Below are 56,376 nucleotides of genomic sequence, written 5' to 3'. Positions count from 1 at the left end.
CGTGGCGTTCGTCATTGCGGGTGATCGCAACGGCTTCGCAAAACAAAATATCGTGGGTGCCGACGCGGGTGACTTGCGTGATTTTGCAATCAAACGAGACCAGCGCATCGGTGAGAATGGGTGAGCCGGTGGAAAGGGATGACCATTCGGCGGCTTCAAAGCGTTGTTCCATTGGCGTTTTTCCACCAAATAAATTGGACAGCGATTCATGGCAGTCAGCCAGCGTGTTGACGCACAGCACCTGATTTTCGGTAAAGGCCGGATACACCGACGCCGAGCGGTTCAGGCAAACGAGCAGGGTTGGCGGTGAGTCGGTGACGCTGCACACGGCGGATGCGGTAAAGCCCGCGCGACCGCCGGGGCCGTCGGTGGTGATGATGTTAACGGCAGAACCGAGATGCGCCATTGCATCGCGGAACGCCTGTTTTTCAACGGCTGGCGTAGCGGTTAATGTTTCGGCCATGTTGTCTCCGTGGGCAGGCGATGGGAAGGCGCGGCAGGTTTTTGCGATGAATGCCGTTGCAGCCATTCCAGTAAAATCGGGTTAAACGTTTCCGGGTCGGTCACGCTCATGGCATGACCGCCGTACAGCATTTGTGTGTGTTCGCCGTTCGGCAGGCGTTCGGCGAGATCGGCAGAACGCATCCACGGCACCAGCAAATCATCTTTGCAGCTGAACGCCAGCGTGGGCGCGATCACCTGCCCGAGCGTTTGGGTCAGGTCGGAATTCATCAGCGCCTGTAATCGGTGAAGCAAATTTTCCATTCCCTGAAAATGCGTCACCTGATGCTGGCGCTCTTCCTGAAGTAATACGTCGTTGGCCGACAGCCAGTCGCCCGGATACAGAAACAGCGGTTGTGCCTGTACGTAGGCATCGACGCCGCTGTTGAGCAGTAAATTCTGGCGGACTTCAAAGCAGCGGCGCGTCTGGTTGTCGAGCTTTGCCCAGCCGTTGATCACCACCAGGCTTTGTAGCAGCGCGGGGTAACGCAGTGCCAGATGCAGGCCAATAATGCCGCCGAGCGCGTGCCCCACCAGATGGCAGCGGGTGATATCCAGTTCGTTGAGCAGCCCGGCGAGTTCATCCGCCATATCTTCCATCCTGTAACCGGCGGGCGCTGTGCCTTTGCTGACGCCAGTTCCGTGCTGGTCATAAATGATGACGCGGAAATACCCGCTCAGCATCGCCAGCTGGGGTTGCCAGAAACTGCCTGAACCGCCGAGGCCGGAGGAAAGCACTACGGTTTCGGCGTCTGCATTATTCTTACCCAATACCTTGTAATACATGATGTTTCCTCAAGGTCTTCAGGAGAACGGATCCCGGTGTTTTACTTGCCGATGTGCGCGATGGTGGCGATTTCAATCAGCGCACCCGGTTTGACCAGCCCGCACTGAATGCAGAACCGCGCCGGTTTTTCGCCCGGAAAATACTCGGCGTAAACCTGATTCACGGCGGCGTAATTCACCCAGTCGGTAATGAAAATCGAGTTCATGGTGACGTCATCCATTGTGCCGCCCGCGGTTTCAATCACGCTTTTGATGGTTTCCAGCACATGGCGGGTTTGCGCGGCGGCATCGCCCGGATGCACGACGTTATTGTCTTTATCAAAAGGCAGTGTGCCGGAGACGTAGACCACGCCGTCGGCCAGCGTTCCCGGAACAAACGGTGCCAGCGGAACGCCGCTGCCAGCCGGAATAATGGCACTTTTAGGCATATTGCTGTTTCCTCTTCATAAAGCCGTTATGCGGCGTTTTGTTTAGCGTCATAACCCACGGCGTCGCAGAAATTGCGGACGCTGGAGACCCAGCCGAAGAACGTTTCGATGTTATAAATCGCCGCATTTTGCGCGAATTCCGGGCCAGCCTGATGGGTGGCGTCTTCTAGCACCACGCCGAAATATTCGAGGAAGAAACCGTCACGCAGCGTGGATTCCACGCACACGTTGGTGGCGATGCCGGTAAACACCAGATGGTGAATGCCGTAACTGCGCAGCAGGCTGTCGAGCTGGGTGTTGAAGAATCCGCTGTAGCGCGGTTTTGGCAGCACGATGTCGCCCGGCTGTGGCCGGAGTTCATCCACCAGGTCGTAATCCCAGTCGCCTTTTGCCAGCAATTTACCCATCAGTTCCGGGCGCTTACGCATGGTTTTCAGCGCGTTGGATTTGTGGAAGTTTGGTGAGCCGGCACCACCGGCCTCAACGTACTGGTTGTCCCAGCCGTTCTGGAAGAAGATCACTTTGATGCCGGCGGCGCGCGCGGCGGCAATGGCCACTTTGATGTTGGCGATCACCGGCGCAGTGGCGGAGACGTCAAAACCGGCCAAATCCAGATAACCACCCTGTGAGGCGTACGCATTCTGCATATCCACCACAATCAGCGCCGTTTGCTGTGGCGTAAACGCAATGGCTTCCGGACGCGCGGTGAGAATGGTTTCCTCGCCGCTGTTTTTCGGTTCGCGGCGGACAACGGTCTGATTTTCAACAATGTTCATTACGCCACCTCTTTCTGCTGCGTTGCGATGTGCTGGCGGGTTTTCATTAATGGCTGGATGAAACGGCCAAAGTTTTCGATGCCTTCTACGAAATCGTCGAAGGTCAGCAGGACGCCACCTGCGCCGGGTACGCTGTCGATTTCATCAAGCATTCTGGCGACGCTGGCGTAGGAGCCGACCAGCGTGCCCATGTTGATATTGACCGCTGACGTGGGGTCGGCCATCTGGCGGACATTGGTGTCGGCACCGGATTTGGTGTCTTTGCTGCTCTGATCGGTGAGCCACGCCAGTGCATCAGCATCGGCGCCTTCTTTATACAGTTCCCATTTGGCACGGGCGGCGGCGTCGGTTTCATCCGCGATGACCATAAAGAGCACGTAAGAGGAGACGTCGCGGCCTTCGGCTTCCGCCGCCGTTTTCATGCGCGCGGCGGTCGGCGCAAACGCGGTTGGCGTGTTAACGCCTTTGCCAAAGCAGAAGTTGAAATCGGCGTGTTTAGCAGAGAACGCCATGCCTGCGTCGCTTTGTCCGGCGCAGATCACTTTCATTTCAGACTGCGGGCGCGGGCTCACGCGGCAGTCGTCCATCTTGAAGAATTCGCCGTCGAGCGTGCAGTGGCCGGTGCCCCACAGGTCGCGCAGGACGCTGACATATTCGGTCAGATAGTCATAACGGCGGCTGAAATAGTCGTCGCCCGGCCACATGCCCATTTGTTCATATTCCGGTTTCTGCCAGCCGGTGACGACGTTCACGCCGAAACGGCCGTTGGAGATGGAATCAATCGTGGCGGCCATGCGCGCCACAATCGCCGGTGGCATCACCAGCGTGGCGGCGGTGGCGTAAAGCTGGATGCGGGAGGTCACGGCGGCAAGGCCCGCCATCAGCGTGAACGACTCCATGTTGTGTTCCCAGAATTCGGTTTTACCGCCGAAGCCGCGCAGTTTGATCATCGAGAGCGCGAAGTCGAAATGATAGTGTTCCGCCTTCTGCACGATGGTTTTGTTCAGCTCAAAGGTCGGTTTGTACTGTGGCGCGGTTTCAGAAATTAACCAGCCGTTGTTGCCGATAGGAATGAAGACACCGATTTTCATAGCTCACCTCAGTTGAAGATTCATTTTTCAATACAAGGGCTTGCGAAAATCTCTGCGCGGCTTGAGTGCGTCCTGCGGGTTCCGAATTGCACCGTGCTGAAATTTCCTAACGAGGTGAGTATTGCAAGGGCAGTGCCACTTTTTTAAACGTGATGGTTATCAATAAGTTAAAAATATGTTTTGACCCGGGGTGGAGCAAACGGTCTGTTTCAGACCATCTGGTCAAAACAAACTGCACATAAATCAGGCAGGAATGTCCGTAAATGGTGCATTTTTGTTAAATAACGCAATTGGTGTGGTTATTTATTTGTTGTCTAATTGGCCGGGCTTATAGCGATAGTCGCGTTTATCCCTATTTGTTATGATTTCCCCCTCGCTGTTTGTCTCAGGAAATTCTTGTGAAGCCATTGGTCGAACCTCCTCAGCCCGCCGCCGGGGAAAGCAAATTCCGCAAAACCGGGGTGAAAGCACCGACGCGCCGCTCGCGGGCGGTCGCCGCCAAACGTGGCAATATCATGGCTGCCGCGCTGGAGTTTTTCTCGCTGTACGGCATTCACGGCACCAGCCTGGATCAGGTCGCTGAGCGTGCCGATGTCTCAAAAACCAATCTGCTGTATTACTTCCCGTCGAAGGAAGATCTGTATATCGCCGTGCTGAAAGGCCTGCTGGATATCTGGCTGGCACCGCTGAAAGCGCTGCAACGGGATCAGCATCCGCTGGAAGCGATACGCGAATATATCCGCCTGAAACTCTGTGTTTCCCGCGATCATCCGCAGGCGTCCCGGCTGTTTTGTCTGGAGATGGTGCAGGGCGCGCCGCTGCTGAAACAGGAACTTGGCGGCAGCCTGAAAACGCTGGTGGAAGACAAATCGGATGTGATCCGCGGCTGGATCAAAGATGAATTAATTGCGCCGGTTGACCCGATGCAGCTGATTTTTATGCTGTGGGCAACCACGCAGCATTACGCCGATTTCGGTGTGCAGGTGGAAGCCATCACCGGCAAAACGCTCAACGATCCTGAATTTTTCGAACTGACCGTGAGCAACGTGCAGCGCATTATTACCGAAGGCATACAGCTTCGGGCTTGAAGAGGTCAGGATGGATTCGGTTTCACAATTAGTCTTGGGCGCCGCCGTGGGTATCGCGGTGATGGGCAAGCGGACGCCGGTGTGGAAATCCGCGCTGGCGGGCGCGGTCTGCGGAACGTTGCCGGATCTGGATGTTTTCTACGATCACGGCGACGCCATCAGCAATATGACGCAGCACCGCACGGACACGCATGCGCTGTTGTATCTCACGCTGGTTTCGCCGCTGCTCGCCTGGATGATGGCGAAAATTTTCAGCGCCGGGCAGCACTTCAGACGCTGGTGCGGCACGGTCTGGCTGGCGCTGATCACGCATCCGCTGCTCGATTTAATGACGGTTTATGGCACGCAGCTGGGCATCCCTTTTACGCATTATCCGTTTGCGGTCGGCAGCATTTTCATCGTCGATCCGCTGTATACGTTGCCGCTGATCATCGGCGTCGGGCTGGCGCTGTACCGTGAGCAACAGCGCGGGATTATGTGGAATAACGTGCTGCTGGGCGTGAGCTGTTTGTATCTGGTCTGCACGGTTATCGAGCAGCATCAGGTGACGGTGCACGTCAGCGAAGAATTGCAGCGGCAGAACATCGAAAGCACGCAGGTTCTGGTGACGCCGACGCCACTCAACTCACTGGTGTGGCGCGTGGTGGTGATGAATAAAGACAGCTATGGTGAAGGTTTTACATCGCTGCTGCACCCGGATTCCCCGATCCGTTTCCGCTTTTATCCGCGCGGAGAAGCACTCTACGAAGCGCATAAAGACAATGCGTTTCTTGCCCGCGTCGCGTGGTTCAGCCACGGATTTTTCAGTGTGAAAGAGCAGGGCGGGCACATCCTGGTGAGCGATTTACGCATGGGCCAGGAACCGGATTACACCTTTGTGTTTGATCTTGGTGAGATGAAAGCCGGAGAACCGCCTGAATTACCGGTCAAAGTGGCCTCGGTCAGACCGTCAGCGCTTAAAATGTGGCGGCAGTTCAGACAGGCGCTGGATGTGGAGTAAGTCACCTAAGAGAAAGGAGCCGTAGAGGCTCCTTTCTGCTATTACCGGTTCAGTTAAGCGCGGCGGCTTCTGCTTCGCAGCCAGTAGCCAATGCCGAGGATCACGAACCAGAGCGGCGTAACCATCAGTGCCTGGCGGGTGTCATCCTGCAAAGTCAGCAGCACAAGCACGAAGGCGAAGAACGCCATGCATACCCAGCACATGATTTTGCCGAGCGGCATTTTGTAGATGGACGCTTCGTGAAGTTGCGGACATTTACGACGGTAGACCAGATACGAGCAGAGGATGATGGTCCAGACGAACATAAACAGAATCGCAGAAACGGTGGTGACCAGCGTGAAGACCGTCACCACGTTCGGGATCAGGTAAATCAGCACCACACCGCCAAGCAGGCAGATGCAGGAGAAGGTCAGCCCGTTAGACGGCACGGCGCGGGAAGAGAGTTTGCCGAACGCTTTCGGCGCATTGCCTTCCTGAGCCAGACCAAACAGCATGCGGCTGGTGGAGAATACGCCGCTGTTGGCGGAAGAAGCAGCAGAGGTCAGCACGACAAAGTTGATGATGCTCGCCGCAGCCGGCAGACCGGCCAGAACAAACAGCTCAACAAACGGACTTTTATCCGCAACAACGTGGCTCCACGGTGTGACTGACATAATCATGATCAGCGAGAAAACGTAGAACATGATGATGCGCAGCGGGATTGCATTGATGGCGCGTGGCAGCGATTTCTGCGGATCTTTCGTCTCGGCAGCCGTTGTGCCCACCAGTTCAATCCCGACAAAAGCAAACACCGCAATCTGGAAACCGGCGAAGAATCCGCTGACGCCTTTCGGGAAGAATCCGCCATCATTCCACAGGTTACTGAAAGCAGCGACGGTGCCGGTTGGCGTCTGAAAATGCGTCAGAACCATTACCAGCCCGGCAATAATCAGCCCGACAATGGCGACGATTTTGATCATCGCGAACCAGAATTCCATCTCACCAAACATTTTGACGGTGGCCAGGTTCAGGCTGAGGAGAACCAGAACGCAGAGCAGCGAGGCGATCCATTGTGAAAGACCGGGGAACCAGAATTGCGCGTAGGCGGTGATGGCGACGACGTCGGCGATGCCGGTAACGACCCAGCAGAACCAGTATGTCCAGCCGGTGAAATAGCCGGCCCACGGACCGAGAAGGTCGGCGGCAAAATCGCTGAAGGATTTGTATTCAAGATTGGAAAGGAGCAGTTCGCCCATCGCACGCATGACGAAAAACAGCATAAAGCCGATGATCATATACACGAAGATGATGGAAGGACCGGCAAGACTGATGGTTTTTCCGGAGCCCATAAACAGGCCGGTACCGATGGCACCGCCGATGGCAATAAGCTGAATATGGCGGTTAGAGAGGTTTCGCCGCAAACCTTCTGCGTTCTCTTCCTCTGACTGAGTGAGGATTTTCGACTCTTCTTGCATGTTGTATTGATTCCTGTTTTTTGCTTTTGCGTATGAACTCCGCCATATCGCATTTATTTATGTCAGTAAATTGAGCTCTCAATGGCTCTTTTGTCAGCCCATCTGGAACGACAGCGGGGATGACCGGTGTAATAGTAATGTTATATGCGCATTTATTATAACTGGCATGAAAAATGCCGCCGAAAAAAATGTATCGTATTTTTTACAACGTGGATAACTGAGTGTTAATTAATCAAATATCAGTGACTGCAACGCGAATAATACCGTTTTTAACTGTGATGGGCTTCACAATTATCACTGAGAATAACTGCAAAAAAAGTATGGATAAGCGTTTGACATCATCCGTTGAGAAGAGAATAATCCGTCCCGTTGGGTCGTTAGCTCAGTCGGTAGAGCAGTTGACTCTTAATCAATTGGTCGGCGGTTCGAACCCGCCACGACCCACCAACATTCTAATTATCAACGAGTTGTGATTCCCCTTTTCCTCATTCCCTTCTGTATTATCTTTATGATTCTTCAATACCCTTATTTCATTCTAATTCCGGAAATAAAAAGTCGTGTGTAGCCTTAAATTTAATCGGTGAGTTCGGATTAGTTTTACTGTGGTTGAACAGGGTGAAATGCGGGATATAAGTTTTATGTAGCGGCTGTTTAACTTTACGGGTTCATTATCTTCATTTTTGTGACAGGGAATATTAAGGTTTTCTTTGGCATGGCATTAATTTCCCGATGCTTTAACGTTGCAATCATGGATGTGATTTTGTTTTGCCCTGTCTGCTTGCGGTGCAACACTCTCTCCTAAAAAGAGTCGGACAAATGCGCGCACGCTGCTATTATTCGTGCATAAACTCAGGGAGATAACGATGAAAAAAACACTGGTGGCCTTGGCTGCTCTACTTTTAGCCGGGTGCGCAGCTAATCCTTACGAGCCGACACTTCAGGTCAAATCGTCGTTTGCCAATGCCAGCACCACACCGCCGGCGGGGCAGACGCATGTCAGATTGCACCGCATCGAGCAGTGGTCGGTGATACCTTTTGAAAAAACCTGTCCGCTGATCGTGATTTTGGATGGTCAGACCGTAGCATCGCTGCACTTTAATCAGTATGTGGATTTAAATGTGCCAAACGGCATGCGAACCATCGACGTGCGTCTTGCCTGCGCACTGACCAAAACGACCGGTTCGATTACTGTGGATGCGAACGGGAAACCTGTCAGTCTGGAAACAGACCGCAGTTTCTTCGGAACCTACAATATCCGGCAGAAAACCGCTGAATGACCGAAATGAAAAACCCGCTCCGGCGGGTTTTTTTTGGCTATTTTCGCAATGATTACGCGGGGAATATCAGGTGTACGGTTTCGACCATTCCAGTATCTGATCGTGATGCAGCGGGCGGGAAAAATAGAAGCCCTGCACGGAATCACAACGGAGTTCTTCCAGGCACATCAGCGTGTCGTTGTCTTCCACGCCTTCGGCAACGACCTGGTAACTCAGCGCGTGCGCCATTTCAATCATCGATTTGACGATCACTTTGCTTTTGCTGTCATTGCTGATGCCCTGAATCAGGGACTGATCCAGCTTTAACGTATCCGCCGGAATTTTTTGAAGGTAGTTCAGGTTGCTGTAGCCGGAACCGAAATCGTCCAGCGCAATGCTGATACCCATTTGTCTCAGGGCATCCAGCGATGCGACGGCGTGCGGATTATTCGCCAGCGTCTGGGTTTCCAGACACTCGATTTCCAGCATCGACGGGGAAACCTGATGCAGGATCAGCGCGGTATGAATACGCTGAACCAAATCCTGTTCCACCAGATTATTGGCCGTCAGATTAATGGAAACCTGAATCTGCGCGCCGCGTTTTTGCCATTCGGCAATCTGCATCACGGCCTGAGTAATCACCCAGTTAGTCAGCGGCGTAATCAGCGGGGTTTTTTCTGCCAGAGGAATGAACTCTGAAGGGGAGATGATCCCGAGTGTCGGGTGCTGCCAGCGGATCAGCGCTTCCACGCCCTGGAATTTTTTATCAGCCAGACGAATTTTTGGCTGATAAACCAGATGAAAATCTTCGCAGGAGGCGACGGTCGCCATCAGGTCATTTAGCAAATTGAAGGCACGCAGCTGGATAACATCGGATTCCCGCTGATACGGCATCACCAACTGATTATTGCTGATGGCTTCATGCAGGGACGACATACCCTGTCGCATGGTGGTTTCCGCGCAGGAAGAGGTTGACGAAAAGACGGTGTAACCCGCGTGCAAGCGGACATTAATCGGGATATCGCTGGTAATGCTGCGCTGGATTTTAGCGGCGGCGATTTCCAGCTGATTAAAAATCTCCTGCTGTTCATCGAGCCGCTTGATCAGCGCAAAACGGCCGAGCATCAGGCTGTAAACTTTGTCGTTTTCATTCAGTTCGCTGCGCAGGAAAGCCCCGACGTCTTTCAGAATGTTTTCGACTTTCGGAATGCCAATCGAGCGCCCGATGTCGTAGGCATAAAGCGTGTCGAGCGTATCAATCAGGATCAGCAGATAGGACGTATTGTCCGGCGTTTTGATCAGTTGCGCGATATCTTCCATCAGCCGCTGGCGGTTAGGCAGGCGCGTAACGATATCGACAAAGCTCATCGAGCTGCGCGATTCAATAATATCAATGACGATAGCGGCGAGATCCGAGAGCATTTCCACTTCCTGCACGGAAAAATCTCTCGGTTGTTTGTCGGCCAGACACAGGCTGCCGACGGCAAAACCATCGCGCGTGATAAGCGGGGCACCCGCGTAGAAGCGCATTCCCTCATCGGCGGTGACCAGCGGATTCTCGCTGAAACGTGGATCCTTTGTGGCATCGTTGACGACCATCACCGATGAAGAGCGGATGGTGTGATCACAAAACGCAATATCACGTGCGGTGTACTGTGTTGCCGTATTGGTTTTGGATTTAAACCACTGACGGTGCTGGTCAACCAGAGTAATGATGCAAATAGGAATATCGAAAATTTGCTGAGTCAGACGGGTAATCAGATCAAGCACTTCATCCGGATTGCTGTCCGCAATCTTGAGTTTTTGCAGCGCCGCAAGCCGTTTATTTTCGTTTGGATTCAGAACCCTTTTCATTCTGTACGACCTCTGATCGCCGATCTGGACGCGTTTAGTTATGCACTATAGCGTGACTCTGATTCATTTATCATTTTCTTTTTGTCCGTTTTGCGAGGGTTGCTGTCAGTTAGCAAGGCGCAGAAAGATATCGTTTGCGTACTATGGAATCCGCAGAGCATTGCCGCTCACTTTATTCATAAGGAGATTCGTATGTTAAACGACCCGTCACAGAAATATCGCCCGTTCCCCCCGGTGAACTTACCGGACCGCCAGTGGCCGGGGAATACGCTCGATAAAGCGCCGCAATGGTGCTCAAGCGATCTGCGTGACGGAAATCAGGCTCTTGCGGAACCGATGGATAATGCACGTAAACGCCAGTTTTTTGACCTGCTGGTGCGCTGTGGGTTTAAGCAAATTGAAGTTGCGTTTCCCTCTGCATCACAAACCGATTTTGATTTCGTACGCGGGCTGATTGAAGACAATCTGATCCCTGACGATGTGGTGATCCAGGTGCTGACGCCGTCGCGCCCCGATCTGATTGCCCGCACATTTGAAGCCCTGAAAGATGTACCGCGCGCCATCGTGCATTTATATAACGCCACGGCGCCGGTTTTCCGCGAAGTGGTCTTCAGTCAGGATAAGGCCGCCACCCGCGAGCTGGCCGTGCGCGGCGCGCAGCAGATCCGCCAGCTGTGCGAACAATATTCTCAGACGCAATGGACGTTCGAATATTCCCCGGAAACGTTCTGTTTTACCGAGCTGGAATTTTCACTGGAAGTCTGTGAAGCGGTAGCGAATGTCTGGGAGCCCGGCGCTGAGCGTCCGATGATTATCAACTTACCGGCCACCGTGGAAGTCAGTACGCCGAATATTTACGCCGATCAGATTGAATGGTTTTGCCGGCATTTCAGCCGCCGTCAGCAGGTTTCCATCAGCGTGCATCCGCATAATGACCGCGGAACCGGCGTGGCGTGTGCCGAGCTGGCGATGCTGGCGGGCGCCGACCGCGTGGAAGGTTGTTTGTTCGGAAACGGCGAACGTACCGGGAACGTGGATATCGTGACGCTGGCGCTGAATCTCTATACGCAGGGCGTAAACCCTGAACTGGATTTCAGTAATTTGCAGGCGATTGTCGAAGCGGTTGAGGAATGTAATCAGCTGCCGGTGCATCCGCGCCATCCTTATGCCGGTGAACTGGTGTTCACCGCATTCTCAGGTTCACATCAGGATGCCATCAAAAAGGGCTTCGCGGCGCAGAAAACCTCAGACAGTGACGTCTGGCGGGTGCCTTATCTGCCGCTCGATCCTGCTGATGTCGGGTGCAGTTACGAGGCGGTGATCCGCGTAAACAGCCAGTCGGGCAAAAGCGGGGCGGCCTGGTTGCTGGAACAGAATCACGGGCTGAAACTGCCGCGTGGCCTGCAAATAGATTTCAGTAAAGCCGTGCAGCGCGAAACCGATACGCACGGTAAGGAAATGAGCACCAGTGACATCTGGCGGCTGTTCCGTGCGCGTTACGGCCTGACCGAGCAACCGGTGGTGAAACTGCTGAGCTACGATATCCGCAGTGATGAGCAAAATGTCTGTCATTTCAGTGCGCGTATACGCTACCGCAATGAAGAGCAGCAAATTACTGGCAGCGGCAACGGGCTGTTGTCCGGCGCGGTCGATGCCTTGCGCCGCAGTTTAGACGTGGAGCTGGAAATTGGCGATTACCACGAGCATACGTTAGGGCATCAGAGCCACAGCCGCGCCGTTGCGTACCTGAGTTGCCAGGGACGTCATGGTGAAACCCGCTATGGCGTGGGTATCGACAGCGATGTCTCAAGCGCTTCCGTGCAGGCGCTGTTTAATGCGGCTGGCGGGATTCTGTCTGACTAAAATATTCGCTGGGCGAAACGCCAAGGGAACGGCGGAACATCGCGCTGAATGCACTCGGGCTGTCATAGCCGAGTGCCAGCGCGACATCAATCACCGAGAGACCCGCGGCCAGCTGGTTAATCGCTTCGAGTAATTTTGCCTGTCTGACCCAGTCACTGAACCGCAACCCGGTTTCGCGCTGAAAGCGGCGCGAGAGCGTCCGGCTGCTGATATCCAGACGCTGAGCCACTTCCTCAAGCTCCCATGACGCACACAAATCGGCGCGTATTTGCTGGCTGAGCACAAGTAACTCCGGTTCTTTGGGCTCGGGCAAATGAAGCGGCAACGTTGGCAGCAACCGAAGTTCGTCGAGCAGCAATTCCATTATCCGTTCATCACGGCCGCCCGGCAGATAATCGTGCGGGATCGTCAGAGACGTCAGAATCAGTTCGCGGAGCAGGGGGGAAATCTGAACCACCTGACACTGCGCGGGTAAATCGGCGCGGGCGAGGGGATCGACAAATAAGGTGCGGGCTTTTACGCCACCGATAAAACGCAGGCTGTGTTCGACGTTTGCGGGCAGCCAGACGCCGCGACCCGGCGGAACCATCCAGGTGCCGAGCGCGGTGTTGACTTCAACAACGCCAGATAATGTATGGATCAGCTGCGAACAGGTGTGGCTGTGTGCCGCTTCGCTGTCACCATGCTGATAATCAATGGCCAGCGGCGCGATGGCCTGATGAGGTGCAAGGAAGTTGCGGTGCATTGATCAGTGGTGTTTCTGATTCTTGGCGTCTTCGACGGCCTTTTTGGCTTCTTCAGCCGCTTTCTCAATCTCTTCTTCTGTCAGTTGTTCGGCAGCTTCAATCAGTTCTGCCAGTCCGTCGCTGACATGGACTTCGTCTGCCTTGCTTTTGTTTTCTTTATTATTTTCGCTCATAACGGTTGTCCTGATGATGTGAATACAGGGCTCTATTATAGCAGAATATAGGGCGGAAGCCGGGAGGTCGTGCGGGGAAAGCGCGGAGCCCGCCAGGCGGCAGGCTCCGAAATGTTCTTACTGGCGGTAAGCAAATTTGATTTGTTGCAGGGAGTTTTTGAAGACTTCAGCCTGTTGCTCGTCTTCCATCTGCGCCACAAAACGTTCCATATTCAGCATGACTTTACCTGCATCAGCCTGACCAATGGCTTTCAAAATCAGGGTCAGCGTGGCTTTCAGGCAGGCAACTTCGGTCGCCAGTGTTTCAACGTTTGCTTCAGTCGTAAAATCGCAATTACTCATTATTTAAATCTCCTCAGACAGGCTGACAGGCAGCACGCCGAATTCTGAACGGTAAAAAGAACAGGGCGAAAAATGAACTCACCCGCTATGAAGGGTGAAAAGTGGCAGCATTTTAGCATAGTTGGCACGGTTTAGTGCAGCGCGGACCTGTTGCGGTTAAAACAGCCAAATAGGATTATTCATACGGAATATTATGGGCGCCGTAAAGAATACTAAACGTAATAGCAAGCTGAGAACCTTTCATGCGGATGTGCAGACTTATTCATATAAGCCATCAGCAATTCGTGCTATCCAAAATAATAATCGGATATATCATAGATATATGAAAGAACGACGTTGACGGATAAATAAGCAGTCTAAGAAAATGCCTGTTTTAGACCTGAAAATTCCGGTGTTATTATTTTTTTACTGCTGAAAACATCGGACCTCTGAGCAGCCTTTTCGTTGATTAGACAGGTTTTTTTAATGAATTATTAATACAGGTGATGGCACTTCTCATTTACATTCAGCAAAGTAGTTTTTTTCAGACATTCCTTGGTCAGGACGGCATGATAGAGTAAAATACGCGGGCTATAATAATGCTTTCGTCTTCCTGATTTAAAACACTGCCGATGAGCGGTAGTGGGGCGAGTTTGTTAATGCTGGCCTCTAATTGCCACCTCCTCTTCGTTTATAAGCGGTCTGAGAACACTATTAATGTTCAGCGTGCATGATTACGTTAAGACGGGCTTGAAGAACCTGACGGTGTGTCGCCCTTATTTTTTGGAGAATTCTCTTTGATTAGCGTTCTTCTTGTTGATGACCATGAACTGGTGCGCGCAGGGATCCGACGCATTCTTGAAGATATCAAAGGCATCAAAGTCGTTGGTGAAGCGCAGTGCGGTGAAGATGCCGTCAAATGGTGTCGCGCCAACGATGTTGATATTGTCCTGATGGATATGAACATGCCGGGTATCGGCGGGTTAGAAGCGACGAAGAAAATCATTCGTTTTTCGCCCGACATCAAGATAATCATCCTGACGATTTATACCGAAAATCCGTTACCCGCCAAAGTGATGCAGGCCGGGGCTTCGGGCTATCTGAGTAAAGGGGCTGCGCCACAGGAAGTGGTAAATGCTATCCGCCTGGTTGATTCGGGTCAGCGCTATATTGCGTCTGACATCGCACAACAAATGGCACTCAGCCAGATTGAACCCCAATCTGAAACGCCTTTTGATTCCTTATCCGAGCGTGAATTACAGATCATGCTTATGATTACTAAAGGGCAAAAGGTGAATGAAATTTCAGAACAGCTGAACTTGAGCCCGAAGACAGTTAACAGTTATCGTTACAGGATGTTTAGTAAATTAAATATCAGCGGCGATGTTGAGTTAACCCATTTGGCTATCCGGCACGGCTTGTTCAACGCGGAGACTTTATCAGGCAGTGAGTGATGAGCGTTTCGACCCTAAAGCCTTTCTGAAAACGGTCACCAGCCAGCCGGGCGTCTACAGGATGTATGACGCCAGTGGCACCGTAATCTATGTAGGTAAAGCCAAAGACCTTAAAAAACGTCTTTCAAGCTATTTTCGCGTCCAGGTTTCCAGCCGTAAAACGGAAACGCTGGTCAAGAATATCGCGCAAATCGATGTCACCGTAACGCATACGGAAACCGAAGCGCTGCTGCTCGAACACAACTACATCAAACTGTATCAGCCGCGCTACAACGTTTTGTTGCGCGATGATAAGTCGTATCCGCTGATTTTCCTCAGCGCGGACAACCATCCGAGAATTACCGTTCACCGTGGCGCGAAGCATGCGAAAGGCGAATATTTCGGGCCTTTCCCCAACTCTTACGCTGTTCGCGAAACGCTGGCGCTGTTGCAGAAACTTTTCCCCATCCGCCAGTGCGAAAACAGTGTTTACAGCAACCGCTCACGTCCGTGTCTGCAATATCAGATTGGCCGTTGCCTGGGCCCGTGTGTTAAAGGGCTGGTCAGCGATCAGGAATACAACGATCAGGTAGATTACGTTCGCCTGTTCCTGTCCGGTAAAGATCAGCAGGTTGTTACGCAGTTGGTCAACCGTATGGAAGAAGCCAGCAAAGATTTGCGATTTGAAGATGCCGGGCGGATCCGTGATCAGATTCAGGCCGTCCGTCGCGTCACAGAACGTCAGTTTGTATCGGGCAACAGCGAAGATCTGGACGTCATCGGCGTGGCCTTTGAGTCGGGAATGGCCTGTCTGCATGTGCTGTTTATCCGTCAGGGTAAAGTGCTTGGCAGCCGCAGCTATTATCCGAAAGTGCCGGGCGGCACCGACCTGGGCGAAGTCGTGCAGACATTTGTCGGGCAGTTTTATTTGCAGGGGAGCCAGATGCGTACGCTTCCCGGTGAAATTCTGCTGGATTTCAGCCTGCCAGAAAAAGATTTGCTGGCGGAATCCCTCAGTGAAATGGCCGGACGTAAAGTTCAGATTCAAAGTAAACCCCGCGGTGACCGCGCGCGTTATTTGAAACTGGCGCGTACCAACGCGTCCACCGCGCTTACAACAAAGCTTGCGCAGCAATCCACCATCCATCAGCGGCTGGCAGAATTGGCAAAAACACTCCATCTTGCCGAAATTAACCGCATGGAATGCTTCGACATCAGCCATACTATGGGCGAGCAAACGGTCGCTTCCTGCGTTGTTTTTGACGGCAACGGCCCGGTGCGCTCTGAATACCGCCGCTATAACATCACGGGTATTACGCCGGGCGATGATTATGCGGCGATGGCTCAGGTGCTGAACCGCCGTTATGGCAAAGCGCTTGATGAAAAGAAAATCCCTGATGTCATCTTTATTGACGGCGGGAAAGGTCAGCTCGGCATGGCACGCGATGTTTTCGACTCGCTGAATGTTGAGTGGGATAAATCTAAACCGCTGCTGATTGGTATCGCCAAAGGTGCTGACCGCAAAGCCGGGCTGGAAACGTTGTTTTTCGTGCCAGAAGGTGAGGGGATTGCGTTACCGGCGGATTCTCCTGCGTTGCATGTGATTCAGCATATCCGCGATGACTCACACAATCATGCGATCACCGGCCACCGTCAGCGTCGCGCTAAAGTGCGTACGACCAGTGCACTGGAAGAAATTGAAGGCGTCGGGCCAAAACGGCGTCAGGTTTTACTGAAATACATGGGAGGCATTCAGCCATTACTGAATGCCAGCGTAGAGGAAATTGCACAGGTGCCGGGTATTTCTAACGCATTGGCAGAAAAGATTCATAATGCGTTGAAACACTAAAGGCAATGTAGCAACATACTCATAATATCCACACCGGACAAACAGTTACCTTCGCTATGCAATTTAATATACCTACGTGCCTTACCCTGTTCCGCGTTGTACTGATACCGTTCTTTGTGCTGGCTTTCTATCTGCCTTATCCATGGGCATCACTGGCCTGCGCGCTGATTTTTGTTTTTGCAGCGGTGACTGACTGGTTTGATGGATATCTTGCCCGTCGCCTGAAGCAAACAACGCGTTTTGGTGCATTTCTGGATCCGGTTGCAGACAAAGTGATGGTCGCCATCGCGCTGGTGCTGGTCGCAGAATACTTCCATTCATGGTGGATTACGTTGCCGGCCGCGACGATGATTGCACGTGAAATTATCATTTCGGCGCTGCGCGAGTGGATGGCGGAAATTGGTAAACGGAGCAGTGTTGCGGTGTCCTGGATCGGTAAAGTGAAGACAACGGCGCAAATGTTGTCCCTGGTCGCGTTATTGTGGCGTCCGGATAACATCGTGGTGGGTGTCGGTGTGGTTGCGCTTTACATTGCTGCGGTGCTGACTTTCTGGTCAATGTTCCAGTATTTGAACGCTGCGCGCCACGATTTGCTGGAACCCTGATCAAACTGACGTAAAAAACGTCAAACGATCGCATGAACCTGATAATTTTATTGACTCAATCCGTCAGGTCAGTAGAATGCAACGCATCGGAAGGCAGCCAGTTATACGCCAGAAGATAGTTAAAAAAATCAGTACGTTCTGATTAAAGCGGGAATAGCTCAGTTGGTAGAGCACGACCTTGCCAAGGTCGGGGTCGCGAGTTCGAGTCTCGTTTCCCGCTCCAAATTTTCTTAAACTGGTTCGTGAATTGGTTTAAGTGCAAGACAAGTAGTAAGATTTAAGGCGCGTTAACAAAGCGGTTATGTAGCGGATTGCAAATCCGCCTAGTCCGGTTCGACTCCGGAACGCGCCTCCAATTTTCCCGGAGCCCGGGTGGTGGAATCGGTAGACACAAGGGATTTAAAATCCCTCGGCTTATGGCTGTACGAGTTCAAGTCTCGTCCCGGGTACCATGGAAAATTAGCTGAATAATCAAAAGCAATAAAGTAGTAATGTCGTTATAGCCACCTTCGGGTGGTTTTTTTATGTCTGAAATTCGGCAAGCCACAAGAATACGCAATGATGCTTTTTCATGTGGCGTGCAGGGGAGCAGGTGTAAGAAGGGAATTAAAACAGCCCCGAGGGGCGTTTTTAGGGTCAGAACTCACCCGGTGAATCAGTGTTGCTCAGTGCCCTGATAGATAAAGGCAGATGGTAGTTGGGCTGGCTGGTGAAAAACGCCTGCAGGGCAACGCGTTTCTTCCGGTCTATAGAAATTTCTTCCATAGTTTTGCGGAAGATACTGTAACGGCCGCAAGAAGTGCAGGTCACGGTGACAATTTTCGCCGACATATTCACCGACGTCTTATTCGTGCTTTGGCACAACGGACACTCGTCTTGAGCGCTTACAACGGTGGAACTCATAAAACCTCCGGTTTTACTTAGAGCGGGCAGTAGTCTAGCACAAAAAGGCGGCAGTTACTTAACGATAATTTAATTATCAGTGGATTTCAGCGCCAACTACGTGTAGAGAGCGCTCAAACCGCTGACGGGCAGCGAAAATTTTCTTCTCAGCCGCACGCATTCTTTCCTCCTTCTTTTCATACGTTACACTTAAAGAATTCACTGCCTTTATGGATTTCTGTTTCGTATGACGTCTGCTTTGTATCAGCGTATCGATGGCTCGCTTTACCACCGCATTTTTGTCGTGGGGGATCTGCATGGATGTCTCAGCATGCTCGGGCATGAACTGGCGAAGATAGCGTTCGATCCGCAACGCGATTTGCTGTTGTCCGTCGGCGATCTCGCCGATCGCGGTCCCGACAGCGTCGGATGTCTGCGCCTGATCAATGAGCCTTGTTTTTGCTGTGTACGCGGCAATCACGAGCAGATGGCGATTGATGCGATACATGAAGAGAATGTTTCAAGATGGCTGCGTAACGGCGGCGACTGGTTTTATGCACTGGAAGATGAGGTTCAGGCGCAGGCAAAAGGGCTGATTTTGCAGGCAGACAAATTGCCGCACGTTCTCGAACTCAACACGCGCGAAGGGAAACGCATCGTCATTGCGCATGCGGACTACGTTTCGGACGAATATGTTTTCGGAAAGCCGCTCGACAGTTATGAAACTATCTGGAACCGTGACCGTATTAACTACGCACTTGCCGGACGTTACGGGCCGATATCCGGCGCTGATGCTTTCTATTTCGGGCATACGCCGGTTGAACCTGCACTGCAATTTGCCAACCTGTTTTATATCGATACCGGCGCGGTCTTTGGTGGTTATCTGACGATACGTCAATTGCAATAATATCAGGCTGCGGGCGGGTTTGCGGTGGTTGCGCGGCAAAGGTATAGTGAGCGGCTGCGAACGGGAAAGGCGTGAGATAACACCATGGAAAATAAGCGTGAAGACAGGATCCAGCGTCTGTTGCTGGCATTAAAAAAGACCGACAAAATTCATCTGAAAGAAGCGTCTTTACTGCTTAATGTTTCCGAAATGACGATACGCCGTGACCTTAACGTGGCGCCTGCGCCGGTTATTTTGCTGGGCGGCTACATTGTCATGGATCCCAAGAATAACCCGGCGACGCATTATTTTGTCAGCGAACAGAAAATGCGTCAGGTTGCGGAGAAAAAACGCCTGGCCTCACGCGCTGCGGGGCTGATTCAGACGAACGACACGGTGTTTTTTGATTGCGGCACCACAATGCCTTACGTCATTGAAAGCATTCCCGAAACCCTCGTTTTTACGGCAATCTGCTATTCGCTTAATACCTTTCTCGCATTGCAGGAAAAGCCTCATTGTGACGTGATTTTGTGTGGCGGCGCGTTCAAATCCAGCAACAGTATTTTTACCCCGTTAGGGCGCAGCAGTGAGCTGGATTATATCCGTCCGTCCAAAGCTTTTATTTCGGCGGCCGGTGTCAGTATTGAACACGGCGTCACTTGCTACAATTTTGATGAGTTGCTGATGAAACATCAGGCGATGGAGCGTTCTGCGCAAAGCATTCTGGTGGCAGACAGCACGAAGTTTGATCAGGTGCGACCGGCGGCAATCGCACCTCTTGCCCGATTCAATGTACTGGTCAGCGACGCTGAGCCACCGCGGGCTTATCTCGATTTTTGCAGTCAGTCTGACATTCCGCTTCTGGTCTGAGCCTTTTAGCGGATGGCGGGAATTTTCTCCACAGACTGATAAAGTACAACTTCCCAGATACCATTTTTCGAACCATCACTGAGATAGTGTTCGAAACAAGCTTTTCCGTCCGGCCGGTAGTGCGCACTGGTCAGCAGCTGGGCATAAAAATCGCGCCAGGCTTTCTCAAAATTACCGTCGGCAATAGTGGTGTGATAGGCCGCATAAGTGCCTCCTGGCAACGTTTGCAGCGACAGACCTTCTGCTTCATCCAGAATAAAATTATCGGCGACGCAAACCGAAGGATCGGCCCGCAAAGCCTCTGCCGGCGTGGTATCAGGGTTATCATGAAACCAGGTCAGCCATTCGGTACGCGGCTGATGATGCCGCGCAACCCATTTGGTCAGTTGCTGAAAGCCGCTGTGGATTGACTGCTGATAAGGGCCGACAACCCGGTAGCTCACCAGCTTTTTGGCCGGTCTTTCTACGATTGATAATGCCACGATGATCTCCTTTTATCTGACATAGATTGGGTGGTTTCCATGTGGGTAAAACGTCAATGCCAAGCTTATCTATAACAGTTCACCGTTTTACTCACGGTAACTGCTCTACGCGCTATAACAGTTGTCATGATAAAATTATGTAATCAGATTGCATTATAGTCGTGACGCAGTGAGGTTATGAGATGGACGTAATCAAAAACGTATTAAACAGTGAAATTGATCGGATCAATCGTCAGGAAGGCCGTGACGGAAAGGCGCGCATCAATGGAGAGTTCTTCGTGAATCATCCGTGGTTATGCCTGGCGATGCTGGTCGGCTATATCGCCGTCGGCGTGGTGATGTATGTTTCACCGTACATGGGCATCGGCTGGTTTGTCGGCTTCACCGCATTTCTGGTGTTTATGTCGGCGATGCTGCTGCTCGAAATCAAACCGGTTTACCGTTACGAAGACATCGGCGTGCTAGATCTTCGCGTTTGTTATAACGGCGAATGGTATTTCAGCCGTGAATTATCCGGTGATGCGGTTAAGCAAATTTTGAGCGCAGGCAGCGTAAGTTCGCGCATCAAAAATCGCATTGAATCGATCGTACGCAACAAAGGCTCGATCGACTTTTATGATGTATACGATCTGGCTCGTCTGGAAAATCAGCAGCAAGATCCCACCAGAACAGCACAGTTAGCTCACTGATCGCGCCCTTAAACATGGCTTCTGCCCATGACGTTACCCTGCATGCTCTGATAAAATAGCGGCTGGGTATCATTTTCGTGAATGAATCGTACATGCGAAAAATGATGCCTGCCGTTACAGGAGCGACAGTGGAACGAATCAAACTCACTATTCATCATCTGCACAAAATCATTTCTGGTGAAAAACAGGATGCACAGGCGACCGCGCGCATTTATGCTGGCGATGAGCTGTTGCTGACTGAAACAATGACCGGGCAGGCGATGCATTTTGATCGCTTTATCAAAGCCGAAAACGACAATGGCAAACCTTTACGTGTGGAATGGGACAGCGACGGCAGCGCCGCGATGTCGGTTTCCCGTGCCGAAGTGTGCCCTTGCTGCGGTGGCGATGCCCTGAACCATTGAATAAATCCGGTCCTGACCGCATGTTAAGTAAAAGCCGAACAGGGGTGAATGATGAAATTTATCAGCAACGAATTTGAATACCGTCAGTGGATCATGGACGAAATATTCCAGGCAAGTGCGGTAGGCGAAACCTCTGAGTTTGCCGATCAGGAAGTGGAAGATTTTATCTTTGACGCGCGTCCGGTAGCTTATCCCTGCGTCGCAGTGATGATTCAGACGCCCGGTGAGCCTGGCGTGTGCGAACCCCGGTTCTTCTATAAAGAACAGGTGTTTGAGTGGGCACACAAAATGGGCTTTGGTTTTGACAGCTAACGGCGTATCCGGTTAACGCAAAAACCCCGGGAAGATCCCAGGGTTTCGTGGCGAATGGCCGGGCTACTGTTCAGACATTTTTCCTGTCGATTTTCTCTTCACCCCAGAACAAATAGTCGTCCTTGGTTTTTGCGAACGCAATGGGCAAGACTTCATCGCTGCCTTCTTCCCAAATTTTCTGCGCCAGTTTCTCATCATTTTTAGCCAGTTCGAAAATGGCTTCAGCGATTTCATGAGAGGTTTCACGTGTGTTGGCCCAGGCTTTGATGTTTGACGTCGTCATCCGGTTCTCCTCGTATTTTCTGCGCAACGGTGTCTCCATGACACCATCATATTCAGGTTAACTATGGTTTCTGCGCGGGGTTAATGCAAATCCACGGGGCAGGATAGGGCAGAAAAGCCGTGATTATTGCCGGTGCAGGGCACAAAAAAACCGGCACCGGGCGGGGACTGTCGTTTATACTGAACGCGATTTTGAATAATTAAGGTGATGAGAATGAGCGACGATATTTTTGATTTTGACATTGATGCTGCACTTGAAACAGCTGAAGTAAAAGCGGCTGAAAAAGCAGCAGAAGTGCCTGAAGCCGTTCAGGACGAAAGCGACTGCGAAGGCTGCAAAATCTGATTTTGCACAACTAAGCAGCAAACAGAAAACCGCTTCGGCGGTTTTTTTGTATCTGTCATTTATTCTTATCCTGCCATTTCTGGCTGAATCTCCTTTCCCGACATAGTGTTGCATCGCAGTCTCCTGACATCGCTTCTGACGCAACTGTAAGGATAGCGTCAGGACATTTTTTTTGGGATAAATTCCTATAGAACAGGAAGATAGCTGGCGGTACTTTGTCACCACCTGATAAGCAGGTCGTGAGGTTCACAATGAAAAAACTAATTTTTGTTCTCGCCGTTTTGCTCACTTTGCCCGCTATCGCACAGGCAGACGTCGAGGTAGGGCTTAATATGCCGGGGCTGTCACTGCATGTCGGTGACCGCGATAATCGTGGGTATTACTGGGACGGTGGTGACTGGCGTCCGCCAGGCTGGTGGGATAACCATTATCGTGATGAAGGCCGCGGACATTGGGTTTATTACGAACCGGCTCCGCCGCCACCGCCGCGCTACTGGCATCACGAGCACTGGCACGAAGGTCCGCCTCCGGGCTACTGGCGCGATGGCCCTCCGGGGCACTGGCGTGAAGGCCCGCCTCCTGGCCGCTGGTAATCACGATTTACAGAACAGCTAAGCGTCAGAACACGAAATAACAGTAACGACAGATTTTGGGAACAGGGTTGGCAGTGGCGATGCGAGGCATCCCCAATGTCAGTTCTGTTCCTTTCGTTTTTAATCGGTTTTAAAACCTTCGCCGCTGATAATTTCCTGCAAAATTAATCGCATGCTGAATATTTAAAATATAAATCATTCACGAAAATTATATTTAAAGCCGATTATTGTGAGGAATGGCAATAAACGCTTATCCCATAAACTTTTCAGAGAAAGTGCTGTTTGCTAAGTGTCGCTATTGTGTTAATTTCTTGTTATATGAAATCAGCAATGGAAGGCCTGAACGCAATGCGTGCCTGATATCATATTGACGTGTTATGGATTTTTTACTCAGGTGCGCTATTTGTCATTTACTGAGATTACCGCTATGCGCCTGATTAAAAACGATTTTGAGTTCCGTCTCTGGATGTTAGATGCCTATTTTTATCAGGATAAGATAGAAGGCGATACATTGCTGACCGACGAAGAGATGGATGAGTTTTTATTTGAATGCCGTCCGCAGGAATATCCGTGTTTAGGAACGGTCACGCCATCCAAAGAATGTTCACTGGAATTTGATATTGCCTTTTTTTATCGTGAACACATTACGGAATGGGCAAAATCGATGGGATTAATGAACACGAAATAGTGTTGTTTCCCGACATTTAAAAAGCGCCTTAGGGCGCTTTTTGCATTTTTACTTGCAGGAATTGCAGAAGGATCAGTTTCCCCGCACTTCTACCATCACCGGGCAGGGCGATCGCGCAATAACTTCTGCGCTGACCGAACCTTTTATGATGCGGCCAAAAGCTGAAAGCTGCCGGTGGCCCATCACGATGACCGATGCCTGTCTTTTCACGGCTTCCGTTACCAGCGCTTCTCCGGCGTTGCCGACAATGATATTGCCTTTGGCCTGAACTCCCGCTTCCGCCAGCGTTTTTAATGCCTGGCCGACCACGGCGCGGGCGGTGTTTTGCTCTTCTTCGGCGGGCGGATAATCGATAACTTCGCCGGGCATATCGCCGTTTTCTTCCAGCGCATAAGACTCATCGATACAGCAGGTGACATAGACCGTTGAGTTGTGGCCGGTGGCTAGCTGGCGACTTAAATCCACTACGAATCCCGTTTGTCTGGAGCCATCTACGGCTAACAAAATGACGTCAAACATTTGTATTCCTTATACAACCTGATTTTTAAGGTTCGGAGTTACTTGCCAATTTCGCTGGTCAGCGCTTCTTTGCACTCAAGCAGAGCGGTGCGGATCACATCCTGTCTGGCCTCAAGACGCGGAGTGGGAACCAGAACGGAAACCGAATAGCGCCCCAAAATCGTGTCGATGGCAATCGCAATAGTGGATACACCTTCCACCGTTTCGCCTGTTTCAATCGAGTAACCGTTGCGGCGAACGTCGGCAACGATATCGAGCAGTGCGCCGAGCGTGCTGACGGTATTTTTCGTCGCCGGCTCCAGCACTTCACCGACAATAATTCGAATCTCTTCATCGGTTTTCAACGCCAGCAAGGCACGGCCTGAGGAAGTGCTGTAAATCGGCAAATTCAGGCCTACGCGGGGAACAATGCGTAACTCTTTTTCCGCCACAATGCAGTGAATATTGGCAATCTGACGACCGCTGGCGCGGCCAATGGCGACTGTCTCCCCGGTAATTTCGTTCAGATGACGGAGAAACGGTGTGGCAATGGCGATCATGTCGGTGTGTACCGTGGACGCCAGTTTCAGCAACGTCGGTCCGAGCCGGACACCGCCATTGCCTTCCGAACGCACCAGCCCTTCTTCTGCCAGTGCGGCAACGATGCGCTGAACCGTGGAGCGCGGAAGATCGACATCATTTGCGATGGCTCCCAGGCTCATGCCCTGAGGATGTTTGCCCAGTGCATTAAGCACTGATGCTGCCCGCGAGATCACCTGGATCCCACCGCTGCGCTCTTCATCTGCCGGAATATCCTGCGCCATTCGTTTTCCTTATTCATTATCCGGTGTCATCCGCCAACACCTTGTCTTGCCAATGTAATGGCTAAACTGGTGAAAAACAATTCCTAATCACATTGCAATACACTGTACCGTATTATAGTATTTTGGTGTGTATCACGATGCGGTGCATTGCATCGAAATATAAGTGACATTGCTCACTGAACCGCGCGTTCCCGGCGCAGACCTGCCTTCTCACTATCGGCGCAACATAAAGCGGCGAAGTTAATGAGCACAACTATGAATCAGCCAGTTTCACAGGCACCGGCCGCCAGCAGCGCCGGAATGTCCGGACCACCGCCGTTTACCGCGAGACTGGTCACCGGATTAGCGGGCGTATTAATCGTCGCACTTTGCTCCGGCCTGAACGACCGTGTCACGGATATTGCTTTGGCTGATGTTCGTGGCGCTTTAAGTATCAGTAATGATCCCGGCTCATGGCTGATCGGCTCCTACCAGGCTGCTGAAGTGGCGGCCATGATGATTGCTCCGTGGCTGGCGGTGACGTTTTCGCTGCGCCGCTTCACGCTGTTCGTGACGATGGGCTTTTTGCTGGTCGCCGCCGTTTTACCGTATTCACCCAACCTGCCGGTGTTTATTACGCTGCGTGCGGTTCAGGGACTGTTTGGCGGGGCGATGCCGCCTTTGCTGATGACGGCGGCGCTGCGCTTTATGCCGCCGCAGTACAAACTTTACGGGCTGAGTGCTTATGCGCTGACCGCTACTTTTGGGCCTAACATCGCGACCTCCATGGCGGCCATCTGGACCGACTATGTCGGCTGGAAGTGGGTATTCTGGCAGGTCATTCCTACGTGTATGCTGGGATATTTGCTGATTGGTTACGGATTGCCACAAGATCCGCAGCGTTTTGAGCGTTTTAAACAGATGGATATTGTCGGCATGGTGACGGGATGCAGCGGCATTTCCTTGCTGGTGCTGGTTCTTCAACAGGGCGAACGGCTGGACTGGTTCAACTCGCCGCTGATAACCGTCATGTTTTTCGCCTCGCTGGCACTGCTGACGATTTTTCTGGTTAACGAATGGCATCACCCGTTGCCGCTGTTCAAATTGCAAATGCTGAAACGCCACAATCTGGCGCACGGTTTAATCACGCTGTTTGCGCTGATGTTCCTGTTTTTATCCGGCTCGGCATTACCGGCGAATTTCATGCAGCAGGTGGGGGGATTTCGTGCGGTGCAGGTCGGGCCGCTGGCGCTGACGATCGGTTTGCCGCAGCTGCTTCTGGCTCCGCTGGTGGCGTTTTTCCTGACTATCCGCTGGGTCGACAGCCGCTGGGTTCTGGCCTGCGGGCTGGCTCTGGTGGGGCTTTCCTGTTACTGGGGAACGTATATCACCAGCGTCTGGGTACGTGACAACTTTTATGTGATTCAGATTATGCAGGCGTTCGGCCAGCCGATGGCGGTGTTGCCCATTCTGCTGGGCGCAACCAGCGTCGTTCAGCCGCAGGAAGGCCCGTTTGCCGCGGCGATGTTTAATACAACGCGCGGAATGGGGAGTATCGCGGGAAGTGCCATTCTGGGCGTGATGGTCAGCGAACGTGAGCAGTTCCATTCTAACGTTTTACTCAATCACATTGGCGGTGTGAATTATCTGCTTTCCCAGCCCTATGGCGGCGGCAGCAGTTTTCTGGCACCGCTTAACACTGACGGTTCTGCGATTTCAACAGAAGTCATTACGCAGTTTTCCACGCTGGTCAGGAAGCAGGCACTGGTTATGAGCCTGGCTGATATCTACATGCTGATTATCGGCCTGGCGCTTGCGCTGATTGTGCTGGCCGCCATCCTGCCCAAACGCTCTTTTCCGCCTCAGTCTCTGGTTAAACGCCCCTGAATGAAGCATCACCTGAACGAATGAATTTCACTATAAGAAAGTACGAGAGAAAATCATCATGATAAAAACATCGCCTGTCCGCCTGAGCTGGCTGGTTGCCGCCGTGGTGGTGGTATTACTGATTGTGATTGCCTTCTGGATGTTGTCTACAGGGAGCGCACCGGAAACCGATGACGCTTTTGTATCGGCAGACTCTACACTGGTTGCACCGCGGATTTCCGGCACGATTGCTGATGTGTATGTTCAGGATAATCAGAGTGTTAAAGCGGGCGATGTGCTGGCAAAAATTGACGATCGCGATTACCGCAACGCTGTGCTCACCGCGCAGGCCAGCCTCGAAACGGCGAATGCGCAAATGCTCAGCCTGACTGCCCAACTGGCGAAACAGCAGCAGACTATTTTACAGGCGCAGGCCATGGTGAATGCAGATTCTGCCAGTATTGCGTATGCCCGCCAGAGCGCCGACCGTTACAAACGTTTGCTGCAAAATGGCTCGGGAACCGCGGATGCGCGCGATGAATCAGATGCTAATTTGCGTTCAAAACTGGCTTCCCAGCAAAGTGATATGGCCGCCGCGCAGGCCGCTGAAAAGCAGGTTGATGTGCTGAAAGCGGAGCAGGCGCAGGCCAAAGCGGCGATTGATTCTGCTGCCACTGCGCTGGCGCAGGCGAAACTGAATCTTTCCTATACAGAAATCACGGCGCCGGTTGACGGCGTGGTCGGCCAGCGTTCACTGCGCATCGGTGGCTATGTCAGCGCAGGAACCCGCGTGCTGGCAGTCGTGCCGCTTCACGATGCCTATATTGTGGCGAATTATCTGGAAACGCAGCTGGGCGATGTGCAGCAAAATCAGCAGGTTGATATCAAAATCGATGCATTGCCGGGCGTGACGCTGAAAGGGAAAGTGGACAGTATTTCTCCGGCCACAGGTGTCACGTTTTCGCCAATTTCACCGGATAACGCGACCGGTAACTACACCAAAGTGGTGCAGCGTCTGGCGGTGAAGATTGTGCTGGATAAAGATCAGGCCGATGCGAAGCGGCTGAAAGTCGGAATGTCAGTGATCCCGACGATAAATACCGCGTCACGCTGATTTTCGTTCGTCTTTCTTTGCATCAAAAATCAGCTCCCTGAAAGCAAAAGGGCCATGCTTAACCGCACGGCCCTTTCTGTTTTCGCGCCACCTGAAGCGTCAGGACGCCTGATTCTGCGGTGGCGTGGCGTCCGATGAATCCTTCTTCGCCGGATGCTGCGGTTTACCCGAGAACAGGAATCGCAGAATCGGAATGCGTTTGTGTACTTCGTACAGGATAAACGCAATGCCGAATACGAATACCAGACCCAGCCAAAAGCCCAGCCAGTCGCTGTGGATCTTCGGCGTGATAAATGCCCCGTAAATCAGCGTTAACGGGTGGTGAATCAGATAGATAAACAGCGACGAGTTCACCAGATAAGTGATCCACGGCGCCTGGAAATTGAGGAGATAGTGGCTGAATGAGAACACCACGTTGACCATCAGGATCCCCAGCAGGGTGGTGATGATGGCGTCGATTTCCATCGAGTATAGCTGCGGAGTATTCACGTGCTGATTAAACATGTAAGCGGCGAACAGGAAGATACTCACCACGCCGGCGGTTGCTGAAGGCTTCAGGAACAGCTCTTTCAACCAGGAGAATTTATAAGCAAACGCGCCGATGATGAAAAATGGCAGATAAAACAGTGTCTGCATCACGATGAAATTAAACGCACCGTTAGAAAGTAAATTAGGTGCAAAAAGATACAGTCCACGGTTAAACGCGGCATAAATTAAGCCGATAAATAAAAATACAATTGAGAGTTTTCCTAACGTGTTTGTCCGGCTTTTTATTAATTGAATGCGACTAGTCTTAATTTCTTTAATAAATTTGAAGAGGTAAAAACAAATACTGGTCAGAATAACTAGCGTTAACAGGAACCATAAATGGGACACTAATTCCCAGACGGTAATGTTAATCTTTTGATAGAAATCCATATTTCCCCAGTCTGAGAATTTACTGGTGAATTTCATCAGGAAATAGAGCTGTGGAATAGTGATCAGCGGGAAGGCCGCCACCAGCGGGATGGCAACCCGCTCCAGCCGCACCTTGAGCCACTGGTGTGAGTCGTAGCGCTCATACAGCATATAAGAAAAATACCCGGAGATGACAAAGAAAACCTGCATCCGGAAGGCGTGGATAATATCATTGAAAATTGTCAGGCCGTGCGAAGGCACCGCACTGTTTACCGCCCAGATATGACTGGAGTAAATCAATGATATATGGAAAGGAATACCCAGCAGCATCAAATATGCGCGGATAGAGTCCAGGAAAAACTCACGTTGTGGTTTTTGTGGTTTCATTACGTATCCGTTGTATGTGGCTCATCCTAATTTTAGAGCGTAGTTTGTATTCGGGTTAATTTCTCAGGTAACCAAAAATGACTGTCGTTGACATTAGTTTAGTTTCTCACCTTAAAACATGCATTGTTATAGGACAAGTTTCCATAGCCGGAGTTTCAACGAATTGATATCCTTGTACCCTGTTGCGCTTAAACGGTTCATCAATGGCTGAACCATCGACTGCTCAAGTTGTCGGAAACCTGACACTTCCCATAAAATAGTTACAGTGAATGATTGAAGCGCGCATAGGAGACAAAGTGTCGGATAAAAATTTTTCCATAGGGTCACGTATGATCAAAGTCCGTTTGCTAAGTGCCGCAGTGTTGATGACCATGTTCACCTCATCTGCCTGGGCTTTTTCTATAGATGATGTTGCCAAACAAGCGAAGGCATTAGCCGATAAAGGTTACGAAGCGCCGAAAAGCAATCTTCCGTCTCAATTCCGCGATCTTAAATTCGCAGATTACCAACAAATTCAATTCAATCATGACAAAGCGTACTGGAAAAACCTGAATACGCCTTTCAAGCTTGAGTTCTACCATCAGGGGATGTACTTCGACACTCCGGTAAAAATCAACGAAGTGACGGCAGACTCCGTCAAAGAAATCAAATACAGCCCGGACTACTTTAACTTTGGCAACGTCAAACATGACGCTGACTCAGTCAAAAACCTCGGTTTTGCTGGCTTCAAAGTGCTTTATCCGATCAATAAAGCAGACAAAGATGATGAAATTATGAGTGTGCTGGGTGCCAGCTACTTCCGCGTCATCGGTAAAGGCCAGGTTTATGGCTTGTCTGCCCGTGGTCTGGCGATCGACACCGCGCTGGCTTCCGGCGAAGAATTCCCGCGTTTCCGCGAGTTCTGGATTGAACGTCCAAATCCAGACGAAAAACATTTAGTCATTTATGCCTTGCTCGATTCGCCGCGTGCGACCGGTGCTTATCGTCTGGATGTGTATCCGGGCAAAGAAGCGACCGTTGACGTGCAGTCACAAGTTTATCTGCGTGACAAAGTCGGCAAGCTGGGCATTGCTCCGCTGACCAGCATGTTCCTGTTTGGCGCGAATCAGCCTTCTCCGGTGATGAACTATCGTCCGGCGCTGCATGATTCCAATGGTCTGTCTATCCATGCCGGTAACGGTGAATGGATCTGGCGTCCGCTGAACAATCCTAAACACCTTGCTGTCAGCCAGTTCTCTATGGAGAACCCGAAAGGCTTCGGTCTGCTGCAACGTGGTCGCAGCTTCTCTAACTTTGAAGATCTCGACGATCGTTACGACCTGCGTCCGAGCGGCTGGGTTGAGACCAAAGGCGACTGGGGTAAAGGTAAAGTTGAGCTGGTGGAAATTCCAACCGCTGATGAAACCAACGACAACATCGTCGCGTTCTGGACACCGGAACAATTGCCGGATGCCGGTAAACCGCTGAGCCTGAACTATCGTCTGCATTTCACCCGTGAAGAAGAAAAATTACATTCTCCGGATCTGGCGTGGGTTGAACGTACCATGCGTTCTACCGGCGATGTGAAACAGTCGAATCTGATCCGTGAACCTGACGGCAGCGTGGCTTTCCTGGTTGATTTTGTCGGTCCAAATCTGAAAGCCCTGAAAAGCGACACTCCGGTGGCGTCTCAGGTCAGCGTGGGTGACAACGGTGAACTGGTTGAAAACACTGTCCGCTATAATCCGGTAACCAAAGGCTGGCGTCTGACGCTGCGCCTGAAAGTGAAAGATCCGAAGAAGGCGATCGAAATGCGCGCTTCTCTGGCTAATGGCGATAAAACACTGAGTGAAACCTGGAGCTATCAGCTGCCTGCAAATGAATAAGTCAACGCACTCTACTCATGATTATGTAGAAGCTTTGCCGCTTACTGATGACCAGAAAGCGGCGCTCACTCAGCAGCTTCCTGCTGAAGATGAGCAGGCTTTTGCTACCGTACATCACCGCTTAGGCGGTGATGTGACAGCCTCTGCTAATGCCCCTGAACCGGATGCACCTCTGCTCTCGGTGAAAGCGCGCGTCGGCGCAAGCTGGCCGGATGCGCTGGCCAACGGTTCTCTGGACGAAGTGGACAACGAAGGGCGCACCATCGCCAGCGCAATGCCGCCGGTGAAGCGTTCAAGTATGTTCCCGGATGTCTGGCGTACCAACCCGGTAGGGCGTTTCTGGGACAACCTGATGGGGCGCAGCGCGGCTTCGCGTCATACCGTTGCCGATATGCCGGAGTCAGAAAAGCGCTGGCGTCATGCCGGTTCGGTTCGTCGTTATGTCCTGCTGGTTCTGATGCTGGTACAGACGGCGATCGCAACCTGGTATATGAAAACCATCCTGCCTTATCAGGGCTGGGCGCTGATCGACCCCGCAGATATGCTGAATCAGGACTGGTTGCAGTCGGTTATGCAATTGCTGCCGTACGTGTTGCAGACCGGGATCCTGGTGTTATTTGCCATTCTGTTCTGTTGGGTTTCGGCCGGTTTCTGGACCGCGCTGATGGGCTTTTTACAATTGCTTATCGGGCGCGACAAATACAGCATCACCGCGTCGACTAAGGGCGATGAGCCGCTGAACCCGAATAACCGTACTGCGCTGATCATGCCGATTTGTAACGAAGACGTGGAACGCGTTTTCGCGGGCCTGCGTGCCACTTACGAATCCGTTAAAGCTACCGGTGATTTGGATCAGTTTGATCTTTACGTGCTGAGTGACAGCTACGATCCGGATATTTGTGTCGCTGAACAGAAAGCCTGGATGGAAGTGTGCCGCGATGTAGATGGTCATGGCCGTATCTTCTATCGCCGTCGCCGTCGCCGTGTGAAGCGTAAAAGCGGGAACATTGATGACTGGTGCCGTCGCTGGGGCGGGGAATATGCCTACATGGTTATCCTCGATGCGGACAGCGTCATGAGCGGCGAATGTCTGACCGGTCTGGCACGTCTGATGGATGCGAATCCGAACGCCGGTATTATTCAGTCTGCGCCAAAAGCGTCGGGCATGGATACGCTGTATGCGCGTTGCCAGCAGTTTGCGACCCGTGTTTACGGCCCGCTGTTTACCGCCGGTCTGCACTTCTGGCAGTTGGGTGAATCCCACTACTGGGGGCACAACGCCATTATCCGCGTGAAACCGTTCATCGAGCACTGTGCACTTGCGCCGTTGCCGGGTGAAGGTTCATTTGCCGGTTCCATCATGTCTCACGACTTTGTGGAAGCTGCGCTGATGCGCCGTGCGGGCTGGGGTGTATGGATTGCTTACGATCTGCCGGGCAGTTATGAAGAATTACCGCCAAACCTGCTCGACGAGCTGAAACGCGACCGTCGCTGGTGTCACGGTAACCTGATGAACTTCCGCCTGTTCCTTGTCAAAGGCATGCACCCGGTTCACCGTGCGGTCTTCCTGACCGGCGTTATGTCCTACCTGTCTGCGCCTCTGTGGTTTACGTTCCTTGCGTTGTCCACGGCATTGCAGGTGGTGCATACGCTGATGGAACCGACGTACTTCCTGCAACCGCGTCAGTTATTCCCGGTATGGCCACAATGGCGTCCTGAGCTGGCAATTGCCTTGTTCTCGACAACAATGGTTCTGCTGTTCCTGCCAAAACTGCTGAGTATCGTCCTGATCTGGGCGAAGGGAGCGAAGCAATTTGGTGGTGCATTCCGTCTGCTGGTTTCCATGTTCCTGGAAATGCTGTTCTCGGTGCTGTTGGCGCCGGTGCGTATGTTGTTCCACACCGTTTTCGTGGTCAGCGCATTCCTGGGCTGGGAAGTGGTCTGGAACTCTCCGCAGCGTGATGATGATGACACGCCGTGGGGCGAAGCATTTAAACGCCATGGTTCGCAGCTTCTGCTCGGTGCCGTCTGGGCTGCCGGTATGGCATGGCTGGACTTGCGCTTCCTGTGGTGGCTGGCGCCAATCGTCTTCTCTCTGATCCTGTCACCGATTGTTTCGGTTCTTTCGAGCCGTGCAACGCTTGGGATTAAGAGTAAGAAAGCCAAACTGTTCCTGATCCCGGAAGAGTACGATCCGCCGCGCGAGCTGGTTGCGACTGAAGAATATCTGGCGCTGAATCGTGAACGTAAGCTGCAAAACGGCTTTATGCATGCGGTGTTTGATCCGGGCTTCAACGCACTGGCTACGGCGATGGCGACATCCCGTCACCTGTTGCGTGAAACGGTAGAAAACGGTCGTCGTGCTCGTCTGGAGCAGGCCCTGAAAACCGGGCCAAAAGATTTGGGCAAAGCTGACCGTCTGGTCTTGCTGAGCGACCCGGTGCTGATGGCGCGTTTACACTCCGCGGTGTGGACGCAACCCGATCAGCAGGCGTGGGGCGCTTACTACGACCAGCTTCCGCGTAACGTGCAGGCTTTCCCTGTGACACAGACGCTGGAAGTTAAACCCGCCTGAGCTAACTAGCGGACTGAAAGGGCAGTATGTGAAAACATGCTGCCCTTTTTATTGCTTCACGATCACAGACCCGCACAGGCCATCACGCCGCAAAGACAACAGGTGACTCCCAGGCCCGCAGCGTATAAAGTTTTACGTCCCCTTAACATCAGGGTACATGACGCGTGTGATATTCTGAGCGCGCTGTTCAGCGCTTAAAAAGAGCTTCTTTTGGTTTGAATCGACAGGTTGGGTAAGTGATTAATCGCGTAATTATTCGTGGATGTGTACTGGCACTACTGGCTACCGTGCTGACAGGTTGCGGCAGCATTATCAGCCGCACCGTGCCGGGGCAGGGGCATGGCAACCAGTATTATCCCGGCGTGCAGTGGGATTTACGTGACAGCCCGTGGCGGTATGTCACTGTTATCGATGTTCCGCTGTCCATGATCGTCGATACCTTCATGCTGCCGATTGACGCCCGCCACGGGCCTTACGAATAAATCTGTTAGAAACGTTTAGTCGATATCCCGGCCCGGATAATCGTCCTCGTCATCCCACTCTTCGGCGGCGGCTTCGCCTTCTTCGGTATCCAGCTGCGGCTCATGCTGGAATTCACCTTCGTCCCATTCATACAGCGTCGCTTCTTCCTGCCATTCTTCTTCGAGTTCGATCTGATCGTAATCTTCGTCAAAGATAGCCTGCGCAGCCGCGCCACTGCGGAACGTCAGCGCATCGATGGCATCACCTTCATCGCTGAGAAATTCTGCCTGCCACATTACATCGCCATCCTGCATGATGTATTTTTGCAGGTTGAACTGATCCGGAACGGGCTCTTCATCGTTCTGAACTTTTTCCTGTGCGGCTTCGAGAAATTCTTCGCGGGCGGCATCAATAGCTTCTTCAAGCGTTGCGTACATGCTCATTGTTGTCTCCTGAGTTGAATGAGGGGAAATAATCAATAGTCTTGATAGTAAATAGCGTTAGGAATGAAGAAGTAACAGCCATCTCACAGTGAAAACTCTGATTAAATGATTGTTGTCGATAAATGACAGGATGCAAGTTTTGAGATGAAAAAACAGGTCGCCTTTCTTCTGCTATTCTCTGAGTCTTAATGCCGGAGCACGGTAAACTGAAGGAGTTATGGCGGCTATGGTTTCACGAAATGCGGTGCTGAGGGTTGCCCGTCCGACCGATCATCTGGAGCGGATTGCGGCGATGTACAGTCAGGGGCTGGGCTTTGAGGTGATCGGCGGTTTCAGCGATCATCAGAATTTTGATGGCGTTCTGATCGGCCATCCGCATCATCATTACCACCTGGAATTTACGCATCACCACGGAACCATCGTCGGGCGCGCGCCGACGCAGGATAACCTGCTGGTGTTTTATATCCCGGAGCCGGCGCAATGGCAGGCGCAGTGCGACGCAATGCTGCAAGCCGGGTTTATTGTCGTTCCTTCATACAATCCGTACTGGGATGAAAATGGTCAAACGTTCGAAGATTTAGACGGTTATCGCGTAGTGCTGGCCTCACGTGACTGGACCGTTTAGAGAGAAATGTCAGAAGAGCTTCAGCTTTGCAAAGAGGGCGGTGGCAGAGGGTAAAAGTTTAGCAAACCGCCAGTCTGAGGCAGAATTGGCGGGTAGAGTGGCGGTGAACTTTCAAGAATAAGGTTACTGCTATGAAGATGCTTTCCCGTACTTTGCTTATGCCGCTGTGTGGTCTTGGTCTGTTTTTCAGCGTCGCCGGTATGGCGGCTGACAGCACGCATCCGCCGATGGAACACCCGCACGGTATGCCGCCATTCGACCACGAAGGCATGCTCCCTCCGCCACCGGTGATGATGGGGCTCTGCCATCCGGGCGCATTATTCTGTGCGAGCGTGGCCAGCGATAATCCAACGGAAACGATTCAGAAACTGACTTCGGTGCTTCCGGCGACAACGGCGGGCAAACATTATGAAGTCCGTCTGGCGGTGGTCGAAGTGCCTGATCACCTGCCGGTGCCTCCGCAGGCAGAAAAAGCTAAGTAAGGTGTTTCAACACGCTGGCCGGAATTAATCGACCATCGCCTGACGCGGCCGGCGTTGCAGACACCACCAGGAATACACGGCGTTAAACATAACCACCAGCGCCGTGACGCAAAATACCGTGCGGAATCCGTAGCTTGCCGAAACTGCCGCACCCAGCAGAGGGCCGGTGACATTCCCGACATCACGGAAAGACTGGTTATAGCTGAAAACCCTTCCCGCCACCTGATTAGTGCAGTTGTAAATCAGCAGCGTTTGCACCGCCGGGAGCAGCGCACCGTCGGTTGCCCCCAGCAGAAAACGTAAAATGCCTAACTGAAGCGGCGTTTGCACGAATGCCATCGGGATCAGCAAGAGGACGGATAACCCCATCATGGCCACCAAAATCCTTTCAGGCCCGATTCTGTCCCCCAGTTTCCCCAGCCTCGGTGCACTCATCAGCGCAGCCACGCCGGGCACCGACGCAATCATCCCGCTGATAAACGCCAGATTTGCAGTGTTGCCCGCCAGTTCGCGCACGTAAAGCGTGAGTATCGGCGCAATCGAACCGGTCGCCACCTGAATAATCATCGTGGTGACAAACAGGCAAAGCACCAGCTTGGGGTTTTTCAGCGAAGCAAAAACCTGCTTGCGGTTGAGCATGTCTTTCTTGTTCACAGGAACAAATTGTTCGCGGATACAGTACAACGTCATCACAAAACAGAGGAAAAGTACGGCTGCGGTAATGAAGAATACCGGACGCAAACCGTAGTTATCGGCCAGCAAACCGCCGACCAGCGGGCCAAGCAGTGCGCCGCTGACGCCGCCTGTGGAGAGTGTCCCCAGCGCCCAGCCGCTTTTATTGCGGGGAATTTGTGTGGCAATCAGCGCATTGGCATTCGGCACAAAGCCGCCGAGCAAACCCAGCAGCGCGCGAAGGACTAAGAATTGCCAGATGTTTTGCGCAAATCCCATGAGCATCATCACAATCGCCATGCCCAGCGCAGATCGTAGCAACATGATTTTACGGCCTTTACGGTCAGCCAGGCCGCCCCAGAAGGGAGAAGCAATCGCGGAAAACAGGAAGGTAATGCTGAAAACCAGACCCGACCACATGTTCAGGGATTCGTGGCCGGTCACACCCAGAGTTTCGACGTAAAGCGGCAGGAAAGGCATGATCAGGCTGAACGCGGCACCGGTAAGGAAGCAGCCAATCCAGGCAACATACAGATTTCGTTTCCAGTTTATGGGTTCTGGTGCGGTTTCAGATTCAGATGCCGAAGTCATAAATTACCGAAAAAAGAGGTCAGATTCGCTCTGGAATGACCGATGGGAACAAGGCAGAGCACAAGTAACAATCAATTGGCTGGATAATTATGCGCCTAATTATCATCCACTTCAATGATGTTAATGAACTGTAACAACGAAAGTAAAATACCGTTTTATCGCGGCAGGCGTGGTGAAGAAGATCAACTGAAGCGGCGAAAATGCAAAAAAAACGGCCAGCGATGAGGCTGGCCGCGACAGACACAGAATTAAAATACAAACCAAAAGACAGACACAGCAATAAAACAGGGTTTAACGCAGGGCTGCGTTTTTCATCACAGAATAACGGCCGCTGCCCAGGAACATAATCACCAGGCCGCCAAAGAAGTACAAGGCTTCGCCTTCCAGACCCCAGGCGCCGACATCGGTCACGGTGAAGAATTTACCGGCAACCACCAGCAGAACTGCCACTAAAATGTTGAATGCCATCACCAGCGCGGCAGGGCGGGTAAAGATGCCCAGAATAATCAGAACCGGTGCAATCACTTCACCGATGTATGCGCCATAAGCGATAAATCCCGGTAAGCCAGCGCCCTGCAACATTTTGGCAATCCAGCCCACACCATTTTCCATTTTCGCCACGCCGTGGAATAAAATCAAAATCCCGAAAGTCAGACGTAACAGTAACTTACCAAAGTCAGGGTGATCGGTAACGCGGGTAAAAGCAGTGTTCAGTTTAGCCAGCATGATGTATTCCTTTTGAAGGTCACAAAGTGGCCACGCGGCTCCCAAGAAGTGTGGGAGTAATCACGTGGAGAAATCATGGGGAGAGTATTGGCCTAAACGGGATGGGATAAAATCTGATAACTTTGAAGAAGTCTGTCAAAAAAACTGTCGAAGCAAATCAAAAAACCGGTTCAGGATGCACTGAACCGGCCTTTAAGTTTACTCGCTGAGGGCCTTGTACAGCGAAGGCTCGCCCTGCGGACGCGTTTTGAAGCGGCGATGCAGCCACATATATTGCTCCGGCGCCTGACGGATTTCGTCTTCTACCACTTTGTTCATGTACGCGGCGGCAACCACTTCATCATCCAGCGGGAAATCAGCGACCTGCGGATGAATAATCATTTCGTAGCCTTTTCCGCCCGCCAGACGGCGCGGCGTAAATGGAATAATGGCCGGTTTGCCCATTCGTGCCAGCAGATAGGTGCCGGTGGTTGTTGCGGCTTTATCCACGGCAAAGAAGGGCACAAACACGCTGGCGCGCGGGCCGTAGTCGTGATCCGGCGCGTACCAGATAATATCGCCCTGTTTCAGGCTGCGGATCATTCCTTTCAGATCTTTGCGATCCAGCATCCCTTTATTTGAACGCATGCGGCCTTTGGTCTGGATCCAGTCCATCAGCTTATTGTCATGCGGGCGATAAACGCCGACGCCTGGATTATGAATACCGAAAATACGCGCACCCAGTTCCAGCGTCAGGAAATGAACGCCAATCAGCAGCACGCCTTGTTTGTTATCACGGGCGCGCTGAATGTGTTCCAAACCACTGACTTTAAACCAGCGTTCAATACGCCAGTCAGGCCAGAACCAGGCCATGCCGGTTTCAAATAAACCCATGCCGACTGATTCGAAATTTTTCACGACCATATCTTCCCGCTGTTCCGGGTGCATATCGGGGAAACACAGTTCGATATTACGCTGGGCGATTTTGTAGCGGCGTTTCAGAAAGCGCATTGAGAAGCGCCCAAGCCCGGTACCGATGCGGTAAATGACCGGATAAGGCAATAATACCAGCGCGTACAACAACCCCAGACCTATCCAGGTGATCCAGTAGCGTGGATGCAATAACGAACGATTAAAGGTAGGTACCTGAGTCATAGAATCTCTGCGTCAATGGATCGAAGTAGAAAGTTTATAAGCTCTGTCTAATGCAGCAGCCCGCTACAGAAATACGTCCACATTCCGATATGGAGCGCGTGTTATCCGTTATTTTTTGTAGCAAAGTGACATATTGTGGCACTTTTTTGGTATCAGGTGAAAATTCACGGCACTAATACCTCATTTAACTTATGGACTGCATGAATGAAAAACAATGTGATTTGTTTATGAACAGTTCAGCTGTTTTCTCCATGCGTCTTCGAATCAAATATCCGCAGAGAACGGCTTTTTGTCAATGAAACGGACAGCCCGGGGGCTGTCCGTGATCACGTTTAGTAAACTATCCGGTATTATTCCGGCAGGAATAATCCTTTCACGCTGTGAGGTTCGCTGCGCCAGTACTGTTTCGGTGCATAAACTTTTGCCCCGAGTTTTGCAGCGGCGTGCCATGGCCAGCGTGGGTTATACAAAATACCGCGTGCCAGTGCGATCATATCCGCCTGTCCGGTGCCAACAATGGCTTCGGCCTGTTCCGGTTCAGTGATTAAGCCCACGGCGATCACCGGCATTTTGACGTGCTGTTTGATGCTGTCGGCGAATGGCACCTGATAATTTGGTCCTACGGCGATTTTCTGGTGCTGGCTCAGGCCGCCGCTGGACACATGAATATAACTGCAACCCAGCTTATCCAATGCTTTGGCGAGTTCAATGGATTGCTCCAGATCCCAACCGCCTTCTGCCCAGTCGGTGGCGGAAATGCGCACGCCGATAGGTTTATTCGCCGGGAAGGCCGCGCGAATTTCCTGGAAGATTTCCAGCAGCAGGCGCATACGGTTTTCCAGAGAACCGCCGTACTGATCGGTGCGCTGATTGGAAAGCGGAGACAGGAACTGGTGCAGGAGATAACCGTGCGCGCCGTGCAGTTCCAGCAGATCAAACCCGAGGCGATCGGCGCGTCGTACGCTATCCACGTACGCTTTTTTCAGTTCGCTGATGCGTTCAGCAGTAAGCGCGGCGGGCGCTTCCGTTCCTTCGGCAAAAGGAATAGCGGAAGGTGCGACGGTTTGCCAGCCACCGGCGGACTGAGGTATTTGCGCGCCACCTTTCCACGGTGCGGCGTGAGAGGCTTTGCGTCCTGCGTGGCCGAGCTGCAAACCGAGAGGAATATTGCTGTTTTCGCGCAGGCCGTCGATCAGTCCTTTCAGCGCGGCTTCAGTTTCATCATCCCACAGCCCTAAATCCTGCGCAGAAATGCGCCCGACGGCTTCCACCGCTGTGGCTTCGAGGATCAGCAAACCAGCGCCGGAAAATGACAATTGTCCGAGATGCGCGTGGTGCCACGAAGTCGCTTTCCCCTCGTCGGAGGAGTACTGGCACATTGGTGCGATAATAATGCGGTTAGGCAGCGTCAGGCCGCCCAAAGAAATCGGTTCAAAAAGCTTGCTCATGTTTCCTGCCCCTTAAAAAAATCAGTGTGGTGGATAGATCACAAGTATGGATAACATCTGAGAATAGGTTACCGCATTTAGAAAAAGGGCAAGAAGCAGCAGGTGTTTTTCTTATCATGAATTTGCAACGGAAGATGTCGCCGGTGTTGCTTTAATGTATAATCTTGCCGCTTCAAAAGTAGCTAATTGGTTTCCAATAGTTAAATTCCCCTGAAAGACAGGAACGTACACCATGCCAGTGTTACATAACCGTATTTCTAACGAGGAACTCAGAGCGCGCATGTTGGCTGAAACCGAGCCCCGCACGACTGTTTCTTTTTATAAGTATTTCCAGCTCGAAGAGCCGAAAGCTTTTCGTGATGCCTTGTATATCAGCCTGACACGCCTGAATGTGTTTGGCCGTATTTACGTGGCAAAAGAAGGGATTAACGCGCAGATCAGCGTGCCGCAAAGCCAGTTTGACGCGTTCAAAATCGAGCTGTTTTCAAGCCATCCGGCGCTGGATAACATCCGCCTGAACGTAGCGCTGGAAGACGACGGCAAATCCTTCTGGGTTCTGCGTCTGAAAGTGCGTGACCGTATTGTGGCGGACGGCATCGATGATGAGTCGTTCGATCCGTCGAATATCGGTGAGTACCTGAAAGCCGAGCAGGTCAACGCCATGATTGACGACCCGGATACGCTGTTTGTCGATATGCGTAACCACTACGAATATGAAGTGGGGCATTTCGATAAAGCGATTGAAGTCCCGTCTGACACTTTCCGCGATCAGCTGCCAATGGCCGTTGATATGCTGAAAGAAGACAAAGACAAGAAAATCGTCATGTATTGCACCGGCGGTATTCGCTGTGAAAAAGCCAGCGCCTACATGCTGCATAACGGTTTTAAAAACGTGTATCACGTGGAAGGCGGTATTATCGAATATGCGCGCCGTGCGAAAGAGCAGGGGTTGCCGGTTAAATTCAAAGGTAAAAACTTTGTCTTTGATGAGCGCATGGGCGAACGCATTTCTGACGATGTGATCGCGCATTGTCATCAGTGTGGCGCGGCGTGTGATAACCACACCAACTGTAAAAATGACGGCTGCCATTTGCTGTTTATTCAGTGCCCGACCTGTGCGGCGAAGTTCGACGGTTGTTGCAGCGAAATCTGTATGACTGAGCTGAAACTGCCGGTTGAAGAACAGCGTGCGCTGCGTGCTGGCCGTGAAAATGGGATCAAGATTTTCAATAAGTCCAAAGGGCTGTTGCAAACGACCATGCATATTCCGGCACCGGAAAACGACTGAACTTTTGATCCGTCGTAAAAAAGGCCCTGACGATTTAAAACCGTCAGGGCCTTTTGTTTTGGCGATGCGGATTACTTCTCCTGCACGCCTTCCACGGAAATGATCAGCTCGACATCCTGCGATGCAGGGCCGAGATCAGTGGTGATCCCGTAATCCTTCAGCGCAATTGTGCCTGCGGCTTCAAACCCGGCGCGATAACCGCCCCACGGATCCTTACCCTGACCCAGCAATTTCGCCTGGAGGGTTAATGGTTTCGTCACGCCATTCAGGGTGAAATCACCGGTAACGGCCAGGTTATCGCCCTCTTTTTTCACCGACGTGGATTTAAACGTGGCCTGCGGATGCTTGCTCACATTGAGGAATTCCGCGCTGCGCAGGTGTTTATCACGTTCGGCATGGTTCGTGAACACGCTGGTGGTGTTGATGGTCACGTTCACTTTATCCGCTGCCGGGTCTTTCTCGTCAAAGGTAAAGCCGCCGTCAAAATCGTTAAAACTGCCGTAAAGCCAGCTGTAGCCCAGATGCTTGATACGGAACTCAATAAACGCGTGCTGTCCTTCTTTGTCGATTTTGTAATTCGCCGCACTTGCGGTGCCTGCGGCCAGCAACAGGGATGCCAGTGTCAGGCCCAGAGTGGTTTTTTTCAGCATGGTTATTCTCCATTTATCCATTAAGTGAATCGCAAGGTGAAACAGTTCAGCGCCCCAGCATGCGTGTCAGCGTGCTGTCGCGGTCGATGAAATGATGTTTGAGTGCGGCCAGCGCGTGGAACGCAGAGATAATCACAATTCCCCACGCCATCCACAGATGTACGGTGCCGGCGATGTCCGCCTGTTGCTCCAGCCCGAACAGGGTGGCCGGGATATCAAACCAGCCGAAAACGCTGACCGGCTGGCCTTCGGCGGTCGAAATGAGATAGCCGCTGAGCAGGATCCCGAACAGACCGGCAAAGAGCAGAACATGCGCGAGCCAGGCCCCGAGCCGGGTTTTGGCGCTGTAGCTGTCCAGCGGTTTTGGTGGCGGCGAAATAAAGCGCCAGGCCAGCCGGAATACCATGGCCGCGAAAACCAGCACACCAATGCTTTTATGAATTTCCGGCGCGCGGTGATACCAGGTGTCGTAATAGCCCAGCCCGACCATCCATAGTCCCAGTGCGAAAAGGCCATAAACGGCCAGCGCAACAATCCAGTGGATCAGAATTGAAATATGCCCGAAGCGCACAGTCGTATTTTTCCAAAACATAATTTGGCCGCTCATAGTGAGAGTTATTTTTGGAAAGTAAACATTTGGAAACATTCTGGCAAACTATTATTTTCAAAATAGATGATTAATTTAACTTGTTCACTATTTTTGAACTGATTAAGGTTATCTTGTTCAGCTTATTCGTTATTGATTCATTAGAACGGCTGTGATGGGCTGGGCTTCAGTCTGGGTGCGGGTTTGTCAGGTTTTGTCATCGACGGTAAAGTTTGTTTTATTACTAAAAATTTGAGTAAAAAAATTAATTTCACCCGTGATTGTTATTTTTGGATGATGACTAAAATGAAAAACGTTATCTGATTTAGCGGATAAGGCTCTTCGGAATATTAATTCTAAATATTCCTTAAATATAACGTAAAGAAATCACGGGATATTATGCAAACTGATCGGGATCAGTTTATGGAAAGTCATCACCTCTATAATCTCCGAAAATTCTGATTAGGAATTTTTTTATCTACTAAAATGGATATGAGCCGGTGCGTGCACTTTCCTGACCCAACATAACCGGCATCCGACCTGACACGGAGAGTGACACTATGTTTCCTGCAATATGCCGTCATGCAGCTTTATCCCCACTGCTGGCCCTGTTTTTATCCCTTCCGGTTGTCGCGAATGCGCAATCTGTTCCGACGGTGACGACATCGACTATCGCAACGCAAAATGATGGCGTCAGCCGCACTTATCTTGGCCGCCTTGAGGCTGTTCAGGCGGTGAATGTTGTCAGCCGCACGGAAGGTTTTATTTCTAAGCGGGCTTTCCAGGAAGGTCAGCTGGTTAAAGAAGGGGATGTCCTTTACGAAATCGACCCCGCGCTGCATCACTCCGCGGTGGCGCAGGCGAAAGCGCAGCTCGACAGTGCGAACGCCACGGCCCGACATGCACAGACGCATCTGAACCGTATTCAGCGTCTGGGCGATGCACGCACGGTCAGTCAGTCTGATGTCGATACCGCACTTGCCGCACGCGATACCGCCCGGGCCGCCGTCGCGCAGGCTCAGGCCGCCCTGAAAACTCAGGAATTGCAGCTGAGCTTTACCCGCATTACGGCACCTATTTCCGGGCGCATTGGCGTGAGTCATTATCACACCGGCAGTCTGGTGAACCCCGCGAGCGGCGCGCTGACTGAAATTGTTCAGCTCGATCCGGTTCGTGTGGTGATTTCCGTTAACGAACGCGATGTGCTCAGTGCCAGCCAGAGCAGCGGTTCGCTTGAGGACGCTTTCGCGGCGGATAACATGACGCTTTCGCTGCGTTTATCGAATGGTTCGCCGTACCTGAAAACACCGAAATTTGAATCCCTGGGAAACCGCATTGATACACAAACCGGCACATTGCCCGTCAGGCTGACCGTTGATAATCCGGATCACCGTTTATTGCCGGGTGGCTCCGTTAACGTGCTGGCAGCACCACGCTCCGGACAGAAACTTCCGGTTCTGCCAGCCGCGGCTTTACAGCAGGACGCCACAGGCCACTTTGTTTTGCTGGTGAATGCTGAGCAGCAGGTTGAGAAACGGCCTGTCCGCCTGGGCGCGCAGACCGGACAGGGATATTTCGTTCTGGAAGGTTTGCAGGGAGGAGAAAAAGTGGTCACCGAAGGGCTGCAATGGATCCAGCCAGGGATGAAAGTGAATACGCGTGACGCCTTGGGTGCTCCGGCGACGCCGGCAAAAAAAGGTTAAGGAATAACTATGCTCGAGCAATTCATTAAAAGACCGCGCTTTGCGGTGGTCATCGCGCTGGTCACGGCGCTGATTGGTGCCGTGGCGCTCAAGGTGATCCCGGTGGAACAATATCCGGACATCACGCCGCCCGTCGTTTCTGTCAGCGCGATTTACCCCGGCGCCAGTGCGCGTGACGTCGCAGAATCTGTTGCCGCACCCATTGAAGCGCAGGTCAACGGCGTCAGCAACATGCTCTATATGTCGTCGAACAGCGGCAATAACGGCAGTTACTCGCTGACGATTACCTTTGCCAGCGGAACGGATCCTGATACTGCGGCGGTTGAAGTGCAAAACCGTATCTCTCAGGTCAGCTCTCAGCTCCCGCCGGAAGTGCTGAATACTGGCGTTTCCGTGCGTAAGCAGGCATCCAATATTTTGCTCGGGATCAGCCTGTTATCCCCGAAACATACCCACGACATGCTGTTTATCAGCAATTTCGCCAGCATCCAGCTGCGCGATGCTTTAGCGCGTATCGACGGCGTCGGCGATGTCCGCGTGTTTGATTCCCGTGACTACAGCATGCGAATCTGGCTCGATCCGCGCAAGATGGAAGCACTGGATGTCAGCAGCATGGAAATCAGTTCGGCAATCCAGAGCCAGAACGTGCAGGCGGCGGCCGGTCAGATTGGCGCTTCGCCAAGCCCGTCCCTGCAGCAACAAACGCTGACCATCAGCGGGGCAGGACGTCTGAGTACGCCGGAAGAGTTCGGCAATATTATTGTCCGCAAAAATGCTAACGGCGGGACAGTGCGTTTGCATGACGTCGCGCGCATTGAACTGGGCGCACAGGATTATCAGGTCAACGCCACGCTGAATCAGACGCCGTCAGCCTTCCTGTCAGTTTATCCTGCACCGGGTGCCAATGCGCTGAATGTGGCCAATGCGGTGCGCGCGGAAATGGAACGTCAGGCGGGTTACTTCCCGGACGATCTGACTTATGAAATTAAATTCGACTCCACACGGTTTGTCAGCGCGACGCTGGATGAAATCGTTGTTTCTTTGGTGCTGACGTTCATCGTCGTTCTGACCATTGTTTACCTGTTCCTGCAAAGTTTGCGCGCCACATTCATTGTTGCGCTGACCATTCCCGTCTCTTTGCTCGGCACATTTGCCGTGCTTTACATCTTTGGCTATTCGGCCAATACACTGAGTCTGTTCGCTATTATTCTGGCGCTGACGGTCGTGGTCGATGATGCGATTGTTGTGGTCGAAAACGTCGAACGGCTGATGGTCGAAGACCCGTCGCTCGGGCGGGTAGCCGCAACCCGTCTGGCGCTGAAACAAATTGCCGGACCGGTTATTGCCACTACAGTGGTTCTGCTGGCGGTATTCGTGCCGATTGCCGTGCTGCCGGGGATTACCGGTGCGCTGTACCGTCAGTTTGCGGTGACGCTTTCTGCGGCGGTGGTGCTTTCCAGTATTAACGCATTAACGCTGACTCCGGCGCTGTGCGCAACATTACTCAAGCCCCGTCCGGAGAAACCTGCGCGCTTCTTCCAGCTTTTTAATAACGGGCTGGACAGCGTGCGCGATACCTATGTCAAAGCCGCGCGCGGGATCAGCAAAAATGTGCTGACCAGTATTGTGAGCGTGATTGTAATTGCCGGTTTGTGTGCATGGGGTTACAGCAGTTTGCCGAAATCTTTCCTGCCAGATGAAGACCAGGGCTATTTCTTCGTGAATGTGCAGTTACCGGACGGCGCGTCCCTTAACCGTACTGATACGGTTCTCGGGCAGATGAAGGCGATCCTCGGGAAAGATGATGCGGTTGAAGATGTCATCGCGATCAGCGGATTCAGCCTGCTGAGCGGCGGGAGTTCACCGAATTCTGCCTTTGGTATTGTTTTGCTGAAACCCTGGGGTGAGCGCAGCAGTGTGGATCAGGTCATCGGACGGTTGCAACCGGCGATGGCGGGCATTCCTTCTGCGATGATTATGGCGATAAACCCGCCAGCCATTTCCGGGCTGGGTACGGCTTCCGGGCTGGATTTGCGCTTACAGGCGTTACGCGGACAATCACCGCAGGAACTGGCGGCGACCGGACAGGCGCTGATTCAGGCGGCAAATCAGGATCCGCAACTGAGCCGCGTCTTCACGACATTCAGTGCGTCCGTGCCTGAAATTGCCCTCAGCGTGGATCGCGATCGTGCTGCGCAATTGCAGGTTCCGGTCAGCCGGATCTTCGGTTCGTTGCAGACATCGCTCGGCGGGATCAATGTCAGCGATTTCATCATCAACAACCGTTTGTTCAACGTGCAGATGCAAAATGAGATGGAAGATCGCCAGCGTGCAGACCAAATCTCGACGCTGACCGTGCGCAGCGATAACGGTTCTCTCGTCAGTCTGGGGAAAATGGTCAGTCTGACGCCGTCTCTCGGCGCACCGTTTATTACGCAATATAACCAGTTCCCGTCGCTGGCGATCAGCGGCTCCGCGGCACCTGGCGTGAGTTCCGGGGAGGCGATGACGCAAATGGAACATATCCTGAGTCAGAAACTGCCCGCCGGTTATGGTTATCAGTGGACCGGGATGTCGTTGCAGGAAATTCAGGCGGGCGGTCAGGCTATTGTGATTTATGCCGCGGCGCTGCTTTTCGCCTATCTCTTCCTGGTCGCTCAGTATGAAAGCTGGAGCATACCGCTGGTGGTGATGATTTCGGTGATCTTTGCGGTATTTGGCGCCGTCGGTGGTCTGCATCTGGCCGGTCTGAGCAACGACGTATATGCTCAGATTGGTATGGTGTTGCTCATCGGGCTGGCGGCGAAAAATGCCATACTGATTGTCGAGTTTTCGAAAGCCAGAAGGGAAGAGGGCGCCACTATCCGCGAAGCGGCGCAGGACGGCGCGAAGCAACGTTTCCGCGCCGTCATGATGACCGCAATCTCGTTCATTCTGGGCGTCTTGCCGCTGGTACTGGCATCGGGTGCTGGCGCGATGAGCAGGCACATCATTGGTGTCACGGTATTTAGCGGAATGTTGTTGTCCACGACGGTAGGGATCTTGTTTATCCCGTCGCTGTATGTGCATGTCCAGCGTCTGCGGGAATGGGTGAAATCCCGTTAAAAAACCGGGCCGCATCAGGAGGAAGATTTGCGTAAAACGATCGTGACGACTCAGGGACTGAAAATCGTCGTAATGATGGCGATGCTGGTGGTGATTTTCGCGGGAATTAAATCTGCGGCGGACATCATCGTACCCTTCATTCTGGCGCTGTTTCTGGCTTTTGTTTTGAATCCGCTGATTGTGCTGCTGGGGAAATGTCGGGTGCCGCGCGCACTCGCCGTTTTGCTGGTGGCGACGCTGGTGATCTGCCTGATGGCTTTCATGACCACCAAACTGCTGGTGACGCTCAATGAATTTGCGCGCACGCTGCCTCAGTATCGCGGCCTGATCGTCGAAAAACTCAGTTATCTCGAGGAACTGTCCGGGCAAAGCGACCTGACGTTATCGCCTGAACAGCTGGCCAGTTATATCGACCCGGCAGCGACGTTGAACGTGGTCAGTAAACTCATCAGCTATCTGTCTAACGCGATGGCGGGTTTGTTTCTGTTACTGATGACGGTGGCTTTTATGCTGCTCGAAGTGCCGCAGTTGCCATACAAAATTGAACAGATGTCGGATGAACCGGGAAAGGGGATGGCAAACGTTCAGCGGGCGCTCGACAGCGTGACGCGTTATCTGGTGATCAAAACGTTAATCAGCGTGGTCACCGGGCTGGCGGTCTGGGCGCTGCTGGCAGCGACGGGGATCCGGTTTGCGTTTCTGTGGGGAATGCTGGCGTTTGCGCTGAATTACATTCCCAATATTGGTTCTTTTCTGGCGGCAATTCCACCGGTTATTCAGGCGTTCTTGTTCAACGGCTTCAGTGAAGGGATTGTCGTGGCAGGCGGATATGTACTGATTAACCTTGTTTTTGGCAGCATTATCGACCCCAAAATTCTGGGACGCGGGCTGGGGCTTTCGACGCTGGTGGTCTTTATGTCCCTGATTTTCTGGGGATGGCTGATGGGGCCGGTCGGAATGCTGCTCTCCGTGCCGCTGACCATCGTGCTGAAAATAGCGCTGGAACCCACGGCCGCCGGGCATAAGATTGCCGTACTGCTGGGCGATGGCGCCGCACAAAAACGCTAAAGCTTGTTTAACTCTTCAATGCGCACTGCGTGCGTTTCAATGCTTTGCAAAGAGGCCATGAGTTGCTGACGGGCCGGTAAATCCAGCCCGTCAAACAACCGGTCGATAGCATCCTGCTTCGGTTTTTTAGTCTGTTCTAACGCCTGTTTTCCCGCTTCCGTTAATTCCAGCAATTGTGAACGGCGATCGGTCGGATGACGCTTGCGCACCAGCAAACCGTCCCGGTCCATGGCATCAATCGCATCGGTGATGGTTCGGGGAGATTGCTGAAGCACCAGAGCCAGTTCTGCGGGGCGGCAGGTGCCTTCATGCGCGATGGCGGACAGAAGTTTTCCGCGAGCCAGAGAAAGGCCCTGCGCGGACATTGCTGCATCCACTTGTTTGCGCATCAGACGGATTACGGAAAGCAACGTTTCTGTAATTTCTGTTGGGGTGACATCTGCAGAAGCGGAGTGTTTCATGTTATGAGGCTGCTCAAGATAAGGCTGCTAATTTAAAACTTATTGTAGGCCTCTGCCGGCAGAGTGCAACCGCGTAAACCGCTGATGTCTGAATGTGTGAAACTGAATGGAAAATCAGGAAGACGAGAATATAAAAATGCCCTGATTGTTCAGGGCATTATGTGAATGATTTAGCTGTGCGCTTTGTAAATCATTAACAGATCGTCTTTAATCTGGCGGCTAATGGGCGTCGCGGAAATGTCATCAATCGGCCAGAATAAATACTTGATCAGATTGTAAATAAAACAAAATTCCAGCCGGTTCCGGACTTTAATTTTCTGAGCCAGATGGCGCTTATGAACATACACGGTGCGGCTGCTGATATTTAATTTTCTGGCAATCCGGTAGTTCGGCATTTCTGACATCCAGTATCCCATTACCAGAATTTCCTGATCGCTGAACAGGGTTCTTGGAATGCCGAAGTTGTTTTCCGGCATAAAGGATTCCGGGTCTGCAGCAATCTCTTGTAATAATTGCGTTAATGACTGTTTATTGAGAACGAAAACTTCGCGTGTGATAGCAATCGGCGCATCACTGTCAGGATAATTCGCATCGATATAACAGTATATTCTGGCGGTATGGCGGAACTCAAAGAAAGCCTTCAATTCCAATGATAATTCAGCGTTATGACAATACTGCGTCATATTCACCAGAATAACGTCAGGCTGAAATTCTGTCAGTGAATTGAGTGCCTGAGAAATATTCACAGTATCAATAATGTCGAGATTATTATTCTCAACAAGATAAGAGAAAATTCCTAACCGGGTGAATCCACAGGGTTCAATAATAGAGAGTTTCATTCGACGTCCTTGTTCAGGCGTATCATTTACGCGCGGAAACCACTCCTGTGATTTCTGCATCTAGCATAGGTTTTTTTCTATAATGCTGTCAATTCGGAAATACCGGTCTATTGATCTCGTTCAAAGTGAAACTTAAAAATGACTCTTCGCGGAAATAAAATGACAACCGTCGAAAGAATATTAACGACGGTTGAAACATCTTTACATTAATTGAAGCGGGAAAGGGAGAAAGGTTCAAGTTCGAAAGGAATAGGATGATTGTTAGCGAAATGAGTCACTATTTCACCTAATACGCTGGCAAATTTAAATCCGTGGCCGCTTAAGCCTGAAATGACCAGTGTATTTTCTCTGCCCGGCAATGTATCGATTATGAAATCTTCATCTGCGGTCATGTCGTAAGTGCATGACGCGCCGCGTAAACTCACCCCAACACCCGGCAAAAAGTGGCGGAAAAAGTTGAAGGATTCCGTACCGTCCTGGCTGAATCCGCCGAAAGGTTTACGCTCTTGCGGCTCTGTGATCCACTGACCACCATTATGTTTTCCGAGCTTTAAGGAATCTTTTACGGAAGGAAAGCCGTAATACTGGTCACCTTGCTGGGTTTCGAGCGTGAAGGCCGGGAAGTGATTTTCCTCGCTGTATCGGCCATCGGCGTGAAACCAGGCAAAAACTTTGCGTAAAGGTTTTACCGGCAACTCTGGAAGGATTTTTGTCACCCAGGTTCCGGCGGTCACGGCCAGTTTTTTGCCATGATAAACGCCATCGATTGTGGAGACCTCAACACCGCCATCAACCCAACGGATATCGTCGACCGGGCAGTTGAACAGCTGCGCGCAGCCCGCTTCGCGCGCGAGGCGGATGTAAGCGCTGATGGCCATTTCGCTTTGCAGATAACCAGAGTCAGGTTCGAAAACGCCGCAATAGCCGTCTGGTAAAGTAAACAGCGGCCATTTTTCGCGAATTTCAGCCGCGTTAAGAGACTGAGTGTTCAGGTTGTAGGTTTCAGCGCTAGTTTTCACATTGCCGATGAATTCGGAATCTTCAGGGCCAATATTCACCACGCCGCTGCGGTGAAATACTTTATCGCCGCTTAGCTCTGCCAGTTCGTTCCAGAGCGTTTGTGCTCTTAGCAGCATGGGAACGTAACGGGCGCCTTCACCATATGCGTGGCGGATGAGTCGTGTTTCGCCGTGATGGCTGCCTGCCTGATGAGGAGGTATTGCGCTGTCTATCATCAACACTTTCAGCCCGGCACGCGTGGCGTAATAGCCCGCAGCCGACCCGACTGAACCGCTGCCAACGATGATGAGATCATAATCCATAACCAAATGCTCCTCTGTCGAAATTTTTTAACAAATTGACTACGGGCATGATAGTGAGTTTACGGCAGGGAAGGCAAGGGAGCGGAGGTAAAGAAAAAGGCACCAGGATGAAATCGCTGGTGCCTCAGGCTGACAGGTAAAACTTAGTGTTTTCGGTGATCACTGTATTCGTACTCGTTAGATTCTATCTTTTCGATACCGGCTTCGAGAATGTTGATCAGCTGCCTGGCAACGTCGGTAGTTAACCATAAAGTTCTGTCTACCTGAGCATCCTCGGGTGTCTGGTCTTTTGAAGACAGGTAATGAAGACGTATCATCATGGCGTCATAAGAGTCGACGGTACTGATATCCCAACCAACAAGCGGGTGTGTCTGAATAACTTCATCATTTCTGTCCATATAGACCCCTTATATTGTAGTGACTGACGTGAGTGACTATCTGAGGATCAATGCGGCTCATTATCTGGTGAGCTATTTCAGTATAAACAGTTAACGCAATTTATGGAGAGGTTTGAGAGGTTTTAATTGTAAATAATTTGTATTGATTATCCGGGAGTCAGAATAATCTGGAGTTTAACCAAAATTACTTTTTAATTTGGGTGTTTTTTATACGAGCGAAGAGAATGAAAAAACCGGACTGCGACGCCCGGTGAAATACGCAAATAGCCTTACGGCGGGTTTTAATAAACCTGATTATTATTAATAAGGTATTGAATCTGAGTGCGTTCTGAGAAAATTCATGCAGTTACTCATCATTCTGATTTGAAAACCAGTCATCTGCACTTTCCCAGGTTTCCTGGAGAATTTCTTCGATAAGATCACGATCTGTTTTGGCTCCGCCCAGCACAGACAAGCTATTTGCACCGGCGTAACGAACCTGAATTTTATTTTCGCGATCCGAAAACTGTTTGTTAATTCTTTTACTCAATTCACCCGATAAGGCGTCTAGCGCACCCGCAGGCAGAGGCTTGGTTTTATCGATTGTGACTTCAACACGCATAGGACCTCCTGAATAGATTTGACTGTATATTTATACAGTCAAATCCTGATCGGTGCAATACAGAGTTGAAGAGAATCGTATTTTAGTACGAAGTCACTTTCCAGTTGAGCGTCTGTCCTGCGAGGAATGGCACAACGCATTCATCGCCCAGCGCAATTTCTTCTGGCTGCGTGACTGGCGTACGTGTCAGTTCGATGAAGCCTTCATTGAGCGGCAAGCCGTAGAAGCGCGGGCCATTCAGGGAGCAGAAAGCTTCAAAATGTTGAAGTGCATTCATTTCTTCGAAAACGGTCGCGTAAGCAGAAAGTGCCAGCGGGGCGTTGAAGCAGCCTGCGCAGCCGCAGCTCGATTCTTTGCGGCCTTTGGTATGTGGCGCAGAATCTGTGCCCAGGAAGAAACGATCAGCACCGCTGGCAATCACTTCACGCAGGGCTTGCTGATGAACATTACGTTTCAGGATTGGCAGGCAGAACAGGTGGGGGCGAACGCCACCGACCAGCATGTGGTTGCGGTTAAACATCAGGTGCTGAGGTGTAATGGTCGCGCCGAGGTACTGATTGCCGGACAGAACGTATTGCGCCGCTTCTTTGGTCGTGATGTGTTCGAACACGATTTTCAGTTCAGGAAACTGGAGGCGTACCGGATCCATCACTTCATCAATAAAGCGCGCTTCACGGTCAAAAATGTCCACATCGCTGTGAGTAACTTCACCGTGGATCAGCAAAGGCATGCCAATTTTTTGCATGCGTTCCAGCACCGGATAGATTGCCTTAACATCAGAGACACCGTGCTGAGAGTTAGTCGTTGCATTGGCAGGATAGAGTTTTGCGGCAGTGAATACACCTTGCTCGAAACCCTGAGAAATCTCATCAGGATCCAGAGAATCCGTCAGGTAGCAGGTCAGCAATGGGGTGAAGTTATGCTCTTTCGGCAGTGCAGCCATAATACGTTCGCGGTAGGCAATTGCTGCTGCGATCGTTGTCACCGGAGGCGTCAGGTTTGGCATAACAATCGCGCGGCCAAAGACTTCACTGGTGAAAGGCAGCACGGTGCTGAGCATTTCATCGTCACGAAGGTGAATATGCCAGTCATCTGGGCGGCGGATCTTCAAAACTTGCGGTGTGGCGGTCATCAGGCAAAACTCCGGCATTGAGAGACAAGATGTTGGGAATCAGGTGCGGTAATGGGAGCATTAACGGCGGGGAACAAGAATAAGCGTAAAACCGTTGTGTTGCATCTGTTAAATAAAGTTCGTATTGAAATCAATGTATCGAAAGGTTCATAGTGGGCGTAGATTTTAGTCAAAGTGCTTCCAGGCACTGTGGAAGCAAGACAAAAAACAACAGGAGAACCAGTATGGAAATCAGAGTTGTTGCCACAATTGTTGCTAAACCAGAGTTTAAAAAACAGGTAACAGAAGCTTTGCTTGACGTTATTGAACCCAGCCGTCAGGAGGTTGGGTGCCTGCAGTATGAACTGCACGGGGATCTCGATAAGGAAGGGACGTTCGTGTTTTACGAGCGCTGGGCTTCTGAAGATGCACTGAAGCAGCACAACAAGACAGAGCATTTTCAGCATTTTGCCAAAAGTCTCGAAGGTAAACTGGAAGAACTGACTATTCGCCGTCTGAAAACCCTGGCCTGAAAACGTCTCAATCAGCCAGGTCACTGTTGCTTAATAATAAAAAAACCCGCCAAGGCGGGTTTTTGTTTAGAGCATTTTCAACGCATCACTCAGAAGGCATTTCAGGTTTGGTTGCTGGTGCCGTTGCAGTGCTTGCTGCTGCATGGCCGCCGGCAGAACCTTTACCTTCGAAGCCGAATTCAGGACGAACCCAGTCGCTGTGACGGGCAGGTTCCTGAACATACTGAGGGGCTGGCGCTTTGGTCATCGGTGCAGTGGCATGATGTTTAAAGCGTGGTTCAGCAACGACAGCTTGAGAGACAGAAGTTTCAACATGAGCAGGGGCTTTCACCTCTGGCGCTGTTTCTGCGGCGTACTGTACCGGAGCAACAGGCTCAGCGTTAACTTCAGGTTCTGCTGCTTCCGGAGCCTGAACTTCAGGTTCAGCAACAACAGGCGCTGGTTCAACAACAACCGGTTCGTGTGCTTGCGGTGCAACTTCTACGCGCGGTGTCTCGTCAACTGGCTCTGAAGTTTCAGGTTCAACCAGAACAGGTTCTTCGGCAACAGGTTGTGCAATTTCAGGCACAACATTTTCTTCCGCTGGTGCTTCCGGCTGTACTGCTTCAGTAACCGGAACTGCTTCAACCACAAGAGTTTGCTCAACCGGAGTGGCTTCAACTTCAGTTGTTTCATTCAGAACCGGCGTATTGACCTGAGCGATTTCAACCTGTTGTGTCAGCACTTCTGGCGCTTCAGTTTCAGCAAACTGTTGTTCAGATGACTGCGCAACCGGGTAAGTGATCCAGACCTTACCTGACGCCATTTCCGGAGAAACAAACGCACCGGTCAGAGGCATTGGCGACTGAGTCGGGTAACGCTCATCACGATAACGGCGACGACGCTGACCGCTTACACGCAGGTGGCGCGGAGAACGACGTGAGCGACGTGGCATACCGTTTTCACGGTTGTTGTCATTCAGGTTTTCTTCGCCTTCAGCTGCATTAACTGTTTCCGCTTCAGAAGGTGCCTGTTCAGTAAATACCGGAGCCGCAGGGCGTGTACCGGTAATCAGTAACTGTGCAGCAGCTTCTGCTTCATGATCAACTTCTTCTGATTCGAAGCGAACTTTCTGCGTTAACTGGCGACGCTGACGGCGCTGAGCTGGCTGACGATCTTCTTGTTCCGTTTCATCACTGACCGGCGCGGCGATTTGCTCTACAACAACAGCATCCTGAATTTTTTCTTCAGTCTGTGTTTTGCGCTTATCTTCAGAACGGCGACGCGAACGCTCACGACGAGGTTGTTGCTGCTGCTCTTCACGCGGTGCCGTTTCAACGTCTTCGTTACGGCTTTCGCTAACAACAGGTTCCTGGTTACGACGGTTGCGGCGTTGATCATCACGCTGCTCGCGATTATTTTCGCGGTTGTCACGACTTTCGCCACGATTATCACGATTACTCTCACGGCCTTCACCACGGTTGCCACGGTCATTGCGTTCGCCACGTTCACCGTTGCGATCACGACGTCCGCCCTGACGACGCTGGTTACGGCGTTCGTTGTTACGGCGATTTTCTGTTTCAGTGGCTTCAGCTTCTTTCGGCGCTTCGACAGGTTTAACTTCCTGCTGTGGCTCCGGTGCGAACAAGCTTTTCAGCCCGCTCAGCAGACGGCTGACAAAACCGGATTTCTCAGCTGCTGGTGCGGCTGGCGCATTAACCGTTGTGGTACGGGTTTTAACCGGTTCTTCAACAGCGGTTTCCTGCTCAAAGCTGGACGGAGGTGCTTCACTTTGCAGGGCAAACGCAGCCAGTGCCGGTTGCTCAGGGCGACGACGCTCAGTCGGCAACTCTTCAGAAGGTTGCAGCATTTCTGCTTCGTGAATTTGTGGCAACAGATAGCTCAGTGCAGAGATTTCTTCGCCTTTGCGTACGCGCAGAACATGGTAGTGCGGGGTTTGCATCTGATCGTTTGGAACGATCACTGCACGGACGCCGCCCTGACGTTTTTCGATGGCATTCACCGATTCACGTTTTTCGTTCAGCAGGTAAGAAGCGATAGGAACCGGAACGATCGCATGAACTTCTTTGGTATTTTCTTTCAGCGCTTCTTCTTCAATCAGACGCAGAATCGACAGCGACAGAGACTCGTTATCACGAACAGTACCTGTACCTGCGCAACGTGGGCAGATGTGGTGCGTTGATTCACCCAGTGACGGGCTGAGGCGCTGACGGGACATTTCCAGCAAACCAAAGCGGGAAATGCGACCGATTTGAATACGCGCGCGGTCCTGACGAACGGCATCACGCAGACGGTTTTCCACTTCGCGCTGGTGGCGAACTGGCGTCATATCGATGAAGTCGATAACAATCAAACCACCGAGGTCACGCAGACGTAACTGACGGGCAATTTCATCGGCGGCTTCAAGGTTGGTATTGAATGCGGTTTCTTCGATATCGCCGCCGCGGGTTGCGCGTGCGGAGTTG

57 protein-coding genes and 4 tRNA genes (2 of these 61 running past the window's edge) are annotated in these 56,376 nt (G+C 51.8%); 31 read left to right on the top strand and 30 right to left on the bottom strand.

Annotated features, from left to right (window positions below; all coding sequences use genetic code 11):
• The 5 genes in view from rutF to rutA are tightly spaced (at most 41 nt apart) and all read right to left on the bottom strand, a layout consistent with a single transcriptional unit that may run on beyond the window.
• Positions 1–463 carry the 5' portion of an NADH-dependent FMN reductase RutF gene (gene rutF / locus IV433_RS09945; protein ID WP_195814072.1) on the bottom strand. Its footprint begins 56 nt before the window's first position, so 463 of the gene's 519 nt are visible here — the first part of the coding sequence; the start codon lies at positions 461–463; its stop codon lies off the left edge, out of view.
• The gene (gene rutD, locus IV433_RS09940; protein WP_195814071.1) at positions 448–1,287 is read right to left on the bottom strand and encodes a pyrimidine utilization protein D; all 840 of its coding nucleotides are present in this window, start codon (positions 1,285–1,287) and stop codon (positions 448–450) included. Before rutD ends, rutF begins: the two co-directional genes overlap by 16 nt.
• A 41-nt stretch (positions 1,288–1,328) precedes the next feature.
• Positions 1,329–1,715, bottom strand: a complete 387-nt coding sequence (gene rutC / locus IV433_RS09935) for a pyrimidine utilization protein C (RefSeq protein WP_195814070.1) — start codon at positions 1,713–1,715, stop codon at positions 1,329–1,331.
• Between the two features lie 26 nt (positions 1,716–1,741).
• Positions 1,742–2,491: a pyrimidine utilization protein B gene (rutB, locus tag IV433_RS09930; RefSeq protein WP_229893316.1), complete on the bottom strand. Its 750-nt coding sequence runs from the start codon at positions 2,489–2,491 to the stop codon at positions 1,742–1,744.
• Complete coding sequence (rutA, locus tag IV433_RS09925) at positions 2,491–3,582, bottom strand: pyrimidine utilization protein A (RefSeq protein WP_195814069.1); 1,092 nt, start codon at positions 3,580–3,582, stop codon at positions 2,491–2,493. Before rutA ends, rutB begins: the two co-directional genes overlap by 1 nt.
• 407 nt (positions 3,583–3,989) lie before the next feature.
• On the opposite strand from rutA, the gene rutR reads away from it, so the two are divergent.
• Both rutR and IV433_RS09915 read left to right on the top strand, forming a co-directional pair.
• Complete coding sequence (gene rutR, locus IV433_RS09920; RefSeq protein WP_195814328.1) at positions 3,990–4,670, top strand: HTH-type transcriptional regulator RutR; 681 nt, start codon at positions 3,990–3,992, stop codon at positions 4,668–4,670.
• Between the two features lie 10 nt (positions 4,671–4,680).
• Positions 4,681–5,670, top strand: coding sequence for a metal-dependent hydrolase (locus IV433_RS09915; RefSeq protein ID WP_195814068.1), 990 nt, complete (start codon positions 4,681–4,683; stop codon positions 5,668–5,670).
• Positions 5,671–5,723: 53 nt separating this feature from the next.
• Here the strand turns inward: IV433_RS09915 and cycA are convergent, their stop codons facing one another.
• Positions 5,724–7,124, bottom strand: coding sequence for a D-serine/D-alanine/glycine transporter (gene cycA, locus IV433_RS09910; protein ID WP_195814067.1), 1,401 nt, complete (start codon positions 7,122–7,124; stop codon positions 5,724–5,726).
• A gap of 371 nt (positions 7,125–7,495) precedes the next feature.
• Between cycA and IV433_RS09905 the strand changes: the two genes are divergently transcribed.
• Together IV433_RS09905 and IV433_RS09900 are read left to right on the top strand one after the other, a co-directional pair.
• A tRNA-Lys gene (locus tag IV433_RS09905) sits at positions 7,496–7,571 on the top strand.
• 416 nt (positions 7,572–7,987) lie between these two features.
• Positions 7,988–8,401, top strand: a complete 414-nt coding sequence (locus tag IV433_RS09900; RefSeq protein WP_195814066.1) for a hypothetical protein — start codon at positions 7,988–7,990, stop codon at positions 8,399–8,401.
• Positions 8,402–8,467: 66 nt separating this feature from the next.
• Here the strand turns inward: IV433_RS09900 and IV433_RS09895 are convergent, their stop codons facing one another.
• The gene (locus IV433_RS09895; protein ID WP_195814065.1) at positions 8,468–10,234 is read right to left on the bottom strand and encodes a sensor domain-containing phosphodiesterase; all 1,767 of its coding nucleotides are present in this window, start codon (positions 10,232–10,234) and stop codon (positions 8,468–8,470) included.
• 192 nt (positions 10,235–10,426) lie between these two features.
• On the opposite strand from IV433_RS09895, the gene leuA reads away from it, so the two are divergent.
• Positions 10,427–12,097: a 2-isopropylmalate synthase gene (gene leuA, locus IV433_RS09890; RefSeq protein ID WP_195814064.1), complete on the top strand. Its 1,671-nt coding sequence runs from the start codon at positions 10,427–10,429 to the stop codon at positions 12,095–12,097.
• Here leuA and IV433_RS09885 read toward each other — a convergent pair.
• The 3 genes from IV433_RS09885 to IV433_RS09875 form a co-directional block, all read right to left on the bottom strand.
• A complete protein-coding gene (locus IV433_RS09885) occupies positions 12,066–12,842 on the bottom strand; it encodes an AraC family transcriptional regulator (RefSeq protein WP_195814063.1) in 777 nt (258 codons plus the stop codon). The genes leuA and IV433_RS09885 overlap by 32 nt on opposite strands.
• Before the next feature lie 3 nt (positions 12,843–12,845).
• A complete protein-coding gene (locus IV433_RS09880) occupies positions 12,846–13,016 on the bottom strand; it encodes a hypothetical protein (protein ID WP_195814062.1) in 171 nt (56 codons plus the stop codon).
• 117 nt (positions 13,017–13,133) lie between these two features.
• Positions 13,134–13,358, bottom strand: a complete 225-nt coding sequence (locus IV433_RS09875; RefSeq protein WP_015697982.1) for a DUF2594 family protein — start codon at positions 13,356–13,358, stop codon at positions 13,134–13,136.
• Positions 13,359–14,134: 776 nt separating this feature from the next.
• On the opposite strand from IV433_RS09875, the gene uvrY reads away from it, so the two are divergent.
• From uvrY to IV433_RS09845, 6 genes are all read left to right on the top strand, one after another.
• Positions 14,135–14,791, top strand: a complete 657-nt coding sequence (gene uvrY, locus IV433_RS09870; protein WP_152326324.1) for a UvrY/SirA/GacA family response regulator transcription factor — start codon at positions 14,135–14,137, stop codon at positions 14,789–14,791.
• Positions 14,784–16,619, top strand: a complete 1,836-nt coding sequence (gene uvrC / locus IV433_RS09865; protein ID WP_195814061.1) for an excinuclease ABC subunit UvrC — start codon at positions 14,784–14,786, stop codon at positions 16,617–16,619. Before uvrY ends, uvrC begins: the two co-directional genes overlap by 8 nt.
• Positions 16,620–16,675: 56 nt before the next feature.
• Positions 16,676–17,224, top strand: a complete 549-nt coding sequence (gene pgsA, locus IV433_RS09860) for a CDP-diacylglycerol--glycerol-3-phosphate 3-phosphatidyltransferase (RefSeq protein WP_152325563.1) — start codon at positions 16,676–16,678, stop codon at positions 17,222–17,224.
• Between the two features lie 147 nt (positions 17,225–17,371).
• A tRNA-Gly gene (locus IV433_RS09855) sits at positions 17,372–17,447 on the top strand.
• A 58-nt stretch (positions 17,448–17,505) separates the two neighbouring features.
• Positions 17,506–17,579 (top strand) — tRNA-Cys (locus tag IV433_RS09850).
• Positions 17,580–17,590: 11 nt separating this feature from the next.
• Positions 17,591–17,676, top strand: a tRNA-Leu gene (locus IV433_RS09845).
• A gap of 184 nt (positions 17,677–17,860) precedes the next feature.
• Here IV433_RS09845 and IV433_RS09840 read toward each other — a convergent pair.
• Complete coding sequence (locus tag IV433_RS09840; protein ID WP_152325564.1) at positions 17,861–18,127, bottom strand: hypothetical protein; 267 nt, start codon at positions 18,125–18,127, stop codon at positions 17,861–17,863.
• A 226-nt stretch (positions 18,128–18,353) separates the two neighbouring features.
• On the opposite strand from IV433_RS09840, the gene IV433_RS09835 reads away from it, so the two are divergent.
• Entirely contained in the window at positions 18,354–19,013 is a 660-nt protein-coding gene (locus tag IV433_RS09835; protein ID WP_195814060.1) for a metallophosphoesterase, read from the top strand.
• Positions 19,014–19,097: 84 nt separating this feature from the next.
• Positions 19,098–19,862, top strand: a complete 765-nt coding sequence (gene deoR, locus IV433_RS09830; RefSeq protein WP_195814059.1) for a DNA-binding transcriptional repressor DeoR — start codon at positions 19,098–19,100, stop codon at positions 19,860–19,862.
• A 5-nt stretch (positions 19,863–19,867) separates the two neighbouring features.
• Here deoR and IV433_RS09825 read toward each other — a convergent pair whose 3' ends face one another.
• The gene (locus IV433_RS09825; RefSeq protein ID WP_195814058.1) at positions 19,868–20,344 is read right to left on the bottom strand and encodes a GyrI-like domain-containing protein; all 477 of its coding nucleotides are present in this window, start codon (positions 20,342–20,344) and stop codon (positions 19,868–19,870) included.
• Positions 20,345–20,526: 182 nt separating this feature from the next.
• Here IV433_RS09825 and IV433_RS09820 point away from each other — a divergent pair, with 182 nt between their 5' ends.
• From IV433_RS09820 to IV433_RS09810, 3 genes are all read left to right on the top strand, one after another.
• Positions 20,527–21,033: a YlaC family protein gene (locus IV433_RS09820; RefSeq protein WP_195814057.1), complete on the top strand. Its 507-nt coding sequence runs from the start codon at positions 20,527–20,529 to the stop codon at positions 21,031–21,033.
• Between the two features lie 128 nt (positions 21,034–21,161).
• Positions 21,162–21,437 (top strand): hypothetical protein, encoded by a 276-nt coding sequence (locus tag IV433_RS09815; protein WP_195814056.1) that lies wholly within the window; start codon positions 21,162–21,164, stop codon positions 21,435–21,437.
• 48 nt (positions 21,438–21,485) lie between these two features.
• The gene (locus tag IV433_RS09810) at positions 21,486–21,749 is read left to right on the top strand and encodes a hypothetical protein (RefSeq protein WP_226790063.1); all 264 of its coding nucleotides are present in this window, start codon (positions 21,486–21,488) and stop codon (positions 21,747–21,749) included.
• Between the two features lie 70 nt (positions 21,750–21,819).
• On the opposite strand, the gene IV433_RS09805 is transcribed toward IV433_RS09810, so the two are convergent.
• A complete protein-coding gene (locus IV433_RS09805) occupies positions 21,820–22,032 on the bottom strand; it encodes a YccJ family protein (RefSeq protein ID WP_152325570.1) in 213 nt (70 codons plus the stop codon).
• Between the two features lie 213 nt (positions 22,033–22,245).
• Here IV433_RS09805 and IV433_RS26280 point away from each other — a divergent pair, with 213 nt between their 5' ends.
• The 3 genes from IV433_RS26280 to IV433_RS09795 all read left to right on the top strand — a co-directional run bounded on the left by IV433_RS26280 (position 22,246) and on the right by IV433_RS09795 (position 23,658).
• On the top strand, positions 22,246–22,377 hold the full coding sequence (locus IV433_RS26280) for a hypothetical protein (RefSeq protein WP_013576285.1): 132 nt from the start codon (positions 22,246–22,248) through the stop codon (positions 22,375–22,377).
• Positions 22,378–22,628: 251 nt separating this feature from the next.
• Entirely contained in the window at positions 22,629–22,970 is a 342-nt protein-coding gene (locus IV433_RS09800) for a DUF2502 domain-containing protein (RefSeq protein ID WP_152325571.1), read from the top strand.
• Between the two features lie 403 nt (positions 22,971–23,373).
• Positions 23,374–23,658: a hypothetical protein gene (locus tag IV433_RS09795; protein WP_229893315.1), complete on the top strand. Its 285-nt coding sequence runs from the start codon at positions 23,374–23,376 to the stop codon at positions 23,656–23,658.
• A 72-nt stretch (positions 23,659–23,730) separates the two neighbouring features.
• On the opposite strand, the gene IV433_RS09790 is transcribed toward IV433_RS09795, so the two are convergent.
• Both IV433_RS09790 and IV433_RS09785 read right to left on the bottom strand, forming a co-directional pair.
• Entirely contained in the window at positions 23,731–24,177 is a 447-nt protein-coding gene (locus IV433_RS09790; protein ID WP_195814055.1) for a universal stress protein, read from the bottom strand.
• Between the two features lie 38 nt (positions 24,178–24,215).
• The gene (locus IV433_RS09785; RefSeq protein ID WP_195814054.1) at positions 24,216–24,980 is read right to left on the bottom strand and encodes an IclR family transcriptional regulator; all 765 of its coding nucleotides are present in this window, start codon (positions 24,978–24,980) and stop codon (positions 24,216–24,218) included.
• 255 nt (positions 24,981–25,235) lie between these two features.
• Here IV433_RS09785 and IV433_RS09780 point away from each other — a divergent pair, with 255 nt between their 5' ends.
• Both IV433_RS09780 and IV433_RS09775 read left to right on the top strand, forming a co-directional pair.
• A complete protein-coding gene (locus tag IV433_RS09780) occupies positions 25,236–26,846 on the top strand; it encodes an MFS transporter (RefSeq protein WP_195814327.1) in 1,611 nt (536 codons plus the stop codon).
• A 58-nt stretch (positions 26,847–26,904) separates the two neighbouring features.
• Positions 26,905–27,939: an HlyD family secretion protein gene (locus IV433_RS09775; RefSeq protein ID WP_195814053.1), complete on the top strand. Its 1,035-nt coding sequence runs from the start codon at positions 26,905–26,907 to the stop codon at positions 27,937–27,939.
• Positions 27,940–28,038: 99 nt separating this feature from the next.
• On the opposite strand, the gene mdoC is transcribed toward IV433_RS09775, so the two are convergent.
• Positions 28,039–29,223 (bottom strand): glucans biosynthesis protein MdoC, encoded by a 1,185-nt coding sequence (gene mdoC / locus IV433_RS09770; protein ID WP_195814052.1) that lies wholly within the window; start codon positions 29,221–29,223, stop codon positions 28,039–28,041.
• Between the two features lie 329 nt (positions 29,224–29,552).
• Here mdoC and IV433_RS09765 point away from each other — a divergent pair, with 329 nt between their 5' ends.
• The 3 genes from IV433_RS09765 to IV433_RS09755 all read left to right on the top strand — a co-directional run bounded on the left by IV433_RS09765 (position 29,553) and on the right by IV433_RS09755 (position 34,145).
• A complete protein-coding gene (locus tag IV433_RS09765; RefSeq protein ID WP_152325576.1) occupies positions 29,553–31,088 on the top strand; it encodes a glucan biosynthesis protein G in 1,536 nt (511 codons plus the stop codon).
• On the top strand, positions 31,081–33,663 hold the full coding sequence (gene mdoH / locus IV433_RS09760; protein WP_195814051.1) for a glucans biosynthesis glucosyltransferase MdoH: 2,583 nt from the start codon (positions 31,081–31,083) through the stop codon (positions 33,661–33,663). The genes IV433_RS09765 and mdoH overlap by 8 nt, the downstream gene beginning before the upstream one ends.
• A gap of 236 nt (positions 33,664–33,899) precedes the next feature.
• Positions 33,900–34,145: a YceK/YidQ family lipoprotein gene (locus IV433_RS09755; RefSeq protein WP_195814050.1), complete on the top strand. Its 246-nt coding sequence runs from the start codon at positions 33,900–33,902 to the stop codon at positions 34,143–34,145.
• Positions 34,146–34,160: 15 nt separating this feature from the next.
• On the opposite strand, the gene IV433_RS09750 is transcribed toward IV433_RS09755, so the two are convergent.
• Positions 34,161–34,568 (bottom strand): MysB family protein, encoded by a 408-nt coding sequence (locus tag IV433_RS09750; RefSeq protein ID WP_195814049.1) that lies wholly within the window; start codon positions 34,566–34,568, stop codon positions 34,161–34,163.
• A 226-nt stretch (positions 34,569–34,794) separates the two neighbouring features.
• Here IV433_RS09750 and IV433_RS09745 point away from each other — a divergent pair, with 226 nt between their 5' ends.
• Both IV433_RS09745 and IV433_RS09740 read left to right on the top strand, forming a co-directional pair.
• Positions 34,795–35,193, top strand: coding sequence for a VOC family protein (locus IV433_RS09745; RefSeq protein WP_195814048.1), 399 nt, complete (start codon positions 34,795–34,797; stop codon positions 35,191–35,193).
• Positions 35,194–35,324: 131 nt separating this feature from the next.
• Entirely contained in the window at positions 35,325–35,675 is a 351-nt protein-coding gene (locus IV433_RS09740) for a hypothetical protein (RefSeq protein ID WP_195814047.1), read from the top strand.
• Positions 35,676–35,699: 24 nt separating this feature from the next.
• On the opposite strand, the gene mdtG is transcribed toward IV433_RS09740, so the two are convergent.
• From mdtG to IV433_RS09720, 4 genes are all read right to left on the bottom strand, one after another.
• Entirely contained in the window at positions 35,700–36,938 is a 1,239-nt protein-coding gene (gene mdtG / locus IV433_RS09735; RefSeq protein WP_195814046.1) for a multidrug efflux MFS transporter MdtG, read from the bottom strand.
• Between the two features lie 291 nt (positions 36,939–37,229).
• Positions 37,230–37,664: a DoxX family protein gene (locus IV433_RS09730; protein ID WP_195814045.1), complete on the bottom strand. Its 435-nt coding sequence runs from the start codon at positions 37,662–37,664 to the stop codon at positions 37,230–37,232.
• A 198-nt stretch (positions 37,665–37,862) separates the two neighbouring features.
• The gene (locus IV433_RS09725; protein ID WP_152325584.1) at positions 37,863–38,798 is read right to left on the bottom strand and encodes a Kdo(2)-lipid IV(A) acyltransferase; all 936 of its coding nucleotides are present in this window, start codon (positions 38,796–38,798) and stop codon (positions 37,863–37,865) included.
• A 350-nt stretch (positions 38,799–39,148) separates the two neighbouring features.
• The gene (locus tag IV433_RS09720; protein ID WP_195814044.1) at positions 39,149–40,246 is read right to left on the bottom strand and encodes an NADH:flavin oxidoreductase/NADH oxidase; all 1,098 of its coding nucleotides are present in this window, start codon (positions 40,244–40,246) and stop codon (positions 39,149–39,151) included.
• Positions 40,247–40,478: 232 nt separating this feature from the next.
• Here IV433_RS09720 and trhO point away from each other — a divergent pair, with 232 nt between their 5' ends.
• The gene (gene trhO / locus IV433_RS09715; protein WP_195814043.1) at positions 40,479–41,534 is read left to right on the top strand and encodes an oxygen-dependent tRNA uridine(34) hydroxylase TrhO; all 1,056 of its coding nucleotides are present in this window, start codon (positions 40,479–40,481) and stop codon (positions 41,532–41,534) included.
• Positions 41,535–41,605: 71 nt separating this feature from the next.
• On the opposite strand, the gene IV433_RS09710 is transcribed toward trhO, so the two are convergent.
• Together IV433_RS09710 and IV433_RS09705 are read right to left on the bottom strand one after the other, a co-directional pair.
• Positions 41,606–42,184, bottom strand: coding sequence for a YceI family protein (locus tag IV433_RS09710; RefSeq protein ID WP_101077223.1), 579 nt, complete (start codon positions 42,182–42,184; stop codon positions 41,606–41,608).
• Positions 42,185–42,230: 46 nt separating this feature from the next.
• Positions 42,231–42,776 carry a cytochrome b gene (locus tag IV433_RS09705; RefSeq protein ID WP_101077222.1) on the bottom strand — a complete coding sequence of 182 codons (546 nt, stop codon included), beginning with the start codon at positions 42,774–42,776 and terminating at the stop codon, positions 42,231–42,233.
• A gap of 554 nt (positions 42,777–43,330) precedes the next feature.
• Between IV433_RS09705 and IV433_RS09700 the strand changes: the two genes are divergently transcribed.
• Genes IV433_RS09700 through IV433_RS09690 form a run of 3 tightly spaced genes read left to right on the top strand, consistent with a single transcriptional unit; the run spans position 43,331 to position 48,646 of the window.
• Positions 43,331–44,473, top strand: coding sequence for an efflux RND transporter periplasmic adaptor subunit (locus tag IV433_RS09700; protein WP_195814042.1), 1,143 nt, complete (start codon positions 43,331–43,333; stop codon positions 44,471–44,473).
• A gap of 9 nt (positions 44,474–44,482) precedes the next feature.
• Entirely contained in the window at positions 44,483–47,578 is a 3,096-nt protein-coding gene (locus tag IV433_RS09695) for an efflux RND transporter permease subunit (protein ID WP_195814041.1), read from the top strand.
• A 27-nt stretch (positions 47,579–47,605) separates the two neighbouring features.
• A complete protein-coding gene (locus tag IV433_RS09690) occupies positions 47,606–48,646 on the top strand; it encodes an AI-2E family transporter (RefSeq protein WP_195814040.1) in 1,041 nt (346 codons plus the stop codon).
• Here IV433_RS09690 and IV433_RS09685 read toward each other — a convergent pair.
• From IV433_RS09685 to pyrC, 6 genes are all read right to left on the bottom strand, one after another.
• A complete protein-coding gene (locus IV433_RS09685) occupies positions 48,643–49,107 on the bottom strand; it encodes a MarR family winged helix-turn-helix transcriptional regulator (RefSeq protein WP_195814039.1) in 465 nt (154 codons plus the stop codon). The two genes, IV433_RS09690 and IV433_RS09685, sit on opposite strands and share 4 nt — an antisense overlap.
• Before the next feature lie 170 nt (positions 49,108–49,277).
• On the bottom strand, positions 49,278–49,946 hold the full coding sequence (locus IV433_RS09680) for a LuxR C-terminal-related transcriptional regulator (RefSeq protein WP_195814038.1): 669 nt from the start codon (positions 49,944–49,946) through the stop codon (positions 49,278–49,280).
• 206 nt (positions 49,947–50,152) lie between these two features.
• A complete protein-coding gene (gene solA, locus IV433_RS09675) occupies positions 50,153–51,268 on the bottom strand; it encodes an N-methyl-L-tryptophan oxidase (protein ID WP_195814037.1) in 1,116 nt (371 codons plus the stop codon).
• 143 nt (positions 51,269–51,411) lie between these two features.
• The gene (gene bssS, locus IV433_RS09670; protein ID WP_013576258.1) at positions 51,412–51,666 is read right to left on the bottom strand and encodes a biofilm formation regulator BssS; all 255 of its coding nucleotides are present in this window, start codon (positions 51,664–51,666) and stop codon (positions 51,412–51,414) included.
• A 346-nt stretch (positions 51,667–52,012) separates the two neighbouring features.
• Complete coding sequence (dinI, locus tag IV433_RS09665) at positions 52,013–52,267, bottom strand: DNA damage-inducible protein I (RefSeq protein WP_013576257.1); 255 nt, start codon at positions 52,265–52,267, stop codon at positions 52,013–52,015.
• Positions 52,268–52,349: 82 nt separating this feature from the next.
• On the bottom strand, positions 52,350–53,399 hold the full coding sequence (gene pyrC / locus IV433_RS09660) for a dihydroorotase (RefSeq protein ID WP_195814036.1): 1,050 nt from the start codon (positions 53,397–53,399) through the stop codon (positions 52,350–52,352).
• 224 nt (positions 53,400–53,623) lie between these two features.
• Between pyrC and IV433_RS09655 the strand changes: the two genes are divergently transcribed.
• A complete protein-coding gene (locus IV433_RS09655; protein ID WP_152325593.1) occupies positions 53,624–53,911 on the top strand; it encodes a putative quinol monooxygenase in 288 nt (95 codons plus the stop codon).
• Positions 53,912–53,996: 85 nt separating this feature from the next.
• On the opposite strand, the gene rne is transcribed toward IV433_RS09655, so the two are convergent.
• Positions 53,997–56,376 carry the 3' portion of a ribonuclease E gene (gene rne / locus IV433_RS09650; RefSeq protein ID WP_195814035.1) on the bottom strand. The gene runs 911 nt beyond the window's last position, so the window shows 2,380 of its 3,291 coding nt (coding positions 912–3,291); the start codon falls outside the window, past its right edge — the gene reads right to left on this strand; it ends in the stop codon at positions 53,997–53,999.

This window comes from Rahnella laticis (assembly GCF_015644585.1).
Taxonomy (GTDB): domain Bacteria; phylum Pseudomonadota; class Gammaproteobacteria; order Enterobacterales; family Enterobacteriaceae; genus Rahnella; species Rahnella laticis.
Note: the sequence above shows the minus strand (reverse complement) of the source record. Positions and strands in the feature narration are given on the sequence as shown.

Coding starts and splice junctions, on each gene's coding strand:
- mdoC (WP_195814052.1), bottom strand. CDS start 29,223: ATGAAACCACAAAAACCACAACGTGAGTTTTTCCTGGACTCTATCCGC.
- IV433_RS09775 (WP_195814053.1), top strand. CDS start 26,905: ATGATAAAAACATCGCCTGTCCGCCTGAGCTGGCTGGTTGCCGCCGTG.
- IV433_RS09730 (WP_195814045.1), bottom strand. CDS start 37,664: ATGCTGGCTAAACTGAACACTGCTTTTACCCGCGTTACCGATCACCCT.
- IV433_RS09875 (WP_015697982.1), bottom strand. CDS start 13,358: ATGAGTAATTGCGATTTTACGACTGAAGCAAACGTTGAAACACTGGCG.
- IV433_RS09900 (WP_195814066.1), top strand. CDS start 7,988: ATGAAAAAAACACTGGTGGCCTTGGCTGCTCTACTTTTAGCCGGGTGC.
- IV433_RS09835 (WP_195814060.1), top strand. CDS start 18,354: ATGACGTCTGCTTTGTATCAGCGTATCGATGGCTCGCTTTACCACCGC.
- IV433_RS09745 (WP_195814048.1), top strand. CDS start 34,795: ATGGTTTCACGAAATGCGGTGCTGAGGGTTGCCCGTCCGACCGATCAT.
- trhO (WP_195814043.1), top strand. CDS start 40,479: ATGCCAGTGTTACATAACCGTATTTCTAACGAGGAACTCAGAGCGCGC.
- IV433_RS09705 (WP_101077222.1), bottom strand. CDS start 42,776: ATGTTTTGGAAAAATACGACTGTGCGCTTCGGGCATATTTCAATTCTG.
- IV433_RS09895 (WP_195814065.1), bottom strand. CDS start 10,234: ATGAAAAGGGTTCTGAATCCAAACGAAAATAAACGGCTTGCGGCGCTG.
- IV433_RS09810 (WP_226790063.1), top strand. CDS start 21,486: ATGATGAAATTTATCAGCAACGAATTTGAATACCGTCAGTGGATCATG.
- IV433_RS09785 (WP_195814054.1), bottom strand. CDS start 24,980: ATGGCGCAGGATATTCCGGCAGATGAAGAGCGCAGCGGTGGGATCCAG.
- IV433_RS26280 (WP_013576285.1), top strand. CDS start 22,246: ATGAGCGACGATATTTTTGATTTTGACATTGATGCTGCACTTGAAACA.
- pgsA (WP_152325563.1), top strand. CDS start 16,676: ATGCAATTTAATATACCTACGTGCCTTACCCTGTTCCGCGTTGTACTG.
- deoR (WP_195814059.1), top strand. CDS start 19,098: ATGGAAAATAAGCGTGAAGACAGGATCCAGCGTCTGTTGCTGGCATTA.
- dinI (WP_013576257.1), bottom strand. CDS start 52,267: ATGCGTGTTGAAGTCACAATCGATAAAACCAAGCCTCTGCCTGCGGGT.
- IV433_RS09685 (WP_195814039.1), bottom strand. CDS start 49,107: ATGAAACACTCCGCTTCTGCAGATGTCACCCCAACAGAAATTACAGAA.
- solA (WP_195814037.1), bottom strand. CDS start 51,268: ATGGATTATGATCTCATCATCGTTGGCAGCGGTTCAGTCGGGTCGGCT.
- rutC (WP_195814070.1), bottom strand. CDS start 1,715: ATGCCTAAAAGTGCCATTATTCCGGCTGGCAGCGGCGTTCCGCTGGCA.
- IV433_RS09740 (WP_195814047.1), top strand. CDS start 35,325: ATGAAGATGCTTTCCCGTACTTTGCTTATGCCGCTGTGTGGTCTTGGT.
- mdtG (WP_195814046.1), bottom strand. CDS start 36,938: ATGACTTCGGCATCTGAATCTGAAACCGCACCAGAACCCATAAACTGG.
- IV433_RS09695 (WP_195814041.1), top strand. CDS start 44,483: ATGCTCGAGCAATTCATTAAAAGACCGCGCTTTGCGGTGGTCATCGCG.
- IV433_RS09885 (WP_195814063.1), bottom strand. CDS start 12,842: ATGCACCGCAACTTCCTTGCACCTCATCAGGCCATCGCGCCGCTGGCC.
- IV433_RS09915 (WP_195814068.1), top strand. CDS start 4,681: ATGGATTCGGTTTCACAATTAGTCTTGGGCGCCGCCGTGGGTATCGCG.
- pyrC (WP_195814036.1), bottom strand. CDS start 53,399: ATGACCGCCACACCGCAAGTTTTGAAGATCCGCCGCCCAGATGACTGG.
- rutB (WP_229893316.1), bottom strand. CDS start 2,491: ATGAACATTGTTGAAAATCAGACCGTTGTCCGCCGCGAACCGAAAAAC.
- leuA (WP_195814064.1), top strand. CDS start 10,427: ATGTTAAACGACCCGTCACAGAAATATCGCCCGTTCCCCCCGGTGAAC.
- IV433_RS09840 (WP_152325564.1), bottom strand. CDS start 18,127: ATGAGTTCCACCGTTGTAAGCGCTCAAGACGAGTGTCCGTTGTGCCAA.
- IV433_RS09680 (WP_195814038.1), bottom strand. CDS start 49,946: ATGAAACTCTCTATTATTGAACCCTGTGGATTCACCCGGTTAGGAATT.
- IV433_RS09725 (WP_152325584.1), bottom strand. CDS start 38,798: ATGACTCAGGTACCTACCTTTAATCGTTCGTTATTGCATCCACGCTAC.
- IV433_RS09800 (WP_152325571.1), top strand. CDS start 22,629: ATGAAAAAACTAATTTTTGTTCTCGCCGTTTTGCTCACTTTGCCCGCT.
- IV433_RS09790 (WP_195814055.1), bottom strand. CDS start 24,177: ATGTTTGACGTCATTTTGTTAGCCGTAGATGGCTCCAGACAAACGGGA.
- rutA (WP_195814069.1), bottom strand. CDS start 3,582: ATGAAAATCGGTGTCTTCATTCCTATCGGCAACAACGGCTGGTTAATT.
- IV433_RS09880 (WP_195814062.1), bottom strand. CDS start 13,016: ATGAGCGAAAATAATAAAGAAAACAAAAGCAAGGCAGACGAAGTCCAT.
- bssS (WP_013576258.1), bottom strand. CDS start 51,666: ATGGACAGAAATGATGAAGTTATTCAGACACACCCGCTTGTTGGTTGG.
- IV433_RS09765 (WP_152325576.1), top strand. CDS start 29,553: ATGATCAAAGTCCGTTTGCTAAGTGCCGCAGTGTTGATGACCATGTTC.
- IV433_RS09710 (WP_101077223.1), bottom strand. CDS start 42,184: ATGCTGAAAAAAACCACTCTGGGCCTGACACTGGCATCCCTGTTGCTG.
- IV433_RS09805 (WP_152325570.1), bottom strand. CDS start 22,032: ATGACGACGTCAAACATCAAAGCCTGGGCCAACACACGTGAAACCTCT.
- IV433_RS09820 (WP_195814057.1), top strand. CDS start 20,527: ATGGACGTAATCAAAAACGTATTAAACAGTGAAATTGATCGGATCAAT.
- rutD (WP_195814071.1), bottom strand. CDS start 1,287: ATGTATTACAAGGTATTGGGTAAGAATAATGCAGACGCCGAAACCGTA.
- IV433_RS09720 (WP_195814044.1), bottom strand. CDS start 40,246: ATGAGCAAGCTTTTTGAACCGATTTCTTTGGGCGGCCTGACGCTGCCT.
- mdoH (WP_195814051.1), top strand. CDS start 31,081: ATGAATAAGTCAACGCACTCTACTCATGATTATGTAGAAGCTTTGCCG.
- cycA (WP_195814067.1), bottom strand. CDS start 7,124: ATGCAAGAAGAGTCGAAAATCCTCACTCAGTCAGAGGAAGAGAACGCA.
- IV433_RS09780 (WP_195814327.1), top strand. CDS start 25,236: ATGAATCAGCCAGTTTCACAGGCACCGGCCGCCAGCAGCGCCGGAATG.
- IV433_RS09655 (WP_152325593.1), top strand. CDS start 53,624: ATGGAAATCAGAGTTGTTGCCACAATTGTTGCTAAACCAGAGTTTAAA.
- IV433_RS09700 (WP_195814042.1), top strand. CDS start 43,331: ATGTTTCCTGCAATATGCCGTCATGCAGCTTTATCCCCACTGCTGGCC.
- IV433_RS09750 (WP_195814049.1), bottom strand. CDS start 34,568: ATGAGCATGTACGCAACGCTTGAAGAAGCTATTGATGCCGCCCGCGAA.